The sequence below is a fragment of the Streptomyces sp. NPDC051822 genome (assembly GCF_044452745.1).
Classification (GTDB): Bacteria; Actinomycetota; Actinomycetes; order Streptomycetales; family Streptomycetaceae; genus Streptomyces.
The window spans coordinates 1-55,633 of sequence record NZ_JBITBZ010000015.1 but is presented as its reverse complement, the minus strand read 5'-3'; the positions used below and the strand labels follow the sequence as shown (position 1 = coordinate 55,633).

51 protein-coding genes and 1 pseudogene (1 of these 52 cut by a window edge) are annotated in these 55,633 nt (G+C 72.2%); 31 read left to right on the top strand and 21 right to left on the bottom strand.

Annotated features, from left to right (window positions below):
- The 5 genes from ACIA8N_RS33475 to ACIA8N_RS33455 all read right to left on the bottom strand — a co-directional run.
- Positions 1-1,760, bottom strand: partial view of a beta-galactosidase gene (locus tag ACIA8N_RS33475; RefSeq protein WP_365784607.1) — the 5' portion only. It extends 226 nt beyond the left edge of the window; 1,760 of the gene's 1,986 nt are visible here — the first part of the coding sequence; it begins with the start codon at positions 1,758-1,760; the stop codon falls past the left edge of the window.
- Between the two features lie 25 nt (positions 1,761-1,785).
- On the bottom strand, positions 1,786-2,823 hold the full coding sequence (locus tag ACIA8N_RS33470) for a LacI family DNA-binding transcriptional regulator (RefSeq protein WP_365784605.1): 1,038 nt from the start codon (positions 2,821-2,823) through the stop codon (positions 1,786-1,788).
- Between the two features lie 67 nt (positions 2,824-2,890).
- Entirely contained in the window at positions 2,891-3,862 is a 972-nt protein-coding gene (locus tag ACIA8N_RS33465; RefSeq protein ID WP_365784603.1) for a carbohydrate ABC transporter permease, read from the bottom strand.
- Entirely contained in the window at positions 3,859-4,689 is an 831-nt protein-coding gene (locus ACIA8N_RS33460; RefSeq protein WP_365784601.1) for an ABC transporter permease subunit, read from the bottom strand. The genes ACIA8N_RS33465 and ACIA8N_RS33460 overlap by 4 nt, the downstream gene beginning before the upstream one ends.
- Positions 4,629-5,846 (bottom strand): hypothetical protein, encoded by a 1,218-nt coding sequence (locus tag ACIA8N_RS33455; RefSeq protein ID WP_365784599.1) that lies wholly within the window; start codon positions 5,844-5,846, stop codon positions 4,629-4,631. The genes ACIA8N_RS33460 and ACIA8N_RS33455 overlap by 61 nt, the downstream gene beginning before the upstream one ends.
- A gap of 752 nt (positions 5,847-6,598) precedes the next feature.
- Between ACIA8N_RS33455 and ACIA8N_RS33450 the strand changes: the two genes are divergently transcribed.
- The 4 genes from ACIA8N_RS33450 (at position 6,599) to yicI (ending at position 14,344) form a co-directional block, all read left to right on the top strand.
- On the top strand, positions 6,599-9,451 hold the full coding sequence (locus ACIA8N_RS33450; protein ID WP_365784597.1) for a glycoside hydrolase family 3 C-terminal domain-containing protein: 2,853 nt from the start codon (positions 6,599-6,601) through the stop codon (positions 9,449-9,451).
- A gap of 206 nt (positions 9,452-9,657) precedes the next feature.
- Complete coding sequence (locus tag ACIA8N_RS33445; protein WP_365784595.1) at positions 9,658-10,641, top strand: acetylxylan esterase; 984 nt, start codon at positions 9,658-9,660, stop codon at positions 10,639-10,641.
- A gap of 5 nt (positions 10,642-10,646) precedes the next feature.
- Positions 10,647-12,065 carry a GH1 family beta-glucosidase gene (locus ACIA8N_RS33440; RefSeq protein WP_365784593.1) on the top strand — a complete coding sequence of 473 codons (1,419 nt, stop codon included), beginning with the start codon at positions 10,647-10,649 and terminating at the stop codon, positions 12,063-12,065.
- Positions 12,062-14,344, top strand: coding sequence for an alpha-xylosidase (gene yicI / locus ACIA8N_RS33435; protein ID WP_365784591.1), 2,283 nt, complete (start codon positions 12,062-12,064; stop codon positions 14,342-14,344). The genes ACIA8N_RS33440 and yicI overlap by 4 nt, the downstream gene beginning before the upstream one ends.
- 151 nt (positions 14,345-14,495) lie before the next feature.
- Here yicI and ACIA8N_RS33430 read toward each other — a convergent pair whose 3' ends face one another.
- Complete coding sequence (locus tag ACIA8N_RS33430) at positions 14,496-15,770, bottom strand: glycoside hydrolase family 6 protein (RefSeq protein ID WP_365784589.1); 1,275 nt, start codon at positions 15,768-15,770, stop codon at positions 14,496-14,498.
- Between the two features lie 119 nt (positions 15,771-15,889).
- Positions 15,890-16,855 carry a glycoside hydrolase family 6 protein gene (locus ACIA8N_RS33425; RefSeq protein ID WP_365784587.1) on the bottom strand — a complete coding sequence of 322 codons (966 nt, stop codon included), beginning with the start codon at positions 16,853-16,855 and terminating at the stop codon, positions 15,890-15,892.
- Between the two features lie 375 nt (positions 16,856-17,230).
- Between ACIA8N_RS33425 and ACIA8N_RS33420 the strand changes: the two genes are divergently transcribed.
- The 10 genes from ACIA8N_RS33420 (at position 17,231) to ACIA8N_RS33375 (ending at position 31,014) form a co-directional block, all read left to right on the top strand.
- Positions 17,231-18,244: a LacI family DNA-binding transcriptional regulator gene (locus tag ACIA8N_RS33420; protein WP_365784585.1), complete on the top strand. Its 1,014-nt coding sequence runs from the start codon at positions 17,231-17,233 to the stop codon at positions 18,242-18,244.
- Positions 18,245-18,621: 377 nt separating this feature from the next.
- Complete coding sequence (locus tag ACIA8N_RS33415) at positions 18,622-19,932, top strand: extracellular solute-binding protein (RefSeq protein ID WP_365784583.1); 1,311 nt, start codon at positions 18,622-18,624, stop codon at positions 19,930-19,932.
- A gap of 118 nt (positions 19,933-20,050) precedes the next feature.
- Positions 20,051-21,055, top strand: a complete 1,005-nt coding sequence (locus ACIA8N_RS33410) for a carbohydrate ABC transporter permease (RefSeq protein ID WP_399416863.1) — start codon at positions 20,051-20,053, stop codon at positions 21,053-21,055.
- A gap of 30 nt (positions 21,056-21,085) precedes the next feature.
- Complete coding sequence (locus tag ACIA8N_RS33405) at positions 21,086-21,994, top strand: carbohydrate ABC transporter permease (protein ID WP_365784581.1); 909 nt, start codon at positions 21,086-21,088, stop codon at positions 21,992-21,994.
- A 94-nt stretch (positions 21,995-22,088) separates the two neighbouring features.
- On the top strand, positions 22,089-23,564 hold the full coding sequence (locus ACIA8N_RS33400; protein ID WP_365784579.1) for a GH1 family beta-glucosidase: 1,476 nt from the start codon (positions 22,089-22,091) through the stop codon (positions 23,562-23,564).
- A 144-nt stretch (positions 23,565-23,708) separates the two neighbouring features.
- On the top strand, positions 23,709-24,212 hold the full coding sequence (locus tag ACIA8N_RS33395) for a hypothetical protein (protein WP_365784577.1): 504 nt from the start codon (positions 23,709-23,711) through the stop codon (positions 24,210-24,212).
- Positions 24,182-25,606 (top strand): hypothetical protein, encoded by a 1,425-nt coding sequence (locus ACIA8N_RS33390; RefSeq protein WP_399416862.1) that lies wholly within the window; start codon positions 24,182-24,184, stop codon positions 25,604-25,606. Before ACIA8N_RS33395 ends, ACIA8N_RS33390 begins: the two co-directional genes overlap by 31 nt.
- Complete coding sequence (locus ACIA8N_RS33385; protein ID WP_365784573.1) at positions 25,603-26,922, top strand: VWA domain-containing protein; 1,320 nt, start codon at positions 25,603-25,605, stop codon at positions 26,920-26,922. Before ACIA8N_RS33390 ends, ACIA8N_RS33385 begins: the two co-directional genes overlap by 4 nt.
- 22 nt (positions 26,923-26,944) lie before the next feature.
- The gene (locus ACIA8N_RS33380; protein WP_030555084.1) at positions 26,945-28,066 is read left to right on the top strand and encodes an AAA family ATPase; all 1,122 of its coding nucleotides are present in this window, start codon (positions 26,945-26,947) and stop codon (positions 28,064-28,066) included.
- Positions 28,063-31,014, top strand: coding sequence for a hypothetical protein (locus ACIA8N_RS33375; RefSeq protein WP_365784571.1), 2,952 nt, complete (start codon positions 28,063-28,065; stop codon positions 31,012-31,014). The genes ACIA8N_RS33380 and ACIA8N_RS33375 overlap by 4 nt, the downstream gene beginning before the upstream one ends.
- A gap of 63 nt (positions 31,015-31,077) precedes the next feature.
- Here the strand turns inward: ACIA8N_RS33375 and ACIA8N_RS33370 are convergent, their stop codons facing one another.
- From ACIA8N_RS33370 to thpR, 4 genes are all read right to left on the bottom strand, one after another.
- Positions 31,078-32,349 carry a phytase gene (locus tag ACIA8N_RS33370; protein WP_365784671.1) on the bottom strand — a complete coding sequence of 424 codons (1,272 nt, stop codon included), beginning with the start codon at positions 32,347-32,349 and terminating at the stop codon, positions 31,078-31,080.
- Positions 32,350-32,557: 208 nt separating this feature from the next.
- The gene (locus ACIA8N_RS33365) at positions 32,558-33,868 is read right to left on the bottom strand and encodes a hypothetical protein (RefSeq protein ID WP_365784569.1); all 1,311 of its coding nucleotides are present in this window, start codon (positions 33,866-33,868) and stop codon (positions 32,558-32,560) included.
- Positions 33,869-34,269: 401 nt separating this feature from the next.
- A complete protein-coding gene (bla, locus tag ACIA8N_RS33360; RefSeq protein WP_365784567.1) occupies positions 34,270-35,190 on the bottom strand; it encodes a class A beta-lactamase in 921 nt (306 codons plus the stop codon).
- An 80-nt stretch (positions 35,191-35,270) separates the two neighbouring features.
- A complete protein-coding gene (thpR, locus tag ACIA8N_RS33355) occupies positions 35,271-35,891 on the bottom strand; it encodes an RNA 2',3'-cyclic phosphodiesterase (protein ID WP_365784565.1) in 621 nt (206 codons plus the stop codon).
- 285 nt (positions 35,892-36,176) lie between these two features.
- Between thpR and ACIA8N_RS33350 the strand changes: the two genes are divergently transcribed.
- Together ACIA8N_RS33350 and ACIA8N_RS33345 are read left to right on the top strand one after the other, a co-directional pair.
- On the top strand, positions 36,177-37,319 hold the full coding sequence (locus tag ACIA8N_RS33350; protein WP_365784563.1) for a hypothetical protein: 1,143 nt from the start codon (positions 36,177-36,179) through the stop codon (positions 37,317-37,319).
- A complete protein-coding gene (locus ACIA8N_RS33345) occupies positions 37,235-38,227 on the top strand; it encodes a hypothetical protein (RefSeq protein WP_365784561.1) in 993 nt (330 codons plus the stop codon). Before ACIA8N_RS33350 ends, ACIA8N_RS33345 begins: the two co-directional genes overlap by 85 nt.
- A gap of 58 nt (positions 38,228-38,285) precedes the next feature.
- On the opposite strand, the gene ACIA8N_RS33340 is transcribed toward ACIA8N_RS33345, so the two are convergent.
- On the bottom strand, positions 38,286-39,080 hold the full coding sequence (locus tag ACIA8N_RS33340; RefSeq protein ID WP_365784559.1) for a DUF2071 domain-containing protein: 795 nt from the start codon (positions 39,078-39,080) through the stop codon (positions 38,286-38,288).
- A 197-nt stretch (positions 39,081-39,277) separates the two neighbouring features.
- Positions 39,278-40,477, bottom strand: a complete 1,200-nt coding sequence (locus ACIA8N_RS33335; RefSeq protein ID WP_365784557.1) for a S8 family serine peptidase — start codon at positions 40,475-40,477, stop codon at positions 39,278-39,280.
- 282 nt (positions 40,478-40,759) lie between these two features.
- On the opposite strand from ACIA8N_RS33335, the gene ACIA8N_RS33330 reads away from it, so the two are divergent.
- Entirely contained in the window at positions 40,760-41,272 is a 513-nt protein-coding gene (locus ACIA8N_RS33330; RefSeq protein WP_365784669.1) for a DinB family protein, read from the top strand.
- 98 nt (positions 41,273-41,370) lie between these two features.
- Here the strand turns inward: ACIA8N_RS33330 and ACIA8N_RS33325 are convergent, their stop codons facing one another.
- Positions 41,371-41,931, bottom strand: coding sequence for a flavoprotein (locus tag ACIA8N_RS33325; RefSeq protein WP_365784555.1), 561 nt, complete (start codon positions 41,929-41,931; stop codon positions 41,371-41,373).
- A 161-nt stretch (positions 41,932-42,092) separates the two neighbouring features.
- Between ACIA8N_RS33325 and ACIA8N_RS33320 the strand changes: the two genes are divergently transcribed.
- Both ACIA8N_RS33320 and ACIA8N_RS33315 read left to right on the top strand, forming a co-directional pair.
- Positions 42,093-42,320 (top strand): hypothetical protein, encoded by a 228-nt coding sequence (locus ACIA8N_RS33320; RefSeq protein WP_030213749.1) that lies wholly within the window; start codon positions 42,093-42,095, stop codon positions 42,318-42,320.
- A 14-nt stretch (positions 42,321-42,334) separates the two neighbouring features.
- The gene (locus ACIA8N_RS33315) at positions 42,335-42,703 is read left to right on the top strand and encodes a fic family toxin-antitoxin system, toxin component (RefSeq protein WP_365784553.1); all 369 of its coding nucleotides are present in this window, start codon (positions 42,335-42,337) and stop codon (positions 42,701-42,703) included.
- Between the two features lie 9 nt (positions 42,704-42,712).
- Here the strand turns inward: ACIA8N_RS33315 and ACIA8N_RS33310 are convergent, their stop codons facing one another.
- From ACIA8N_RS33310 to ACIA8N_RS33295, 4 genes are all read right to left on the bottom strand, one after another.
- On the bottom strand, positions 42,713-43,570 hold the full coding sequence (locus ACIA8N_RS33310; protein WP_365784551.1) for a maleylpyruvate isomerase N-terminal domain-containing protein: 858 nt from the start codon (positions 43,568-43,570) through the stop codon (positions 42,713-42,715).
- A gap of 120 nt (positions 43,571-43,690) precedes the next feature.
- On the bottom strand, positions 43,691-44,854 hold the full coding sequence (locus ACIA8N_RS33305) for an oxygenase MpaB family protein (protein WP_365784549.1): 1,164 nt from the start codon (positions 44,852-44,854) through the stop codon (positions 43,691-43,693).
- 52 nt (positions 44,855-44,906) lie between these two features.
- Positions 44,907-45,959, bottom strand: coding sequence for a polyprenyl synthetase family protein (locus tag ACIA8N_RS33300; RefSeq protein ID WP_365784547.1), 1,053 nt, complete (start codon positions 45,957-45,959; stop codon positions 44,907-44,909).
- Positions 45,952-46,230, bottom strand: a complete 279-nt coding sequence (locus tag ACIA8N_RS33295) for a polyprenyl synthetase (protein WP_365784545.1) — start codon at positions 46,228-46,230, stop codon at positions 45,952-45,954. The genes ACIA8N_RS33300 and ACIA8N_RS33295 overlap by 8 nt, the downstream gene beginning before the upstream one ends.
- A 270-nt stretch (positions 46,231-46,500) precedes the next feature.
- Between ACIA8N_RS33295 and ACIA8N_RS33290 the strand changes: the two genes are divergently transcribed.
- The 3 genes from ACIA8N_RS33290 to ACIA8N_RS33280 all read left to right on the top strand — a co-directional run bounded on the left by ACIA8N_RS33290 (position 46,501) and on the right by ACIA8N_RS33280 (position 47,774).
- Positions 46,501-46,704, top strand: a complete 204-nt coding sequence (locus ACIA8N_RS33290; protein ID WP_030213732.1) for a cold-shock protein — start codon at positions 46,501-46,503, stop codon at positions 46,702-46,704.
- A 148-nt stretch (positions 46,705-46,852) separates the two neighbouring features.
- Positions 46,853-47,284, top strand: a complete 432-nt coding sequence (locus ACIA8N_RS33285; RefSeq protein WP_365784543.1) for an STAS domain-containing protein — start codon at positions 46,853-46,855, stop codon at positions 47,282-47,284.
- 1 nt (position 47,285) lies between these two features.
- Entirely contained in the window at positions 47,286-47,774 is a 489-nt protein-coding gene (locus ACIA8N_RS33280) for an ATP-binding protein (RefSeq protein WP_365784541.1), read from the top strand.
- Here the strand turns inward: ACIA8N_RS33280 and ACIA8N_RS33275 are convergent.
- Entirely contained in the window at positions 47,707-48,639 is a 933-nt protein-coding gene (locus ACIA8N_RS33275; protein WP_365784539.1) for a SigB/SigF/SigG family RNA polymerase sigma factor, read from the bottom strand. The two genes, ACIA8N_RS33280 and ACIA8N_RS33275, sit on opposite strands and share 68 nt — an antisense overlap.
- A gap of 232 nt (positions 48,640-48,871) precedes the next feature.
- On the bottom strand, positions 48,872-49,027 hold the full coding sequence (locus tag ACIA8N_RS33270; protein WP_030213722.1) for a hypothetical protein: 156 nt from the start codon (positions 49,025-49,027) through the stop codon (positions 48,872-48,874).
- A gap of 184 nt (positions 49,028-49,211) precedes the next feature.
- Between ACIA8N_RS33270 and ACIA8N_RS33265 the strand changes: the two genes are divergently transcribed.
- The 3 genes from ACIA8N_RS33265 (at position 49,212) to ACIA8N_RS33255 (ending at position 50,590) form a co-directional block, all read left to right on the top strand.
- Positions 49,212-49,802, top strand: coding sequence for a type 1 glutamine amidotransferase domain-containing protein (locus tag ACIA8N_RS33265; RefSeq protein ID WP_365787874.1), 591 nt, complete (start codon positions 49,212-49,214; stop codon positions 49,800-49,802).
- 52 nt (positions 49,803-49,854) lie between these two features.
- Entirely contained in the window at positions 49,855-50,049 is a 195-nt protein-coding gene (locus tag ACIA8N_RS33260) for a CsbD family protein (RefSeq protein WP_365787872.1), read from the top strand.
- Positions 50,050-50,173: 124 nt separating this feature from the next.
- Positions 50,174-50,590, top strand: a complete 417-nt coding sequence (locus tag ACIA8N_RS33255) for a CBS domain-containing protein (protein WP_365787870.1) — start codon at positions 50,174-50,176, stop codon at positions 50,588-50,590.
- Between the two features lie 99 nt (positions 50,591-50,689).
- Here ACIA8N_RS33255 and ACIA8N_RS33250 read toward each other — a convergent pair whose 3' ends face one another.
- Positions 50,690-51,226, bottom strand: coding sequence for an isochorismatase family cysteine hydrolase (locus tag ACIA8N_RS33250; RefSeq protein WP_365787869.1), 537 nt, complete (start codon positions 51,224-51,226; stop codon positions 50,690-50,692).
- Between the two features lie 153 nt (positions 51,227-51,379).
- Between ACIA8N_RS33250 and ACIA8N_RS33245 the strand changes: the two are divergent.
- The 6 genes and pseudogenes from ACIA8N_RS33245 to ACIA8N_RS33220 all read left to right on the top strand — a co-directional run.
- A pseudogene (locus tag ACIA8N_RS33245) lies at positions 51,380-51,850 on the top strand (SRPBCC family protein); the annotation flags it as partial.
- Between the two features lie 216 nt (positions 51,851-52,066).
- A complete protein-coding gene (locus ACIA8N_RS33240; RefSeq protein ID WP_365787867.1) occupies positions 52,067-53,032 on the top strand; it encodes an LLM class F420-dependent oxidoreductase in 966 nt (321 codons plus the stop codon).
- Positions 53,033-53,117: 85 nt separating this feature from the next.
- The gene (locus ACIA8N_RS33235; protein WP_365787865.1) at positions 53,118-53,342 is read left to right on the top strand and encodes a DUF6480 family protein; all 225 of its coding nucleotides are present in this window, start codon (positions 53,118-53,120) and stop codon (positions 53,340-53,342) included.
- A gap of 60 nt (positions 53,343-53,402) precedes the next feature.
- Positions 53,403-53,915 (top strand): DUF5709 domain-containing protein, encoded by a 513-nt coding sequence (locus ACIA8N_RS33230; protein WP_365787863.1) that lies wholly within the window; start codon positions 53,403-53,405, stop codon positions 53,913-53,915.
- 76 nt (positions 53,916-53,991) lie between these two features.
- A complete protein-coding gene (locus ACIA8N_RS33225; protein WP_365787861.1) occupies positions 53,992-54,210 on the top strand; it encodes a hypothetical protein in 219 nt (72 codons plus the stop codon).
- An 88-nt stretch (positions 54,211-54,298) separates the two neighbouring features.
- Positions 54,299-55,480 (top strand): hypothetical protein, encoded by a 1,182-nt coding sequence (locus tag ACIA8N_RS33220; protein WP_365787859.1) that lies wholly within the window; start codon positions 54,299-54,301, stop codon positions 55,478-55,480.
- Positions 55,481-55,633 lie beyond the last annotated feature (153 nt).

Genomic DNA, 55,633 nt, shown 5'->3' with positions numbered 1-55,633 from the left:
AGGGCCGCGTAACCGGCGTCGTCGAGACGGGTGGAGAGGTACCAGCCGGCGCCCGCCCCGAATCCGCGGCGGGTGAGAGCGGGGCCGCCGGCGAGCATGCCCCCGGTGTACGTGGCGAGGGTCTCGGCGCCTTCCGTACGCAGGGACTCGCTCCAGACGGTCGCACCCGATCCGTCGGACAGGACGATCTCCTCGTCCCGCCCCAGCGGGCGGTGCTCCTCGACCCGGATGCCGAGGGCCTCGCGGAGCGGGGCTGCAGGGTAGCCGCCGAGGCGGGCGTGGAGGCGCTCGTCCACGGCACCGCTGTAGTGCTGGACGAGGAGCGTTCCGCCGCCGGCGACGTAGCGGTTCAGGTTCGCGGCGCCCGCGTCGGAGAGCAGGAACAGCGCGGGGGCGAGGACGAGCCGGTAGCGGCTCAGGTCGTGCTCGGGGTGGGCGAAGTCGACCGTGACACCGGCGTCCCACAGGACCCGGTGGGCGCGGCGGAGCGCGGAGTGGTAGTCGAGGTCCTTCGACGGCAGACCGTCGACCTCCAGGGCCCACCAGGCGTCCGCGTCGTGCAGGACGGCGACCTCGGCCCGGACGGTGGATCCGGCGAGTTCGCCGAGCCGGGAGACGGCCTCTCCGACGGCCGTGACCTCGCGGAAGACGCGGCTGTCGGGACCGGCGTGCGGGACCATCGCCGAATGCCACTGCTCGGCCCCGGCCCGGGACTGGCGCCACTGGAAGAACAGAGCGCCCTCCGAACCGCGGGCGATGTGGCCGAGGCTGTGGCGGGCGATGTCGCCCGGCTCCTTGCCGAGCACGCGGTCGCCGCCGTAGACGGTGTTCGTTCCCTGCTCCATCAGGAGCCAGGGGGCGCCGCCGCCGAGGGAGCGGGCCCGGTCGGCGCCGAAGGCGGTGTCGGCTGCGGCGTCCACCCCGGGCGCGGCCGGGTAGTGGTCGATGGAGACCAGGTCGACCTCGCGGCCGAAGGCCCACAGGTCCAGGTTCTGGTAGCCGGGCAGCATGAGGTTCGTCGTCACCGGCAGGTCGCTGTGGGCGCGGATCGCGTCGCGCTGCTCGCGGTACGCGGCGAGGGCCTCGTCCGACCAGAAGCGGCGGAAGTCCAGGGCCTGGCCGGGGTTCTTGTGCCACTGGGTGGCGCGGGGCGGCTGGATCTGCTCCCACGCGGTGTACCGCTGGCTCCAGAACGCCGTCCCCCACGCGTCGTTGAGGGTGTCCAGTGAGCCGTGGCGGGCACGCAGCCAGACCCGGAAGGCGGCCGCGGTGTGCTCGCACCAGCAGAGGGTCGCGTACTCGTTGTGGACGTGCCACAGGGCCAGGGCCGGATGGTCGCCGTAGCGTTCGGCGAGGGCGTCCGCGATGCGGCGGGCGGCCCGGCGGTAGGCGGGCGCGGCGAGACAGTACGTGTCCCGGCTGCCGTGCGTCAGGCGGGTGCCCTGCGGTGTGACAGGCAGGGCGTCGGGGTGGGCCAGGGTGAACCAGGGCGGCGGGGAGGCGGTCGGGGTGGCGAGGTCGACGCCGACGCCGTTGGCGTGCAGGCGGTCGAGGTGGGCGTCGAGCCAGGCGAAGTCGTAGTGGCCCTCCTCGGGTTCGAGCAGGGCCCAGGAGAACACGCCGACGGTGGCCAGGTTGACCCGCGACCGGCGCATCAGTTCGTCGTCCTCCTTCCACACCTCCTCGTCCCACTGCTCCGGGTTGTAGTCCCCGCCGAACGCGAGGCCGTCGAGCCGATCGGTGAGCCGGCGCATCTGCATGTCGAGCGATCTCTCTGGTCGTGGGTCAACGGTGGGAGTTCCGGCGCGGGGCCGGAGCGGTGCTCTCGAGGACGACCAGTTCCGGGGCCATCAGGCGCAGTTCGTCCTCAGGCCTCCCGCCCTCGGCGACCGCGGTGATCCTGGCCAGGACCTGTGCGACGGCCGCCTGCCCGAGTTCCCTCGTCGGGCCCGTCACGGACGTGAGCCGGGGGGAGTGCTGGTCGGCCAGCGGCTCGGGGCAGATGGCGATGACCGAGGCGTCCTCGGGCACGATCCGCCCGCCGGCGCGCAGCAGACTGAGGAGCGGACCGATCGCCGCCTCGTTCTGGACCACGAATCCCGTGGTGTCCGGGCGGTCGGCGAGGATGCGGGACAGGGTGCCCGCCGTGCTCTCGTACGTGCCCTCGCACGGCCGGTGCAGGAAGCGCAGGCCGCGCCGCTCGGCGCGGTCGCGGAAGCCGGTCAGTGTGCGCTCGGCGTAGCCGGCGTGCCGCAGGTACACCCCGTTGCCGTAGCCGACGAAGGCGACGTCGTGATGGCCCAGGTCGGCCAGATGGTCCGCGCACAGCGCGCCCGCCAGGGCGAAGTCGTTGTCGACGCAGGAGAGTCCGGCCGGGTCGTCGGGCAGGCCGATGAGCGCGGCCGGTGTGCCCAGGGCGCGAAGGACCCTGACGCGGTCGTCGTCCAGCGCGACGTCCATCAGGATCACGCCGTCGGCGAGCCCGCTGGCCGCCACCCGCCGCACGCCCTCGGCGCCTTCGTCGTTGGTGAGCAGCAGGACGTCGTAGCCGTGCTCGCGGGCCGTCACGGTGACCGCGATGGCGATCTCCATCATCGTCGGCACGTAGACCTCGGTGTGGAGCGGCACGACCAGGGCGATGATGTGGGAGCGTTTGCCGGCCAGGGCCCGGGCGCCCGCGTGGGGATGGTAGCCGAGCACCGTGATGGCCCGCTCGACGCGCCGCCTGGTCTCGTCGGAGATGGGACGCTTGCCGCTGAGCGCGTAGCTGACCGTGCTCGCCGAGACGCCGGCGTGGCGCGCGACGTCGGAGAGGGTCACCATCGCCGTGCCCTCCTTGTCTCTGTGCCGGTGCCGGCGGTGGGGCCGGCACCAGGGGTGGTCGGGCGGCTCATCCCTTGATCGCCCCGGTGAGCACGCCGGTCCGCAGGTGCTTCTGCACGAACGGGTAGACGAGGACCAGGGGGACGAGCGTGAGGAAGACGACGGCCATCTGCAACGACAGCGGAGTGGTCTGCGTCGCCGCGCTGCCGAAGCCCCCGTTGAAGGAACCGGGCAGCCCGTTGCCCCGGTTGACGTAGGTGAGCAGTACGTACTGAAGTGGCCACTTCTCGCTGTCCGTGGGCATGTAGAGCATGACGTTGAAGAACGAGTTCCAGTACCCCACGCCGTAGAAGAGGGCGATCACCGCGGTCACCGCACGGGAGGTGGGCAGGACGATGGACCACAGGATCCGCCAGTCTCCCGCGCCGTCCATCCGTGCGGCGTCGATGAGTTCGTTCGACGTCTCTGAGTAGAAGGCGCGCAGGACCAGGATGTTGAAGACGGAGACCGCGCTCGGCAGGATCAGCGCCCACCAGGCGCCGTAGCCGCCGAGTCCGGTGACCACGAGGAACGTCGTGATGAGGCCGCCGTTGACGAACATCGTGATGATCAGCAGCACCAGGATGAAGCGGTGTCCGAGCGACCGGGGCCGGGAGAGCCCGTAGGCGCACAGGATCGACACGACCATGGACACCGCCGTGCCGACCACGGTGATGCCCAGGCTCACGACGAGCGCGCTGAGGACCGTGGAGTCCTCCAGCATCTGGACGTACGAGGCGGTCGTCAGGCCGTCCGGCCAGAGCACCAGGCCGCCGGCCCGGTTGATCGCCCCGGGGGTGGAGAAACTGGTCAGTACGATGATCCACAGCGGTACCAGGACGACGGCGAGCGTCGCCCCGATGGTGAGGCCCTTGGCCGCCTGGCCGACGGGGGTCGGCGGCTCCTCCCAGGAAGGCCGGCTGCTGTGGGCCGGCCTGCGGCGGACCTCCGGCCCGTCGCGCTTGTCGCCCCTGGACCTGATCGTGAGTGTGTCGGTCATTTCCGGTACAACCCGTCCTCGCCGAAGACGTGCGCCAACCGGTTGGCACCCCAGATGAGCAGCAGAGAGAGCACGCTCTTGAAGAGGCCGGCCGCCGCGCCGTAGCTGTAGTCGCCGGTGGCGATGCCGTAGTAGAAGGAGAAGGTGTCGAGGACGTCCGCGGCGTCGTGACCCACCGCCTCGCGTTGGATCAGGAACTGCTCGTAGCCGACCGACAGCGCGTTGCCCAGGCGCAGCACCAGCATCAGCACGATCACCCCGCGCAGGCCCGGCAGGGTGATGTGCCACATCCGCCGCATCCGCCCCGCGCCGTCGGCCGCCGCCGCCTCGTACAGCTCGCTGTTGATGGCGCTGAGGGCCGCGAGGAAGACGATGATCCCCCAGCCGGCCTCCTTCCAGACCGCCTGGGAGGTGACGAGGAGGGCGAAGGTGTCCGGGTCGGTCATGATGTCCCAGGTACCGAGGTCGTGCTGCCGCAGGAACTGGTTGAGCGCGCCCGCACCGCCCAGCATCTGCTGGAAGATCGTGATCGCGAGGACCCACGAGAAGAAGTGCGGCAGGTAGACGACGGACTGGATGAAGTTGCGCACCCGTTCGCTGATCACGGAGTTGAGCATCAGTGCCAGTGCGATCGGCACGGGGAAGAAGAGGATCAGCTGGACGAAGCTGAGGTAGAGGGTGTTCTTCATCGCCTCCCAGAACTGCGGGTCGCCGAAGAGCCGCTCGAACTGGTAGAGGCCGGCCCACTCGCTCTGCCAGACCCCGATCAGCGGGTCGTACTCCTGGAAGGCGGTGACCACGCCGAACAGCGGGACGTACGCGAACACCAGCAGCAGGACGATGGCGCCTTCTTCCCGTGGTAACAGTCCTTGACGGTGTCCGCGACGGCCTGGGCGGCCTCGGCGGTGGCCATGGCCTGCGGCATGCTGATGTTCATGCCCCAGAAGGGCGGCTTGACGAGGGCCTTGAGGTTGGCGGCCTGCCAGGCCGCGTAGTCCTTGGTGACGTTGTCGGCACCGGGGTTGCTGAGGACGGCGGAGGGGCCGGCGAGGAACGGGAAGGTCTGGGTCTGGACGTACTTCTTGCCGTCCTCGGTGAAGGACGGGATCCCGTCCACCCGGGTGTGGTGGACGCCTTCGGCACCGAAGTTGGTCATCGTGTACTCGGCCGTGCCGTAGGGGGCGGCCAGGTAGTTCGCGACCGCGAGCAGCTCCTCGATCTGCTCGGGCTTCAGCCGGGCGTTGAGGTAGCTCATGATGCTGGTGGCGGCCGCCATGTGGACCACGGGCTTGCTCGTGCCGTCCGCGGCGATGACGTCGAAGGCGCCGCGCCGGTAGTTCTTGTCGGCGGCGGCGCCGGACTGGTGGTCGGCGAGGTTCCAGACGCCCGTACCGCCGCCCTGGACGAGCACCTTCCCGCTGAAGAACCGGGTGGGGGCGTTGGCGTTGTCTCCCGCGATCGCGTCGGGGTGCACATAGCCGGACTTGGCCAGCCGGTGGTGCCAGTCGAGGGCCTCCAGGAACTCCTGTGTCTCGAACAGGTGGACCGGCTTGCCGCTGTCGACCCGCCACTTGAGCGGGGCGCCCCAGGCCGTGTACAGGTACGTCCACAGGTCGTCGAAGGCCCAGACGCCGCGTTTCGCGTCGGTCAGCTCCTTGCCGAGGCTCATCAGGTCGTCGGCCGACTTCACCTGGCCGGCGGTGATGCCGCGCGCTTCGAGGATGTCCCGGCGGTAGAAGGTCGTTCCGGAGATGACGAAGCTGCTGGAGAACGAGGGGATGCCGTACAGCTTGTCGCCCCACGCGCCGGTCTGCCAGGCGCCGGTGGGTATCGCCGCCAGGTTGGGGTACTTCTTGATCTTGTCGCCGGCGAGGTTGGGCGTGAGGTCGGCGAGCTGGGATCCCGCCAGCGCGCCGACGTTGAAGTTGGGGTTCCACCAGGTCGGCAGCTGGATCCAGTCCGGCAGCTTCTTGGCCGCGGTCATGGTGGGGACGATGGGTGGCGTAGTTGTTGCCGTCCGCCGGCTTCATCGTGAGCTCGACGCCCAGGGCCTTGTTCATCGCCTGGTAGAAGGAGTTGCCCGCCGTCGGGGCGGTACCCCACAGCGGGGTGACCGCGGTGTACTTGCCGCCCTTGCCCGGGACACCGGAGACGGAGGCGACCGGTGACGACGGGTAGGTGAGGAAGCCGGGGTCGGTCGCCGCGTCGGGTCCGCCCGCGACGGAGGGGATCTCCGGCTTGACGGCCGTGTTGGGCACATAGGCCGGCAGCGCCGCCTTCAGGCCCTTCGCGGTGTTCGTACCGGTCTTCCGGTCCGCGCCACCAACGCAGGCGGTCAGCAGCGGCGCCATCGCGGCGGCCCCGGCGATCGTGGCGGCGGCGTTCACGAAGGTTCTGCGGTTCCACTCGGTTCTCATGCTGGAGGACCTCCCTCGTCGAAGTGTCGAAGCGTGTCGATGCGTCGAAGGTGTCGAAGTGTGTCGAAGCTCAGGGGCTCCGCAGGTGTCGAGGGCGTCGAACGTGTCGAAGCATCGAACGTGCCAAGCATTGAAGCGTCGAAGTGTCGAAGCGCTTGGATGTTTCGGCGAGGCTAATGACGCGTTTCCCATTCGGCAAGAGCCCGAACAAATAGAAACTTCATGGGTGCTGGGAGAGTTGACACCCTCCGGTGTCCATGTCAGCGTCGAAGCGCTTCGACGTACGGTCACATCGCCCAGCCTGCAAGGGGTTGCCCACGTGAGTTCCCTGTCCGCGTCCGCGACCGATCGGCCTGCCTTCCGCGATCCGGCGCTCCCGCTGCGTCAGCGCGTCGACGACCTGCTCGAACGGCTCACGCCCGACGAGCGGATCGCGATGCTCCACCAGTACGCGCCGGCCGTCCCGCGTCTCGGCGTCGGCTCGTTCCGCACCGGCAGCGAAGCCCTGCACGGCGTCTCCTGGCTGGGGGAGGCGACCGTCTTCCCGCAGGCCGTCGGACTCGGCGCCACCTGGGACGAGGAACTGGTCCGCCAGGTGGCCGAGGCGACCTCCGTCGAACTGCGCGCCTTCCACCACCACCGCCCGGCGGTGACAGCCCCCGACCGCGCCCCCATCAGCCTCCAGGCCTGGGCACCCGTCCTGAACCTCCTGCGCGACCCGCGCTGGGGGCGCAACGAGGAGGGCTACTCCGAGGACCCGGAGCACACCGCCCGCCTCGGCGAGGCCTTCTGCCGGGGCCTCTCCGGCGACCACCCGACCTACCTGCGCGCGGCCCCGGTGCTCAAGCACTTCCTCGCCTACAACAACGAGGACGACCGCTGCGTCACCTCCTCCGGACTGCGCCCGCGCGTCCTGCACGAGTACGACCTCGCCGCCTTCCGCCCCGTCGTCGCCTCCGGCGCCGCGACCGGTGCGATGGCCGCGTACAACCTGGTCAACGGCCGCCCCTGCCACGTGAGTCCGCTCATCGAGACGGAACTCCGCCGCTGGGCGGAGCCGACGGGCCACGAGCTGTTCGTGGTGAGCGACGCCGAGGCCCCCTCGAACCTCGTCGACCCCGAGCGGTACTTCGACGACCACGCCGTGTCCCACGCGGCGGCGCTCAAAGCCGGCATCGACAGCTTCACCGACAGCGGCGAGGACAGCGAGCGGCCGATCGGCCGACTGCGCGAGGCGCTCGAACGCGGCCTGATCGACCAGGACGACGTGGACCTCGCGGTCCGCCGGCAGTTGGAGATCCGCTTCCGGCTCGGCGAGTTCGACCCGGAGCTCGACCCGTACGCGGGGACGGGACCCGAGGTGATCGACTGCGCCGGGCACCGCGCCCTGGCGAGGCACGCGGCGACCGAGTCGGTGGTCCTGCTCAAGAACGACGGCCTGCTGCCGCTCGACCCGGCCGCCACCCGGCGGACCGCCGTCGTCGGCCCGCTCGCCGACACCCTGTGCGAGGACTGGTACAGCGGCACCCTGCCCTACCGGGTCACCGTCGCCGACGGCCTCGCGGCTCGGCTCGCCGCCCACGGCGGCGAGGTGATCCGCGTGGACGCCTCCGACCGGATCACGCTCCGCTCCCGCACCAGCGGCGAACTCCTGTGCAAGACACCGTTCGACGTCGTCGACCGGGGCCGCGGCGTGGTCACGCTGCGTGCCGCCGGCACCGGCCGCCACCTCAGCCTCAAGGACGACGCCTCACTGGCGGCGGACCAGGAACTGCTCAAGACCTGGGAGATCCACGAGACCTTCCGCCTGGAGCAGGCGGGGGACGGCGACATACGGCTGCGCTCCGTACTCACCGGACGCTACGCCACCGTGGACCCGACGGACGGCCGGGTGACCGTCACCGCCGAGACAGCGGACGCCGCCGAACGCTGGCACCGCGAGCTGCTGCGCGACGGCGTGGCCGAGGCACGCGCGGCCGCCGAAGCCGCCGACGCGGCGATCGTCGTCCTCGGCAACCACCCCATGATCAACGGCCGGGAGACCGAGGACCGCGCGGGCATCGAACTGCCCGAGCGGCAGGAGGAGCTGCTGCGCACCGTCGCGGCGGTCCGCCCGGACACGGCGCTCGTGGTGATGAGCAGCTACCCGTTCGCCGTCGACTGGGCCGACGAGCACCTGCCCGCCGTGGTGTGGACGTCCCACGGCGGGCAGGAGACCGGCCACGCGCTCGCCGCCGTCCTGCTCGGGGACGCCGAGCCCGCGGGCCGCCTGCCGCAGACCTGGTACCGGGGCGACGACCCGCTGCCGGAGCGCCTCGACTACGACATCATCAAGGCCGGCTGGACCTACCAGTACCACCGGGCCGCCCCCCTCTACCCCTTCGGCCACGGGCTGTCCTACACCGACTTCACCTACCGCGACCTGCGCCTCTCCCAGGCGACCCTCGCCCAGGACGGCACCGTCGACGTCACCGTGACCGTCGCCGACACCGGCACGCGGCCCGGCAGCGAGGTCGTCCAGCTCTACGTCCGGGCGCTGGACGCCCGCTACGAGGCCCCCCTGCGGCGCCTAGCCGACTTCCGCAAGGTCCGCCTCGCACCGGGCGAGAGCCGGGAACTGACCTTCCGGCTGCCGGCCGAACGCCTCGCCCACTGGGACGTGGCCACCGGCGTCTTCACCGTCGACCCCGGCGCCTACGAGATCGCCGTGGCCCGCTCTGCCGCACACCCGGTCCTCACCGCACTCCTCACGGTGACCGGGCCCGCCCCCGCGCCCCGTGTGGTCGTCGGACGTCGAACCCTGACAGGCGACTTCGACGACCACGCGGACTCCACCATGGTCGATGCCGGCCGCACCAGCGGCGACGCCGTCACGCCGACCGATCCGGCCCGGCCCGCGACCCTCCTCTTCCGCGCCGCTGACCTCTCCGGAGCGGTACGCGTGGAGGTCGAGACCGCCCGCGCGGGCGAGGGACCGAGGGAGGCACGCCTTGAGATCCACGCCGGTGAGCGGCTCCTTGCGGAACTCGACGTCCCCGTCACCGGCGACCGCTACACCTGGACGACCATCGAGACCGGACTCGCCGCCCCGGTGGCCGGCGTGCACGACCTGCGCCTGACCCTGCACGGCGACTTCCGCGTGGCGGCCTTCCGCTTCGGCACGTCCGGCTAGACCGGCGGTACGTCCCGCACACCGGCCGGTACGCCCAGAGCGGCGGTACGACCGCCCAGACCGGCGGCCCGTTCGAGGGGGACGGGCCGCCACCTCTGCCCACGCCGTACGCCCGGACCTGTGAGCCGGGCGTTCCGGCGTCACCCGAGAACCAGCACCACCCACACCCACCCGTCACCCCGACACCGCCATGACCCGAGGAGCCCATGCCGCTGACAGACTTCGGACTCGACGAACTCGGCGACTACCGCCCGAAGTCGACCGCTCCCCACGACTTCGACGCCTTCTGGTGGCGGACCCTCGCCGAAGCCCGCTCGCAGGGCGGAGCCGTGACGGCCGAGCGGGTGACCGCCCGGCACCTGCTGCGCACCGTCGACGTCGACGACATCCGCTTCCCCGGCTGGAACGGCGACCCGGTCGCAGCCTGGCTGCTGCGCCCGCGCGGCGCGGCCGGCGCCCTGCCGGTCGTCGTCACCTACATCGGCTACAGCGGCGGTCGCGGGCTGCCGACCGACCACCTGCTCTGGTCCGCGGCGGGCTACGCCCAGCTCGTCGTCGACAGCCGTGGGCAGGGCCACGACACCCCGGACCGGCACGCGGGCGGGGGCACGCAGTGGAGCGAGGGCTTCATGACGCGCGGCATCGAATCCCCCGACCAGTACTACTACCGCCGCCTGATCACCGACTGCGTGCGCGCCGTCGACGCGGTCGCGGAACTGCCCGGCCTCGACCCCGACCGGGTCGTCGTGGCCGGCGGCAGCCAGGGCGGCGGCCTGGCCCTCGCCGTCGCCGGTCTCTCCGGGGACCGCGTGGCCGCGGTACTGCCGGACGTCCCGTACCTGTGCCACTTCCGCCGCGCCGTCCAGATCTGCGGGGACGGCCCGTACCAGGAGATCGCCAAGTACCTGCGCTGGCACAGCCGGCACCGGGTGGAGCCGTCGTTCACCACCCTCGACTACTTCGACGGCGTCCACTTCGCCCAGCGGGCCACGGCACCGGCGCTCTTCAGCGTGGGGCTCATGGACCCGGTCTGCCCGCCGTCCACCGTCTACGCCGCCTTCAACCACTACGCGGGCGAGGACCGCACCATGACCGTCTGGCCCTTCGCCGACCACGGCGGCGGCTACGGATCCAACCCGCCCGTCCAACTCGACTGGCTGCACGAGCGCGGCCTCGGAACGGAGCTCTGACCGCGATGTCCACCACACCCCAGCCCTCCGCCCGCGCGGTCCCCGGCCTGCCCGCCGGCTTCCGCTTCGGAGCCGCCACCGCCGCCTACCAGATCGAGGGCGCCCACGACGAGGACGGCCGCGGCCCCTCCATCTGGGACACCTTCAGCCACACCCCGGGCCGTACGCTCGGCGGAGCCACCGGCGACACGGCGTGCGACCACTACCACCGCCACCCCGAGGACATCGCCCTGCTGCGCGAACTCGGCGTGGACGACTACCGCTTCTCCATCGCCTGGTCCCGCCTGCTGCCCGAAGGAACCGGGCCGGTCAACCAGAAGGGCCTGGACTTCTACGACCGCCTGATCGACCAGCTGCTCGCCGCCGGGGTCGCGCCGGCCGTCACCCTCTACCACTGGGACCTGCCGCAGGCCCTGGAGGACCGGGGAGGCTGGCGCACCCGGGAGACCGCCGAGGCGTTCGCCCGGTACACGGCCCTCGCGGCCGAGCGCTACGGCGACCGGGTGGAGCGCTGGATCACCCTCAACGAGCCGTACTGCTCCGCCTTCGTGGGCCACGCCGAAGGACGCCACGCCCCCGGCACCCAGGAGGGCCGCGGCGCCCTCGCGGCCGCACACCACCTCCTCGTCGGCCACGGCCTCGCCGTACGCGAGCTGCGCGCCGCGGGCGCCCGCGAGATCGGGATCACCCTCAACCTCGACCGCATCCACGCCGCCTCCACCCGCCCCGAGGACCTCGCCGCCCTGCGCCGCGCCGAGGTCCTGCACAACGAGGTCTGGACCGAGCCGCTCTTGGCCGGCCGCTACCCCGCGTACGAGGAGGAGACCTGGGCCGGTCTCGCCGACGGGCCCTGGCGACGGCCGGGCGACCTGGAGCTGATCGGCGCCCCCCTGGACTTCCTCGGCGTCAACTTCTACCGCCCGATCACCGTCGCCGCCGCCCCCCACCGCGCCGAGGACCCCGAGGCCCGCACGGCCGTGGACATCGGTGTCGTCGAGCAGGACCCGTACGGGACCCGGCACACCACCATGGGCTGGCCCGTCGTCCCCGAGGCGCTCACCGAGCTGCTCCGCGCGCTCCACGCCCGCCACCCGGGGCTTCCGCCCGTCTGGATCACCGAGAACGGCTCCGCCGAGGCCGACACCCTCGACGCCGACGGCCGGATCCGCGACGACGAGCGGATCGCCTACCTCGCCGACCACCTGGCCGCCGTCGCCGCCGCCGTCGCCGCCGGGGTGGACGTACGCGGCTACTTCGCGTGGTCGCTGCTCGACAACTTCGAGTGGGCGCGGGGCTACGACCAGCGCTTCGGCCTCGTCCACATCGACTACGACACCCTCGCCAGAACGCCCAAGGACAGCTTCCGCTGGTACCAGGGCATGATCACCGCGCACCGCGCGCGGACGGAGGACACCACCCGATGAAGTTCACCGACGGGTACTGGCTGATGCGCCCGGGTCGCACCGCACGCTATGCCACCGAGGTCGCGGACGTCCGCGCCGCCGAAGACCGGGTGACGCTCTACGCGCCGGTGAAGCACGTGCGCCGCCGCGGCGACACGCTCAACAGCCCGCTGCTCACCGTCGAGTGCTGGTCACCGGCCGAGGGCGTGATCGGCGTGCGCACCACCCACCACGCCGGTTCGGTACGGCCCGGGCCCGAGTTCGCGCTGCCCGGCGCGGAGCAGGGCGCCGGAAAGGTGCGGCGGGACGGGAGCGTCGTCGAGCTCAGCGCCGGCGACCTCACCCTGCGGGTGGACACGTCCGCGCCGTGGAACCTGGAGTTCACCGCCGACGGGCGGGTCCTCACCACCGTGGGTCAGCGCGGCACCGCCTTCGTCACCGATGACGAGGACCGGCACTTCATGCTCGGCCAACTCTCGCTCGGGGTCGGCGAGCTGGTCTACGGCCTCGGGGAGCGGTTCACCCCGTTCGTCAGGAACGGCCAGACGGTCGACATCTGGCAGGCCGACGGCGGCACCAGCAGCGAGCAGGCCTACAAGAACGTCCCCTTCCACCTCACCAACCGGGGCTACGGCGTCTTCGTCAACCACCCCGGCAAGGTCAGCTACGAGGTCGGCACCGAGGCCGTCGGCCAGGTCCAGTTCAGCGTCGAGGACCAGTCGCTGGAGTACTTCATCGTCCACGGCCCGACCCCGAAAAGGATCCTGGAGCGCTACACCGCGCTCACCGGCCGCCCCGCCCTGCCGCCGGCCTGGGCCCTCGGACTCTGGCTGACGACCTCCTTCACCACCGACTACGACGAGGCCACCGTCAACCGCTTCGTCGGCGGCATGACCGAGCGCGGCATCCCCCTGAGCGTCTTCCACCTCGACTGCTTCTGGATGCGCGAGTACCAGTGGTGCGACTTCGAGTGGGACCCCGACACGTTCCCCGACCCGGCCGGCATGCTGACCCGCCTCAAGGACCAGGGGCTGAGGATCAGCGCCTGGATCAACCCCTACATCGCCCAGAAGTCCGCCATGTTCGAGGAGGGCATGCGCCTCGGACACCTCGTCCGGCGTCCGGACGGGAGCGTCTGGCAGTGGGACCTGTGGCAGCCCGGCATGGCCCTGGTCGACTTCACCGACCCCGCCGCGCAGGAGTGGTACGTCGCCAAGCTGCGCACCCTGCTCGACCAGGGCGTGGACTGCTTCAAGACCGACTTCGGCGAGCGCATCCCCACCGACGTGGTCTGGCACGACGGCTCCGACCCGGAGCGCATGCACAATTACTACACCCACCTGTACAACCAGGCCGTCTTCGAGCTGCTCCGCGAGGTACGCGGTGAGGGCGAGGCGCTGCTCTTCGCCCGCTCCGCCACCGCGGGCGGCCAGCAGTACCCGGTGCACTGGGGCGGCGACTGCGAGTCGCACTTCAACGCCATGGCCGAGTCGCTGCGCGGCGGACTCTCCCTCGGCATGTCCGGCTTCGGCTTCTGGAGTCACGACATCGGCGGCTTCGAGGGCACCCCGACCCCCACCGTCTTCAAGCGCTGGGTGCAGTTCGGGCTGCTCTCCTCGCACAGCCGCCTGCACGGCAGCAAGTCGTACCGCGTCCCGTGGGACTACGGGGAGGAGGCCGTCGACGTCACCCGCGCGTTCACCCTGCTCAAGCACCGCCTCGCGCCCTACCTCCAGCGTGCCGCCCAGCAGGCGCACGCCACCGGCGTCCCCGTCATGCGGGCCATGGTCCTGGAGTTCCCCGACGACCCCGCCGTCGGCACGCTCGACCGGCAGTACATGCTCGGCGACGACCTGCTCGTCGCCCCCGTCTTCACCGACGACGGCACGGTCGAGTACTACGTGCCCGAAGGGCCGTGGACGAACGTCCTGACCGGCGCCCGGATCGAGGGTCCGCGCTGGGTCCGCGAGCGGCACGACTTCCACACCCTGCCGCTGCTCGCCCGCCCCGACTCGGTCGTCCCGCTGGGCGCCGACGACCAGCGCCCGGTCTCCGAGTGGGCGGACGGAGTCGAGCTGCGGGTGCACGCCTTCGCCGACGGCGCCGAGCGGACCCTCGTGATCCCGCGCTCCGACGGCCCCGGCGAGGCCGCCCGCTTCCACCTGCGCCGCCGGGGCGACCGCCTCCACGTGACCACCGACAGCCGGCACCCCTGGCACCTGCGCACCGGCGGCCCGGACGGAAGCCTCCACTCCCTGCCCGCCGACACCCTGGAGGCGGACCTCCCGTACCCGGCCTGATCCGGGGGCGGGAGGCGGGCGGCCGGGCGAAGAAGCCCGGCCGCCACGGTCTCCTCCGCCGTCCAGCCGAGCAGCAGCCGCCCGCGCTCGCTCCAGGACCGGTTCTCAGCGGCTGCTTCCAGCTCGTGACCGGACGCGGGAGGGGCGGAGTTCAGCGGTTGAACGTCAGGCGGGGGGCCGCGTTGCGGGCCAGACCGTGGGCCTGGTCTGCCCACCAGGTGCCGGCGGGCGGGTCCACGATGCCGTACTCGGGGTCGATGGTGCCCCCGGTGTTGCGGGTGCAGCTGCCGTCGGACTCACCGGGGATCTTGATCCACAGGTAGGCGTCGACGAGCGGGACGCCCGTGTCGCCGGTGGGACGCGCACCGAGGCCGCGGCCGGGCGCGTTGCACCAGATCTCCGGGTCCCCGGTGTACTTGCCGGGCTCCGGGGTCCAGGCGCCGAGCCCGTTGCGGCTGGTGTCGATGACGAAGTGGTGCAGCCGGTCGGTCGCAGGAGTGCCCACGTTCTGGTCGAACCAGGCGTCGGTCCAGCGCCAGGTGGCGGGGTCCGCGGAGTCGACGGCGTTGCCGGGTGTGCCGTCGTTGGGCGCGGCGGGGGAGTAGTACTGGGTCGCGCACCAGTCGGCGTGGCCGCGCGCGTACTCCGGCCCCTCGGTGGCGAACCACATGCACTTGGCTATCCACGTGCCGTACCTGGCGTTGTGGTCGGTGGGGTGGGTGTTGGACACGTTCAGGGCGAAGCCGTCGCTGTGCTCCACCCCGGCGTCGAGCAACCGCTGCGCCATGTCACCGACGGACCGCCACAGGACGTTCCCCGCGTCCAGGTAGACCGCCGTGCGGGGCTTGGCCTTGAGGGTCCTGACGGCGTATTCGAGATCGGCGATGCGGGTGGCCGTCAGTTCGCCGGTCGGGTCCACGGTGGGCCCGCAGTCCTTGGGAAGGAGGGCCAGGCCGTCGGGCTCGACGACGACCACCGCCCTGCTGTCGCCGATCCCGGCGGCGAAGCCGTCGATCCACTGCCGGTAGGCGGCGGAGGAAGCGGCGCCGCCGCTGGAGTACTGGGTGCAGTCCCGGCCGGGGACGTTGTAGGCGACCAGGACGGGGGTGCGGTCGACCGCCCGTGCCTTGCGGACCAGCCTGTTCACCTCGACGCGGACCTCGCCGGGCGTGCCCTCGGTGAACCAGTCGGCCTGCGGCCAGCTCGCGAGCCTGGCCATGTTCGCGGCGTTCGCGAAGTCACGGTTCCGGAAGTCGACGAGGGCCTGCCGGGCGGCCTTGCTGTGGGGGTCCACGTAGAACTTCGTGGCCGGGGTGATCACGTCCTCGGCGGGCGCGGCCTGCGCCTGCGTCGCGGTGAGGGCGGCGCAGGCGGCGACCGCGGCGATGGCGGCGGTCACACGCCGCCGGAGGCTGCGTGGCTTCATGAATGCTCCTGGTCGATGGATGGATGGATGGGGGAAGGGGCGGTCGGGGGGTGGGTCCCTGTGGCCCGGTCGTCGCGGGGCGGGCGGTGCCGGGCCACAGGAGTCGTGGGGTGCGAGGGTCAGTAGCCGTAGATCATCTTGTAGGCGACCTCGGGGAGGAACTGTCCGGCGGAGGAGCCCGCTCCGACACCGCAGTTGCCGTCGGACTCGCCCGGGGTCTTGATCCACAGGAGCATCTCGGCGCCGCCTCCCAGCCGGGTGGGCGTGCCGAGGCGACGGCCCGCCGCGTTGCACCATTCGCCGTTGGCACCGTTGCCGTTGCGGCTGGTGTCGACGACGAACGGCTTGGTGTAGCCGTAGCGCGCGCTGAGTTCGCTGTTCACGGCGTTGCCGTACGCGGTGTTCTGGGCGGTGGTGAAGTAGTTGGAGATGTTGAGGGAGAAGCCGTGGGCCTGCCGGAGGCCGGCCACGTGGAGGCGCTGGGCCATCGCCGCCGCGCTCACCCAGCCGGGGTTTCCGGCGTCGAGGTACACCCAGGTGTTGGGCGCCTGGCGGTTGAACTCGGCGACGGCGCCGGTGATCATGCCCTCGCGTTCGCGGATCTGGGTCTGGTTCATGCAGCCGTAGTCCGCGATGGCGTCCGGTTCGAGGAGGACGACGGCCGGACGGTTGGCGATCCCGCCCGCGAACTGCGCGATCCAGGTCGCGTACGCGGACGGCGAGGCGGCGCCGCCTGCGGAGTGCCCGCCGCAGTAGTCGCGGTTGTAGATGTTGTACGCGACGAGGACGGGCAGCTTGTCCGCTTGGTCGGCCGCCCCCACGAACGCGCCCGTGGCGGTGCCGATGGTGCCGCTCCAGGCACCGAACCAGCGGGCCATCGGGGTGTTGGCGATGGATGCCTTGATCGCGGGCGTCCGCCCGTCACCCGGGTTGGCGTTGACCCACTGCCTCGGGGTGGAGTTCGGGTCCGTGTAGAACCCGCTGGTCATGGTGGTCGGGTCGGCAGCGTGTGCGGACGGCGCGACGGTGAGCGTCAGCGGCAGCGCGAGGAGGGCTGCGGTGAGGGCACGGAATCTGCGGCGCATGACGGTACCTCGATTTCCTGACGGCGGATGCGCCGAACGCTCTCGTCCCGAGCGGGCGGCGCACTGAGGAAGTGCGGTGGTACGACGTCCCCGTGTGCCGGTGGCTCTCCGGCGGGGACACCACATCCTGGACCTACGGAGACTTGTGGAAGCGCTCCCACTGGAAGCGGTCCCAATAGACACTCGATATGCCTGGGGTTGTGGCCGGTATCGTGTGACGCCCCGCTCTGGCTGTCAAGTACCGCCTCGTAACCCACACTTCACACGGCGGCTCGAAAGGTTTACAGTCCTGGAACTGGAAGCGCTCCCAGTTTTCCGGTCGGAGCACGAGACCCTGGGACGCAACCGGCAGGACATGAGAGAAGAGGGCAGTTCATGACGGAAGGTGTGCCACGCCGGCAGTCGACACTCGACGAGGTGGCCGAGCTGGCCGGCGTGTCGCGATCGGTGGCCTCTCGTGTGCTCAACAACGCCCCGCACGTCAGCCGGGCCAAACGCGAGGCGGTCGAACGGGCCGTCCACCGGCTCGGCTACGTACCCAATCCGACCGCTCGCGCGCTGGCGACCCGTCAGACCGGCGCTGCCGCCCTGGTCGTCTCGGGAGAGGACCCGTCGATCTTCGCGGATCCGTTCTTCGCGCAGGTGATCGTGGGGGCTTCGGCCGCCCTGGAGGACGCCGACCTGCACCTCATGCTCTGCCTCGCGGCCTCCGACCGGGGCCGCAGGCGAGTGGAGCAGCTCCTGCGGTCCAAAGGCGCCGACGGTGTGATGCTGATGGCGCTGCGCGAGGACGACCCGCTGTCCCGCATGGCCGAAGAGGCGGAGATGCCCGTCGTGTTCGGCGGCCGCCCGGTCGGTTTGGACCCCCGCTGGTACGTGGACGTCGACAACGTCGGGGGAGCGCGGCAGGCGACCGAGTACCTGATCTCGGCCGGCCGGACCCGGGTGGCCACGATCGCCGGACGCCTGGACACCGAGGTCGGGCGGGCCCGGTACCGCGGCTACCGGGACGCCATGCTGGCGGCGGGCCTCGATCCGTACCCGCCGGAGGTCGGTGACTTCACCGAGTCCACCGGCGCCGCCGCCATGGCGGCGCTGCTGGCGAACCACCCGGACCTGGACGGGGTGTTCGCCGCCAACGACAACATGGGGGCCGGGGCGCTGCGCACCCTGCGCGAGGCGGGCCGGCCGGTCCCCGGTGACGTCGCCGTGGTCGGCTTCGACGACCTGGCCGTCGCCCAGATAGCCGATCCGCCGCTCACCACGGTCCATCAGCCCATAGAGGCTCTCGGGCGGGAGATGGCCCGCATGCTCGTCGCGCTCATCGGCGGGCAGGATCCCACGCCCCTCATCCTCCCCACCCGCCTGGTCACGCGCGCCAGCGCCTGACGAGGCACCCCTGCGGGCCCGCCCGCGAGCAGTGTCCCTGCCGTCCCGGCCTCCACCCTTGACAGGCCGTCAAAGGGGCGGCAGGGTTTCGACACCAAGTTTTGGGAGCGCTCCCAATCAGGGGAGCGACCCTCAGGACAGGCTTTCGCCACGATCTTCGAAGGCCCGGTCCCGACGACCGGTACCTGACGACCGGTTCCTGACGGCCGGTTCCTGACGACCGGCTCCGGAAGGCCTGCTCCTCGGAGCCCCGGTCCTCGAAACGCCCGGCTCTTCACCGCCCGGCCTCCGAAAACCCCCGCGCCGACCGCCCGCCCAAGAGGCGAGGCCATGCCCGGCGTACCTCCCCAACCCCGCTGACGCATCGAGGAGATGCCATGTCCCGCCTGTCCCTGCCGCGTGCCCGCACCGGCTCCGCCGCACTCGTCTCCGCGGTCGCGGCCCTCGCGCTCGCTCTCACCGGCTGCTCGTCCTCCGACGACGGCTCCGCCTCCGCCGACGGGAAGATCACCCTGACCGTGGGCACCTTCGGAACCTTCGGCTACAAGGAAGCCGGTCTGTACGACGCCTACATGAAGCAGAACCCCGGGATCACCATCAAGGAGAACCCGACGACCGTCGAGGGCAACTACTGGACCGCCCTGCAGACCCGGCTGTCCGGCGGCGGCCTCGACGACGTCCAGGCCCTCGAAGTGGCCCGGATATCCCTGGCCACCTCCGAGGACCTCGCCGACGCCTTCGCCGACCTGTCCGACGCCCCCGGCGTCGACAAGAAGGACTACCTGCCCTGGAAGTGGGACCAGGCCACCACCGCCGACGGCCGGACCATCGGCCTGGGCACCGATGTCGGCCCGATGGCCATCTGCTACCGCCAGGACCTGTTCAAGGCCGCCGGTCTGCCCTCCGACCCCGAGTCGGTCGGCAGGCTGTGGGCGGGCGACTGGGCGAAGTTCGTCGAGGTGGGCAAGCGGTACCAGGCCAAGGCGCCCCAGGGCACCGCCTTCATGGACAGCGCCAGCGGACTCTTCAACGCCGTCGTCTCCAGCAGCCCCGTCCAGTACTACAAGGACGGCAAGCTCGCCTACAAGGACTCGGCGAGCGTCAGGACCGCCTGGGACCTCGCCGTCAAGGCCGTCCAGGGCAGGACCAGCCAGGGCCTGAAGATGTTCGACACCCCCTGGCAGACCGCCTTCTCCAAGTCCACCTTCGCCACCACCGTCTGCCCCTCCTGGCAGCAGGCCAACGTCCAGCAGTTCTCCGGACCCGGCAACAAGGGCAAGTGGAACATCGCCCAGCCCCCGGCCGCCGGCAACTGGGGCGGCTCCTTCCTGGCCGTGCCCGCCTCCGGCAAGCACGTCGACGAGGCCAAGAAGCTCGTGGCCTGGCTCACCGCGCCCGAGCAGCAGGCGAAGGTCTTCCAGAAGGTCGGCAACATCCCCGCCAACCAGGCCGCCTACGACCTGCCCGGCGTGGTCGGCTACAAGAACGCCTACATCGGCCCCGACGCCGCCACCGGCCTGATCTTCTCCACCGCCGCCAAGGCCATCAAGCCCGCCGAGACCGGCCCGCGCGCCGGCGACCTGACCGGCGCCTTCAGCACCGGCGTCCTGCTCATGGAGCAGAACGGCAAGACCCCCGAAGAGGCCTGGAACGCCACCGTCCGCCAGATCGACAGCACCATCCAGTAACCCTTCCCCGCCTCTCCCCGGGCCGCCGTCGCAGGGGAGGGGGCGGCCGGTCACAGGGGAGCCGGCCGCCCCTTCCCCGTACCGGCGCGACCGCCGTCACCACCGAAGGATCCCGCCCGTGGCCTCCACGACCGCACCCAGCCGCAACGGCTCCGAAGAGCGGCCGGACACCCAGCCGCCCCCCGCCCGCCCCACCGGCCCTTCGGCCTGGCGCAGCCGCCTGCACCGCTGGGACACCAAAGGCACGCCGTACGCCCTCGTCGCGCCCTTCTTCCTCGTCTTCGCCGCCTTCGGCCTCTTCCCGCTGCTCTACACCGGCTGGCTCTCCTTTCACCGGGTGAGCCTCTACAACGTCGACCGCGCCGAATGGGTCGGCCTGCGGAACTACGAGGACCTGTTCACGGGCCAGGTCAGCCACTACTTCTGGAACGCCCTGCTCAACACCTTCACCCTGGGCGTGCTGTCCACCGTCCCCCAGCTCCTCATGGCGCTCGGCCTCGCCCACCTGCTCAACTACCGGCTCCGCGCCCGCGGATTCCTGCGCACGGCGCTCCTCGCCCCGTACGCCACGTCCGTCGCCGCCGCCACCCTCGTCTTCGCCCTGATCTTCAGCCCCGAGGGCGGCATGGCCAACTGGGTCCTCGGACTGTTCGGCGCGGACCCCCTGCACTGGGAGGCCGGCCGCTGGAGCTCGCAGTTCGCGATCTCCGTGATCGTCACCTGGCGCTGGACCGGCTACAACGCCCTGATCTTCCTCGCCGCCATGCAGGCCGTGCCGCGCGAACTGTACGAGGCCGCGGCCCTGGACGGCGCCAACCGCTGGCAGCAGTTCCTGCACGTCACGATCCCCGCCCTGCGTCCCACGATCCTGTTCACGGTGATCGTCTCGACCATCGGCGCCACCCAGCTCTTCGGCGAGCCCTACCTGTTCGGCGGCCAGAGCGGCCACCAGGGCGGCACCGACCACCAGTACGAGACCCTCGGCATCCTCATGTACGACCAGGGATTCCACTCCAGCATGCTCGGGCGCGCCAGCGCGGTCGCCTGGACCATGTTCGGCCTGCTGCTGCTCATCGGGCTCGTCAACGCGCTGATCACCCGCCGCCTGCGCGCCTCCCAGTGACCCGGAGCACGACGTGACCTGGAGTACGACATGACCACCACCACATCCGTCCCCGACAGCCGTCACCGCACGGCGGGACGACCCTCCGCCCGAGCCGGCCGGGCCGGCGGTCAGCACCGGGCCGGACCGCTCGCCCACATCGCCCTGGGACTCGCCGCCCTGGCGTCCCTGTTCCCGCTGTACTGGACGCTGGTCGCGGCCTCCACCGACAGCCACGCGGTCGTCTCCAGCCCGCCGCCGATGCTGCCCGGCGGCAACCTGTGGAAGAACCTCACCTACGTGTGGCACAACGCCGGCGGGCGCGGCATGGGCGTCGCCCTGCTCAACTCCACCCTCGTCGCGGGGGCGGTCACCGTCAGCACGGTGACCTTCTCCGTCCTCGCCGGGTTCGCCTTCGCCAAACTCCGCTTCCGCGGCATGAAGGTCCTGCTCGGCCTGGTGCTCTCCACCCTCGCCGTGCCCGCGCAGCTCAGCGTCGTACCCCTGTTCATCCTCACCAAGAACCTGGGGCTGAGCAATCACCTCGGGGCGCTGATCCTGCCCGTGCTCGTCACCGCCTTCGGCGTCTTCTTCATGCGCCAGTTCCTCTCGCAGGCGCTGCCCACCGAACTCCTGGAAGCCGCCCGCGTCGACGGCGCGAACTCGCTGCGCGTCATCTGGCACGTCGTGTTCCCCATCGCCCGGCCGGCGATGGCGGTCCTGGGCATGCTGACCTTCGTCCAGTCCTGGAACGACTTCCTCTGGCCGATCATTGTCATGAACGGCTCCACCAACCCCACCGTCCAGGTCGCCCTCGCCGGCCTCGGCACCGGCTGGTCCACCGACTGGTCCGTCATCACCGCCGGAGCGCTCATGGGCACCCTGCCCCTCCTGCTCGTCTTCGCCCTCTTCGGGCGTCACGTCGTCGGGGGCATCACCCAGGGCGCCGTCAAGGGCTGACGCCCGCCACCCGGCTCACCCTCGCCACCCTTGCTCATCCTGCTCGTCCCCCACCCTCCTCGTCCCCCACCCTCCGCCGAAGGAGTACGCCGCCATGCCCACAACCCCCGCCGCCGTCAACGCCCCTGCCTCCGCCTCCGCCGCCGTCGACCGGCTGCACTTCCCGCCCGGCTTCCTGTGGGGCGCGGCCGCCGCCGCCTACCAGATCGAGGGCGCCGCCGCCGAGGACGGCCGCACCCCCTCCATCTGGGACACCTTCTCCCACACCCCCGGTAAGGTCGCCAACGGCGACACCGGTGACATCGCCTGCGACCACTACCACCGCTACCGCACCGACGTCACCCTGATGTCCCACCTCGGTCTCCAGGCCTACCGGTTCTCCCTGTCCTGGCCCCGCGTCCAGCCCGGCGGCCGGGGCCCCGCCAACCCCGCCGGCCTCGACTTCTACCGGCGGCTCGTCGACGAACTCCTGGACGCGGGCATCCAGCCCGTCGCCACGCTGTACCACTGGGACCTTCCCCAGGAGCTGGAGACCGGTCACCCGAACGGCTCCGGCGGCGGCTGGACCGAGCGCGGGACCGCCGAACGCTTCGGCGAGTACGCCGCCCTGGCCGCCGACGCCCTCGGCGACCGGGTCGCGCTGTGGACCACCCTCAACGAGCCCTGGTGCTCGGCCTTCCTCGGCTACGGATCCGGCGTCCACGCCCCCGGCCGCACCGACCCCGCCCTCGCCCTGCGCGCCGCCCACCACCTCAACCTCGCCCACGGCCGCGCCACCGCCGCCCTGCGCGCGACCCTGCCCGCCCACGCCCGGATCGCGGTCTCCCTCAACCTGCACCAGGTCCGCCCGCTCACCGCCGACCCCGCCGACCTCGACGCGGCCCGCCGCATCGACGCCGTCGGCAACCGCGTCTTCACCGGCCCGATGCTCTCCGGCGGCTACCCAGCCGACCTCCTCGCCGACACCGAGCACGTCGTCGACTGGAACGCCCTGATCAAGCCGGGGGACGAGGCGGCCATCGCCGCCCCCATCGACCTCCTCGGCATCAACTACTACACCCCGGCCGTCGTTTCCGCGCCCACTCCGGGAGCGGCCGCCGCCCACCACGCCCACGGCGAGAGCGCCCACTCCCCGTGGCCCGGCTCCGCGGACGTCGACTTCCACGCCCCGCCCGGCGACACCACCGACATGGGCTGGACCATCGACCCCACCGGCCTGTACGACCTCCTCATGGCCGTCTCCCGCTCCCACCCCGGCCTCCCCCTGGCGATCACCGAGAACGGCGCCGCCTTCCCCGACGCCCCCACGGCCGACGGCCAGGTCCGGGACCACGGCCGGATCGACTACCTCCACCGGCACCTCGCCGCCGTCCACCAGGCCGTCGCCGACGGCGCCGACGTCCGCGGCTACTTCCTCTGGTCACTCCTCGACAACTTCGAGTGGGCCTACGGCTACGACAAGCGCTTCGGCGCCGTCCACGTCGACTACGCCACGCAGTTGCGCACCCCGAAGGCCAGCGCCCGCTGGTACGCCAGGGCCATCGGCGCGAACTCGGTCCCGCACCTCTGAGCACCTCCGGGACGCGCTGACCGTACGCGGCGCTCCCCGGTCCGAGGGACTGTTCCGAGCCGTTGTCAGTGGGCGGGGATAAGTTCGTTCCCGTTCCGCCGCAACGGCGGGAACAACCCCTTCGACGTGCATGGGAGAGGTACGTTGCCGGTCTGGGAGAGGTCGAGTACGGCGCGGGTGGTACCGCCCGCGCGACCGCGGAAACTCGCCAAGGTGCCGTTCGTGGAACTGGCCGACGGACGGCTGCAGGGCGTCGTGTCCAGCGGGTCCGACATAGGGCGCGTGTACGTGTCGTCGATCGCCGCGGGAACGTACGCGTTCGCGTGCAGCACCAACAACAACCGCCCCTGCGGCGGCGCGCGCGGCAGTTTCTGCAACCACATCCGCGCCCTCGTCGGCGAGGCGGTCCTGCAATACGGCGCCGAGCGCGTCGCCCGGTACCTCAAGGCCGAGACGCCGGGCGGCGAGCCCGACGCCGAGGCGCTCGTCTCGGTGATGACCGGCACGCGCCCCGAGCAGGGCGACACCTCGGCCGCCGCCCCGGTGTTCAGCCGGTTCCTCCGGCACCTCGCCTATCTCGAACTGGAGCCGACCACCGTTCCGTTGCCCGAGATGCAGTGGTTCCCGGCGACGAGGACGGCCGCCTGATGCGTACGGACCTGCTCACCGACCCCGTGGACGGGCTCGAAGAGGCGCTGGCCGCCGTCGACGCCTTCGACCAGGTGCTCGTCGCCGGACTGCTCAGGCCGCAGCCCGCCCAGGCCGCAGGCCTCGCGGCGCTCGCGCACTCCGTCGCCGGCACCCCGCTGGCCTCGCTGGTCGCCGAGGCGGCCGACAAGGCCTCGGCGGGCGCCGCGGGCGAGGACCACCTCGTCGCGCTCGCCGCCGCCCGCACCGCCCTCATGGGCTCGGTGCACGACGCGCTCACGGACCGCGTCGCGGACGCCACCGGCCGGCCGCGCGCCGAGCGGAGCACCCGGGACGCCCCGGCGGACGCCCCCGGGGTGAACGTGCTCGCCGCCGCCCGTGCCTGGCTGTGCGACCTCGCCCGCGCCGGCTGGCAGGGCATCGACCACGAACTGGTCGCCGGCGCGGGACCCGTCGTCTCCGCGATGCTGCCCGACCCCCTGCTGCGCCGCCAGGCGACCCTGCTCGACGGCTTCGCCGCCGAACTCGCCGCCTCCTGCCCCGGGGCCACCCTGGAGCACGTCCCGGTGCGCCGCTGGGCCGACCTGTGGACGCGCGCCCTGCTCCTGACCCTGCCCGGCGCCGCCCGGACCCCCGCCCCGGACACGGTGACCGGCCGCCTGCTGCCGCTGGGCGTGGACGTACAGGAGCACGCGACCGCCGTGCAGGCCCAGGTCCACGCGGTCCTGGAGCCCTCCGACGGCTCGGCGCCGCGACTGGTCCGGGCGGCGGTGTCCGCACCCAAGCCCGACACCGTCGTCGGCGCCGGCCTGTGGCAGCTCCTCCGGCCGCGGATGTCCCTGCTCGGCGCGGCGGGGGAGGGGCGCGCCGTGGAGCTCGACGCCATGCCCGTCACCGCCGAGGGCGACCTCGTGTGGGACGACGAGCGGGCCCGCACCGGGGATATCGCCGATCCCTTCGCCACCGCCCGGGTGATCCTGTCCACCGCCACCGACCCGGTGACCGCCCCACTGGACCGTCACCCCGCCGGCATCGCCGTCCCCGTCCTCGTCGAGGGATACACGGCGGAGCGCGACGACGACGGGCCCCTGACCTTCACGGTCGCCGGACACAGGCTGACCGTCGACACCGAGCGCGTCCCCGCCGCGAGCCCGCTCACCCCGGAGGCCGTCGCCGCGTCCGGGGCCTGCCTGGGCCTGCTCCGCTGGGACGCGGGGGAGTTCGTCCTCCAGCCGCTCGCCGTGGAGACGACCGTCCGGAAGAAGACCGTCGCCGTCCACGCCGGCGCGTGGGCCGGGGGCACCACCGACAAACTCGGCGCACGTGCGGAGAAGGCGGCCACGGACTCCGTCGCCGTCCTGCGCGAACGAGCAGGGAAGCTGCTGCGGAAATGAGCGACGACAACCGCCGCCAGGTCCTCTACTGGCGACTCCTCGCCCGCCTCTTCGACCCCCAGGAGCAGGCCGCCCTGGAATCGGCGAGCCTCGCCGTCGTCGAGGACATCGGCCTGCCGCCGGCCCTCCTCGACCCGGGCGCCTCCGTCGAATCCGTCGTACAGCGCCATCCGGAACTGGCCGACGAGTTCGACGGGCTCATGACGCCGGAGCCCGAGCCGGACGGCGCGCGTGACCGCGCGGCGGAGGTGCGGCGCGCCGCCCTCGCGTCGAAGCTGCTGCTCAACGTCTTCGCCACCGGATCGGGAGCGGTGTCCGCCGGACAGCTCGCCCGCTGGCAGTCGGACGCCGGCTGGCTGGAGCGGGCGCTCGGCTGCGCGCCCGGCGGACCGCGCGGCGGCCAGGGGGCCGGCGCGCTCGCCGGCGGCCTCGGACCCGAACTCGGCGCGGTCGAGGCCGACCTCGTCAGCCGCATGCGCCTGCGGGAGGTACTGGCCGACCCCGAACTCGCGGCCCGGCTCACCCCCAGCATGTCGCTGATCGAACAACTCCTCCGCGACAAGGGCAACCTTTCCGGCATCGCACTCGCCAACGCCAAGTCCCTCATCCGCCGGTACGTCGACGAGGTCGCCCAGGTGCTCCGCACCCAGGTGGAGAAGGCCACCGTCGGGGACCTCGACCGCTCGGTCCCGCCCAAGCGCGTCTTCCGCAACCTCGACCTCGACCGCACCATCTGGAAGAACCTCACCAACTGGAGCCCCGAGGAGGAGCGGCTCTACGTCGACCGCCTCTACTACCGGCAGACCGTCCGCAGGACCACGCCCCAGCGGCTGATCGTGGTCGTGGACCAGTCGGGCTCCATGGTCGACTCGATGGTCAACTGCACCATCCTCGCCTCGATCTTCGCCGGACTGCCGAAGGTCGACGTCCACCTCATCGCGTACGACACCCGGGCCATCGACCTCACGCCCTGGGTGCACGACCCCTTCGACGTGCTCCTGCGCACCAACCTCGGCGGCGGCAACGACGGGCCGGTGGCCATGGCGATGGCACGGCCGAAGATCGCCGAACCGAAGAACACCGTCATGGTCTGGATCTCCGACTTCTACGAGTTCTCCCGCTCACAGCCCCTGTTCGAGGGCATCGAAGCGGTCCACCGCTCGGGCGTCCGGTTCATCCCGGTCGGATCGGTGACCAGCTCCGGACGGCAGGAGGTCAACCCCTGGTTCCGTGAGCGCTTCAAGGCGCTCGGCACCCCGGTGATCTCCGGCCACATCGACAAGCTCGTGCACGAACTCAAGACCTTCCTCACCTGAGACGCCCAGAAAGGCCCTTCGCATGTCCGACCTGCTCCGCGCTCCCGCCGAGATCAAGTACGCCGAGGAACTCGACTGGCTGGAGTCGATCGACGACAACCCCAAGCCGTTCTCCTGGCGCCTCTCACCGAAGATGGTCCGCCTGTTCGTCCTCGGCTCCGAGCGCGCCGACGGCCTGGACCGGGAGGTGTCGCAGAAGTGGTTCGGCGACCGCAGCTTCGTCGAGCGCTCCATCGTCACCCTCGCCTCCGACCGGGGCCTGCTCCTCATCGGCGACCCCGGCACCGGCAAGAGCTGGCTCGCCGAACTCCTCTCCGCCGCGATCAGCCGCAACTCCACCCAGGTCGTCCAGGGCACCGCGGGCACCACGGAGGACCACATCAAGTACTCCTGGAACGTGTCCATGGTCATCGCCAAGGGCCAGTCCCGCGAGTCGATGATCCCCTCGCCGATCATGACCGCGATGGAGACCGGCACCATCGGCCGCTTCGAGGAACTCACCCGCTCCACCAGCGACGTCCAGGACGCGCTCATCTCGATCCTCTCCGAGAAGTACATCTCGGTCCCGGAACTCGACAGCGCCGGCGGCGAGAACATCGTGTTCGCGAAGCCCGGCTTCTCGGTCATCGCCACGGCGAACAGCCGCGACCGGGGCGTCAACGACCTGTCCTCGGCACTCAAGCGCCGCTTCAACTTCGTCCGCATCCCGGTCGTCACCAACAAGAACAGCGAGGCGGAGATCGTCCGCTTCCGCACCGAGGAACTGCTCCGCCGGCACTCCATCGAGCTGGACGTGCCCCCCACCCTCCTCGACGTCCTCCTGCAGAGCTTCGCCGATCTGCGGGCCTCCGCCGCCGCGGCCGGCAGCGACGAGGAGAAGCTGGAGTCCGCCCTCTCCACCGCCGAACAGATCGGCGTCCTGGAGGACGCGGTCCTGCACAGCGACTTCTTCGGCGAGCGGACCCTGACGGCCCGCGCCCTCGCCGCCTCGCTCGTCGGCACTCTCGCCCGCCGCGAGCCCGAGGACCTGGCCATCCTCAACAAGTACCTGCACGGCGTCGTCGAGCCGCGCGGCAAGGAGGAGGGCGGCTCCTGGCCCGAGTTCCTGGAGGGCGGCCGCGACGCGATCGCCAAGCTGTCATGACCGGGACCCCGGAGAACACGACCGTCCCCGAGCGGCCGGCCGCACCGCCCTTCGCCGCACTGCGCGGACAACTCCACGACGCAGCCGCCGAGTTCGCCGGAGGCCAGGACGCCCTGGAAGGCATCCTGCTCGGCATGGTCGACGACGTCGACCGCGCCGTCGCCGAACCGCTGGAGATCTTCCCCGTCTGCCACCACTCGCCCGCATCCGCCCTCGCCATGGCCCGCCGGCTGCGCGAGAAGCAGCCCAAGGTCGTCTACCTGGAGCTGTGCGAGGACATGGCACCGCTCCTCACCGAGCTGCGCAACTGCCGGCTGCCGGTCGCCGTGCAGGCCTTCGCGAGCGACATCGAGGGCTTCCCGCCCGACTGGGCCCCGCTCTCCGTCGTCGCGCCCATCACCGAGGCCTCCGCCGAGTACCAGGCCGTCGCCTACGCACTCGACACCCCCGGAGTGGAACTGGTCCTCGTCGACCGCTCCTCCGACCACGTCTTCCAGTGGGACGCCCGGCACGAACAGTCCGCGGAGCCGTCCACCGAGGCCACCGAGCCGCCCGCGGAGCCGCCCACCGAGCCCGAGGCCGCCCTCCACGGCGAAGCCGTCGGCATCGAGATCGGCGACCTGCGGCCCCGCTTCGCCGAACTGGAGCAGCACCTGCTGCGCCACGGCAAGGTACGGCACTGGTCCGAATGGTGGCACCAGTACGTCGAGGTCCCCCTCGGCGACAGCGACCACGACACCTACCGCCAGGTCATGTTCCTCATCGGCAGCCTGTTCCGGCGCCTCGCCCCCGGCCAGGGGGAGCGGGTGCGCGTCGACGAGGACCGCGAGCGCTACATGTGGACCCGGATGCGCGAGCACCTCGCCGCGACGGGCACCGACCCGGCGGACTGCCTCTACGTGTGCGGCGCCTTCCACGCGGCCAGCCGCGTCGAGGAGTTCGGCGTCCACGGCACCGACGGCTTCAGCATCACCCCGCGCACCGCCACCACCTGGCAGTACGGTCTCATCCCCTCCAGCCACGCGGCGATCGAGGCACAGTTCGGCCTCGCCGCCGGCTCCGTCTCCATCGCCGCGACCGAATGGGCGAAGAACCTCAAGCGCACCCGGGTCAAGCCGTACCGCCTGGAAGGCCAGGCCGGCACGAAGAAGCCACGCCCGGCGAAGACGGCGGCGCGGGCAACCGTGCCCCCAGCCGCGCCCGAGGCCACCGAGGACCGGCTCTCGGGCTTCCTCCAGCGGCCCCCTGCCCTGCACACCCTCGACGAGGCGGAACTGCTCGGCTGGTCCGTGGACATCGTCCGCGCCGCCCGCCGCAACGGCTACCTCGCCTCCACCGCCGACGCCATCGCCGTCTTCGAGACGTCGATCCTGCTCGCCGCCATGCGGGACCGGGCCAAGCCCACGCCGTACGACTTCCAGGACGCGGCGGTCACCTGCATCGAGAAGGACACCGTCCCCGGCCGCCGGGACGTGCGCCGGCTCGTCGAGATCATGATGGGCGGAGACAGGATCGGGCAGGTCGGCTACGACGCGCTGCCGCCCCTGGCCCGTGACGTGCACGACCGACTGGCACCCCTGGAACTGAACCTGCAGCAGCGCGGAGTGCGCCGGGCCCTGCTCGACATGGCGTCCGAGCCGGAACTGCGGTCCTGCTCGGACGTGCTGTGGATGCTGCGCCGCCTCCTTCCACCGGGCGCCGCCCGCCCGGTGATGGGGGAGCGGCGGCTCGGCGAGCGGTCCATCCAGGAGTCGTGGGACCTCTCCCTCGGTACCCACCAGCGGGCCCTCATCGAGCTCGGCTACGAGGGCGTGAGCCTGGAGCAGGTACTGGAGCAGCGCCTGCGCCGCACCGCGTACGGGTCCCAGGCCACCACGGCGCAGGTCCTCGCCGCCGTCGAGGACGCGACGCTGTACCTCGGCGGCCGGCGCCTCGCCGACGAACTGGGCACGCGCGCGCTGGAGGTCCTCGCGGGCGAGCGCAGCGTGGACGGGGCGCCGGAGGTGCTCCGCAGGATTCGCGGCCTCCTGGCTTACTACCGCACGGCCGAACCGGCGCTGCCGCCGTGGATCGAGTCCTTCGTCAGAGCCGGGTACGCCCACTACTGCACGCTGCTGCCGACGGCGTTCCGCGACGAGGACGCGACCGTCGGGCAGGTGGCGGCCATGCTGGGATTCCTGTTCGGCATGGAGAGCCTGGCCCTCTCCCTGGGCTGCGACCGGACGCAGCTGGAACTGGCGGTGGCGCAGTCGCACCCGGGGGACCAGGCGAAGACGGCGCTCCTGTGGGCCGCGCAGGTCCAGCTCGGCACCCTCTCCCGGGGCGAGCTGCGCGCCCGCTGCGACGAACTCCTCGCCAACCCCCTGGCCGTGCCCTCCTACCCGCGCTACCTCAGCGGTTTCGTGCACGCGCTCGAGCCGGTGCCGGGGCTCGCGGACGTGGTGGTGGAGGCCGTGTCGAACGCCTTCGGACGGCTGCCGGACGCCGTGCTGCTGCCCTGGCTGCCGACCCTCATCACCACCCTGCGGTCCAACGCCGCGGAACTGGCACCCCTGCTCATCCGCGAGGCGGGACGGATCTTCCCGGCGCGGCTCGTGGCCCTGGACGCCTGGGTCCCGCCGTGGCGCGCACAGCCGGAGACGCAGGCCCTCCCGTCGTCCGGCACGGCACGCGGCGCGGCGCTGCTCGCCCGGTATCCGGAGACGTGCGACGCGGTGGCGGACCTGGTGGGAGCCGGGGACGCCTGGGCCCCGGCGGACGGGCGGGCCGCGGGCCCGGCGGGCGCGGCACTTCTCTCCGCCCACCGGGCCACCTGCGACGCCGTGGCGGACCTCCTGGGCTGCGCGGAACCCTGGGCGGCGACCGCCCCGGCAGGGCACGCGCCGTCCCTGACGGCCCGCCACCCGGCGACGGCGCACGCGGTGGCGGAGCTCCTCGCGGCCCCATGACACCGTGCCGTCCGCCGGGCCCGGGGGCTTCGGCGGACGGCACGGGCGCGTGGCGGCGCGGGATCAGTCGTCGAGGGCGTCCATGACGGTGCCGAGGTCGACGAACTTGAAGTTGGTCGCGTCCCGGTCGCCGTCACCGGGCGCGTCGTGCCCGTCCTGCACGACGAGGAGACCGTTCGGGTACCTGTCGCCGAGCGGGGCGTTCAGGACCGCGGCGCCGTCGCACTCCTCGGAGCCGTCGAGGGTGCCGTTCGCGGGCGCGACGCGGAATCCGCCCTCGTACTCGTTGGCGTCCTCGAGCTCCCGGTCGTAGGCCGCGAAGGTGTTGTCGCCCTGGCTGGAGGCGAGGAGGTAGCCGTCACCGTCGGACTCGGTGAGCAGCGTCAGGCCCTCGACGTCGGCGCTGATCTTCGTGCCGCCGTAGCCGGGGTCGGCACCGGGCGTGCACTCCTCGCTCTCCTCGTCGTAGACGCCGGGGACGCCGTATTCGCGGACCTTGTCGATCAGCTTCGGCGTGCCGGTGAGGTCGGCGCGCAGCCGCCAGATGCCGATGTCCTCCTGGCCGGCGTAGAGGGTGCCGTTGGCCGGGTCGACGACCATGCCCTCGACCTGCGGCAGCTCGTCCGGCTCGGCGCACGGGGACCACGAGGTGCCGTCGGGCAGGCGGAACGAGGAGGGGAGGTCCAGGGTCCGGACCGTGCGGTAGGTGACCGTGCCGGTCGCGGTGGGGAGGAGTTCGAGCAGGGTGATGCTCGTCCGCTCGCGGCGGCTGACCAGGGCGAAGGACTTCCCGGACGCCGGGTCCGTCCAGGTCGCGAGTCCGTAGGCGGTGCGCTGGTCGTTGATCTCGGCCTGGTCCCGGGAGAAGACGGGCGGCGCGGCGGCGTCGGTGACATCGGTCAGCGGGCCGCCGGCGCGGTCGCGGTCGATGCGGTAGAAGCGCAGCCGGTCGTGGCCGCGGTCGCTGGTGACGGCCAGGTCGGCGCGGCCGGAGGACAGTCGCAGGCCGTGGACGAGGTCCACGTTGTTGAAGCGGCCCGGAGCGTCGTCCTCGCCGACGGCGGGGGGCGCGGCTATCGACTGCACCTGTCGCGCGTCCAGGTCGTAGACGCGCAGACCGCCCTCCTTGGCGGTGGCGATGACGAGGCTGCGGCCGGGGGCCGCGGGGTTGCGCCAGATCGCCGGGTCGTCGGCGTCGGCGTTGCCGCCCTCGTCGTCGTCGTGCAGGACCGCGGTCTCCGCGCGGGGCGTCACGGTCGGCAACGGGCTTTCGGAGGAGCGGTGATGGGCCTGGGCCGGCACGGCGAGGGCCGATGCGGCGAGCGCCGTGGTCATGACGAGCAACAGTGACCGGGCGATGGTGGGGCGAGTCACGCAACTCTCCTCTGCAGGGGGCTTTCAGTCCTGCGTGAGCGTGCTGCCCTTCCGTGTCGGTACGGCGCCACCGGGTGACCGGCGGCCGGAAATCCGGGTGTACGTGCGGTGAACCGCCTCCCGGACGGCGCCCATTGGCGCCGTCCGGGAGGGGTGTGCCCGTCGGTGCTCAGGCGGGGTTCTTCACGTTCGCCAGGTAGGTGGCGCCGCCGAGGCAGTCACGCACCTCGTAGCGGGGCGCGGCGGCCCCGGTCCAGCGGAGGAACCCGGTCGCTCCGGTCGCGGCGGGCATGTCGATGAAGCGGCACCCGTCGTACAGCAGCTTGCCCGCCGTCGTCGCCGTGGACCCGGTCGTGACCTGGTGCGAGCCCATCAGTCCGCAGTCCACGTAACGCACCATCGGACCGCGGGCACCGTTCGCGTCGAAGTCGTACACGTGGGTGACCGCGTCCGGCGCCCAGGACTTGAAGCTGAGCGCCGTGTCGTCGCACGACTCGAAGGTGATGTTCCCCTTGTACCAGCGGGAGTCGATCACCTTGTGGCCGAGGCCGCGCAGCTCGAAGCGGATGCCCTGGGCGTACAGGCGTGTCACGGAGTCGGCGCGGGTGGCCGCGTCGGCGGTGAGCTGGAAGAACGTACCGTTCGACGCGGCGTCGGTGAGGATGTAGGAGCCGCCGACGAAGTTCATCGAGCCGCCGCGGTTGTTCTTCACGAACACGCCCGACTGGTACTCCACCTTGCAGTCACGGAACCAGTAGTTGAGGAACTGGTCCTGCTGCGTCGCCGCCGGCGTCATCCCCATGACGAGGAAGGCGTCGGAGTAGGAGCCGCCGACCTGGCAGTGGTCCCAGCCCATCTCGCTGTTCAGGTTGGACGTCGTGGCCGGGCCGTCCAGACCGATGCCGCGCTTCCAGCTGCCGCGCCACTCGACGTCCGTGTACCAGGTGTCCTGGACGCCGTAGTCGGCCGAGGAGTAGGCGTAGTTGAAGCTCGACGTGGCGTTGGTGCTCGTGAAGGTGAGCCCGGAGATCCGGATGTTCTTGTAGCGCTGGTAGTTCGTCCACAGGGTGGTGTCGTCGGCCGCCGGCGAGTACACGATCCGGGACAGCCGCTTGCCGTAGCCGGTGATCGACACGCCGTCGACGATGCCGCCGTTGCCCTCACCGTCGACGTTCGGCAGGAGCGAGTCCGGCTGCGTCAGCAGATAGGTGCCGGGCGGAATGACCAGGACCTTCTTCGGGATCGCTCCCGATATGGGACCGGGCTGGAACGAGGCCAGCACCTCGGCGGCGGCCGCGCGGAACGCGGCGTCGCTGGCGGTGGCGCCGGTCGGGTCGGCGCCCTTGGCGATGACGTCGACGCTGTACGGGTCGTCCCCGGAACCCGCCGCGTACGCCGGGCCGCTGCCCATCGCCACGGCTCCCACCGTCGCGCCGGCGCCTGCCGTGGCCAGGCCGCGCATGACGGAACGTCGGTCCATACTCCTGGTCATTCTGCCCCCAATGTGATGATCATGAGAAAGACAGGACATCGGACCATGACGGAGACGTGAACGCAAGATCGTTCACACCGGAGGGGGAGCGTCCGGGCAGGCGCTGTCACGCCGGGAACGCGGACGACCCGTGGGCCTTGGTCCCGTCCGCTCGAGTTCGGACGGGAGCCGGCCGGATTACCGGCGGCCCACGGGTCGGGTGACTGCGTGGTTTTCGGCAGGTGACCTGCCGGGGTGCACAGAGTGCGACGGCAGGCCGTTAGCCCGCAGTCACCTCACGAATCCGAAAAGAAACCATGTTCTCGGATCACCTCCTTTCAGCGTGTACCCACAGCCTAGGAAGGCCGCGGGCGACGCTCAACCCATTTATTCGAGCCGTTTCTCCCGGGTCAGCCGAGCTCGGCCGCCACCAGGGCCGCCGCGTCGGCCACCAGCGCGTCGACCGGCGCCGCGTCCTCCTCGAACCGTGTGGTCATCACCGCGAGCACGATCGGACCGCCGTCCGGCGGCCAGGTGACGCCCGCGTCGTTGTTGCCGCCGTACCGGCCGCCGCCGGTCTTGTCGGCGAGGAGCCAGTCGGCGGGCAGCCCCTTCCGGAACCGCTCACCGCTGGTGGTGTTCGCGAGCATCCACGCCGTGAGCCGCTCCCGGTCCCGCGGCGCGAGCACGTCGCCGAGCACGAGCCGGCCATAGGTCCGGCCGATCGCGCGGGGGCTGCTGGTGTCGGTCTCCCGCCAGGGCTCCGCCGAGTTCAGCTCGGGCTCCCAGCGGTCGAGCCGCGTCACGGTGTCGCCGATCGACCGGGCGAACCGCGTGACCGCGGTCGGACCGCCCAGCTCGCGCAGCAGCAGGTTCGCGGCGGCGTTGTCGCTGTAGCGCAGGGTGGCGTCGCACAGCTCGGCGACGGTCATCCCGTGGGCGAGGTTCTCGGGCAGCTCGGTCCTGGGGGAGTAGCCGGACCGCTCGACGTACGCCTTGGTGTAGCGGATGCGCCGCGCCAGGAACGCGCCGTCGTGATCGAGGTCGCGGAGCACGGCCGAGACGGCGACGGCCTTGAAGAGCGAGCACATAGGGAAGCGTTCGTCGGCGCGGTACGCCACCGAGCGCCCCGTCCGCACGTCGTGCGCGAACACGCCGAGGCGGGCGGAGTGCAGCTGCTCCAGCTCCCACAGCCGCGGGGCGAGGTTCTTGCCGCCGGACCCGGCAGAGGCGTGGGCACTCCCGCCGAGCGGTAACGCGGAGGCGACGGCGGCACCCGCGCCGAGGGCCAGAGCGGTACGACGGGACGGGCTGAATCCTGAGAAGGACAAGGGAACTCCCTTTCCGGAGTGATCACTTCACAGGGAAACACGCCCGGGGACCACCGCCGGTTGCGACACCGCCCCGGGCCTCAGCTTCCGTCGAACGACCACGACTCGATGTCGCGGTACCGGATCGGCCCCGGTCCGCGCCCGAAGTCGCTGCCGACCAGGTGGAGCCGTTCGGCCGGCCAGCGGCGGCCGGTGAAGCCGTCCAGTCCTGCGGCGATGTCCACCACGCTCGACCGGTCGTCGCGCCGGGCACGGGCCAGCGTCAGATGCGGCCGCAGCGGACGGTCCTCGAAGGGGACATCGCACTCCCTGACCACCGTGCGCACATCGGAGGCGAGCCGCCGCAGCTCGTCCAGGTCCCCTTCGATCCCGCTCCACAGCACCCGCTCGTCGAAGTGCCCGGCGCCGCGCAGCGCAAGTCCGACCGGCCGGCGGGAAGCCGCCAGGCCGGCGAGCGGCGGACGCAGGAGCGGCACGGTCGCGACCGGGAGCTCGCCGAGGAAGGCCAGGGTGATGTGCCAGTCCTCGATGCGGTTCCACCGCAGGTGCGGGTAGGCGTCGTACGCGGGGCCCAGTGCGCGCGCGAGCTCGTCCTTCGCCTCGTCGGGCGGAGCGAGGGCGATGAAGACGCGCACGGTGGCGGCCCGGTCACGGTCGTCCCCACCGGGCGGCTCCGTCCGCTGCCCGTGCGCCTGCGTCATGTTCCGTTCCCCGCTCGCCGTGCGTCCGGTATCCCGCGATCCGCACCCGTGTCCCGTCCGAGGCGAGGGTACGTGGTGCCCGAGCCGCCCCGGGCCCCCGGGGGCATACCGCCGACCCCGGCGGCCGGTGGCCGACAAGCGGAGCGCGCCCCGCGCGCTCCCTCGCGGGGGTGGTTCCCGGGGGCCGGTGGGCCCATTCCGGCACGGCCCGAGGGAGAGGGGGGCGGACCGGCACGAAGCTGTGCGCTGCTCCCGTACACCCGCGAAGACGGAGGTTCTTCCCCCATGACCCATGGACAGCTGAGACCGGCGGAACGCCGCCGCGGACCGGGCGGGAGGGCCGGGATGCCGGCCGCGCTCGGAACGGCACTCGGCATGGCGCTCGTCCTCGCGCTCCCCGGGACGGCCCTGGCCGCCCCAGGCGATCTGGATCCGACCATCGGTCCCGACGGCCGGGTGACGACCCCCGTCACCGGCTATGCGGAGGGCCACGACATCGCACGGCAGGCCGACGGCAAGCTGGTCGTGGTGGGGGCGAGCGAGTCCGGCTTCGCGCTCGCCCGGTACGGCACCGACGGCGCCCTCGACCCCGGTTTCGGCGGGGACGGCACGGTGATCAGCGACTTCGGCGGCGGCGGAGGCACGGCCAACGCCGTCGCGATCCAGCCGTCGGACGGGAAGATCGTCGTGGCGGGCACGACCGCGGTGTTCGACGAGGAGGGCGGCGGCTGCTGCTTCTTCTCCGTGGCCCGCTACCACCCCGACGGCCACCCCGACCTGAGCTTCGGCGACGGCGGCCTGGTGCGCGTCGCCGAGTTCGGCGGGTCCGCGGACGGCGCGGACGTGGCGGTGCAGCCCGACGGCAGGATCGTCGCCGTGGGCAAGCCCGGTGGCGGCGGTTTCGCGGTGGTCCGCCTCGGTGCCGACGGGAGCCTCGACCCCGGCCTCGGCGGCGACGGCGCGGTGGTCGCGGGATTCACGGCCACCTCGCCCCAGGACGGCGGCGGCATCGCCCAGGGCATGGCCCTCCAGCCGGACGGGAAGATCGTCTCGATCGGCTACGTCGGGAACACCGCCTTCGACATCGGCGTGGCCCGCTACAACACCGACGGCAGTCTCGACACCACCTTCAGCGGCGACGGCATGGTCACCGCGGACTTCGGCGGCACCGAGTTCGGCAACGCCGTGGCCGTGCAGCCCGACGGCAAGATCGTCGCGGCGGGTTCCGGAGGCGCCGGCTTCGCCGCCCTCCGCTACCACGCCGACGGCACCCCGACGCGGGCTTCGGCACCGGCGGGCGTACGTCCGTCAACGCCCCGGGCGACGGCGGCATCGCGTACGACATGGCGCTCCAGGGGAACGGCAAGATCGTGCTCGCCGGCCGGGCGGCCGACCCGAACAGCTCCGAGGCCCACGGCTTCGGCCTGACCCGTCTCCACACCAACGGCACGGTGGACACCGGCTTCGGCGGCGACGGCTTCGTGGTGACCGGCTTCGACGACTTCGGCGAGGCCCGCGGGGTGCTCGTCCAGCCGGACGGGAAGATCGTCGCGGCGGGCTACGGCGCGGGCTTCGCCTTCGCCCTCGCCCGGTACCAGGGCGGCGACGGCACGACCCCGCCCCCGCCGAGCGCGGATCTGCGGGTGACGAAGACCGGCACGGCCACCGTCGGCATCGGCGACCGCGCCACGTACACGGTGACGGTCTCCAACGCCGCCACGTCCACCGCCACCGCGACCGGCGTCACCCTGACGGACACCCTCGCGGGCGCCGGCGCGACGCTCGTCTCGGCCGTCCCCTCGCAGGGCGGCTGCACCACCACCACGACGGGCGCCACCTGCGCCGTCGGCTCGCTGGCCCCGGGCGCGAGCGCGACCGTCACGGTCACGGCGGAGCCCAGGAGCGCCGGCACGCTCACGAACACCGCCACCGTCAGCGGCACACCTCAGGACCCGATGACGTCCGACAACACGGCCGCGGCTTCCACCTCGGTGAACAACAGCCGCGGCTGCACGATCATCGGCACCAGCGGCGCGGACACCCTGAACGGCGGCAACGGCAACGACGTGATCTGCGGCCTCGGCGGCAACGACACCCTCCGGGCGAGCTACGGCCACGACACCGTCCACGGCGGCTTCGGCAACGACAACATCGACGGCGGCATCGGCGACGACACCCTCAACGGTGGTTCCGGCGGCGACACCCTGACCGGCTCGTACGGCAACGACCGCCTCACCACCACCGACGGCACCGCGGGCAACGACACCGCCAACGGCGGCCCCGGTACGGACACCTGCACCACCGACCCCGGCGACATCCGCGTCAGCTGCCCCTGACACGCGGCCGGCCCGGCCCCGCACCGACCGCCCGGAGCACCGCGCCCCGGGCGGTCGGTCAGGCGTCGCCGTCGCGCGGACGGGGGACGAACCCGAGGTCCGGCCGTGGCGGCGGCCCGCCGAAGCGGACCGGTACGCCCGGCGAGTAGAGCACGCTCACGGGCGCGCCCAGGGGCCGGGGCAGACCCGCGGCCGCGACGAGCGTCTCGTCGCAGCCGAGGAGCCGGGCACGGTGCAGCGGCCAGCGGGGATGGGTGTTCGGGAGGTACATCGGACGCCCGCGGAAGGAGCTGTGCATGCCCCAGCGGGCGGTCAGGAAGTGCTCCAGCGCGGTCGGCTCCTCGACCCGCTCGCCGATCCCGACGCGGATCGCGCTGTCCGCCCCCCGGGGCCCCGGCCACCGCCGGCTGCTGGTGTACGTCACGGTGGAGCCGTCGCTGCGGACGCTCATCCGCGACCAGACGTAGGGGATCCGGAACGCCCAGCGGCCGACGGCCACGGGGATCAGACGGGACGCGTCGAGGGAGCGGAAGACGACACCGCGGCGTCCGTGCCCGTCCACGGAGTACAGCCGGACGTTGGTCTCGGGGAAGCTGCCGAGATAGGGGAGCCCGGGGAGGCGGAACCAGCCGACCCGGTGCATCCGGAAGGCGACGAGTCCCACATAGGTGACCCCGTCCAGCGTGTCGGGCACCGTTCCGGCGGGCAGCAGCGGGGCCACGTCGGCGGGGTCCACGGCCCAGTGCAGGAAGGTCAGGTCGAGCCAGGACTGGGTGAGCAGCGTGCGGTCGGTGCGGTGCGGCGGGTCGGCCGATATGGGCTCCGGCTTCATGGCGGGCGGCGTCTGCTGCATGGGGGCAGTATCTCGTCGTCGCACGCGGGAGGTGGCCCTCCACGGGTGTGTGAAGGGCCACCTCTCGTGACGCGGTGGTCGGCCGACCGGTGGTGCGGTGGTGCGGTGGTGGTCATGCGGTCATGCGGTCATGCGGTCATGCAGTGGTGCAGTGGTGCAGTGGTGCAGCGGCTCAGTGGTGCGATGGTGCGGTGTGGCTACGGGGCCACCTTGAGGAGCTTGTTCGCGGTGCCGGCGGAGGGGTTCTTGATGGCGTCCGCGGTGGCCGCGCCGGTCAGCGCGGTGGAGATGTCGGCGGGCGTCGCCGACGTGTTGGCCGCCAGGTAGAGGGCCGCGGCGCCCGCCACGTGAGGCGCGGCCATCGACGTCCCGGAGATCGTCTTGGTGCCGGTGTCGCTGTCGTTCCAGGCCGAGGTGACGTCCGAGCCGGGGGCGTACAGGTCGACCACGGCGCCGAAGTTCGAGAAGTCGGACTGCTCGTCGTCCTTGGTGCTGGAGGCCACGGTGAGCGCCTCCGGCACGCGGGACGGCGAGCCCTGCCCGGCGTCGGCCGACTCGTTGCCGGCCGCCACCGCGAAGGTCACGCCGGAGGCGATGGCCCGCTTGACCGCCGCGTCGAGCGCCTCGTCGGCGCCGCCGCCGAGGCTCATGTTCGCGACCGAGGGCCCGGAGTGGTTCTGGGTCACCCAGTCGATGCCCGCCACGACCTGCTCGGTGGTGCCGGAGCCGTTGTCGTCCAGGACGCGCACGGCCACGATCTTGGACTTCTTGGCGACGCCGTGGGCGGTGCCGGCGATGGTGCCGGCCACGTGGGTGCCGTGGCCGTTGCCGTCGTCGGCGCTGTCGTCGTTGTCCACGGCGTCGAAGCCGTGCTGTGCCCGGCCGCCGAAGTCCTGGTGCGAGATCCGGACGCCGGTGTCGATGACGTACGCGGTCACGCCCTCGCCGCCGTTGTCCGGGTAGGTGTACTTCTCGTCGCCCGCGGTCGCGGCCTGGTCGATCCGGTCCAGGCCCCAGGACGGCGGCTTCTCCTGGGTCTCCTTGATGCTGAAGCGCTTGTTCTGCACGACCGTGCCGACGGCGGGGTCGGCGGCGAGCCGCTTGGCCTCCTCGACCGTGAGGCCGGACGCGGAGAAGCCGTTCACCTCGGAGCCGTACGAGCGCTGGAGCGTGCCGCCGTACTTCTTCGCGAGGTCCGCCTTGTTCGCGGATGCGTCGAGGATGACGACGAAGCTGCCGGCGACGGCGCCCGGGGCGCCGAGGCCGTGCACGGTGCCCTCGGCCGGGGTGGCGGCCCCGGCGAGGTTGCCCGCGAACAGCGCCGCGGCGGCCGCGGCAGCCGTACCTGTGGCTATGGCCGCGTTGCGAAGGCCGTGGGATCGCTTGTGAGTTGCCATGAAAGAGGTTCTCTCCTCGTGTTGACGTGTGGGGCGTCAAACGTTCGAGAGAAACCCTGTGCGGGTTGGCAGGAGCAAATCAAGAGCGAACCCGGGGTACGGGGTTATTCAACAAGGTTTCTTAATGATCTCTCCGCATCGCCTTCACGCCGCACACGCGATCTCGCGAACTCCCTTGCGGAATAATCGTTTGTGCACCGGGTCCCGGCTCACCATCCTCGGCACGTGGACACAGCGAGCGACGTACCCGAGCGGTGGAGTGGGGCCAGCGTCTACCCCGACATGTGGGCGGACCCCGACAAGGATCCCCGGCACAGCGAAGGCCCCGCTCCCGACGGTGAGTTGGCGACGCTCCAGGACTTCCTGGGCGGTTATCGGCACACCCTCCTGATGAAGTGCGAGGGCCTCGGCCCTGAGCAGTTGGCCCGCCGGTCGGTCCCGCCGTCGACCATGTCCCTCCTCGGCCTGGTCCGCCACCTTGCCGAGGTGGAGCGGGACTGGCGCAACTGGATCCTGCCGGAGAACCCGGAGCCCGAGCTGTACGGGGCGGCCGACGGCGACTTCGAAGGAGCCGTCGCCGAACCGGAGGTGGTAGAGGGCGCCTTCGCCGATCTCGCCCGCGAGCAGGCGGCGACCGACGCCGCCCTCCTCGCGTGCCCGGACCTGGGCGCCCGGGTGATCCAGGACGACACCGCGGTGCGGGAGCTGTGGGTGCACCGGATCGAGGAGTACGCCCGGCACTGCGGACACGCCGACCTGCTGCGCGAGTGCGTGGACGGCCGCGTGGGGCAGTAGCGGCTCCCGGCGCGGGACGCCCCGGGAGCGCGCGGCGTCAGAACGCGCGCCCCCGGCGGGACCCGGAACGGCCGGGCGGATCCGACCCCCCGATCGCTTCACCCCAGGGGCGGCAGCCCCCGGCCGGCCACGTCCGCCACGGCGTCGAGCGCCGCGCGCCACGGATACGTCTCCGGGTTCCCCCGGCCCGGCTCGTGGGGGACGAAGCCGCCCTCGCCGTACACGACCCTGACCCCGGCTCCCCGCAGCGTCTCGATCGACCGCTCGAACTGGGGATGCGCGACGTACGCCGCGTTCACGCACGGCATCACCGCCATCGGCAGCCCCTTCCCGATGCCCTCGGCCACCACGCCCACGAGCCACTTGCCCGTGAGCCCGAGGGCCCACTGGTTCACCGTGTCGAAGGTGGCCGGCGCGACGAGGACCGCATCCGCCTCCGGCCACACGGCCGGATCGCCGGGCAGGGAGTAGTCCCACCGCACGGGGTGGCCGGTGAGCACGGCGAGGCCGTCGAGGGAGTGCGCGAGCCAGCGGGCCGCCGTCGGCGTGAGGCCGAGGCACACGTCCCAGCCGTCCGCCTGCGCCTCCTCGATGACCCGGGCGACGTCGAAGACGGGCGGGGCCGCGCTGCTGAACAGGTACAGGGTCCGAGAATCCATGGCCCCATCCGATCACAGGGATAGGCGCAGGTCACGAGGGTATCCCGCCACCCTGGCCGCGACGAGGATCCCGAACCGCGGAGGCGCCGGCCCCGCCGCCCCCTGCCGCGCCCGGCGCCCGCCCTCTGCCGCGCCCGGCGCCCGGCCGCTACCGTGGGCGCATGGCACGCGAGATCAGGATCGAGATCAGCGAAGAGGCGTACGAGGCGCTGGAACGTGCCGCGGCCGAGCAGCGCCTGCCCGCAGAGGACTACGCGGGCCGTGTCCTGGACGCCGACCTGAAGCGCGCGCGGTTCTTCGAAGGCGCCCGCTCCTTCGTGGGCCTGCACGGCCCCGCCTTCGCGGAGCGCTTCGGCCGCCCCGCGGAGCACGGCACCGGCGCCGGCTGAACCGGGTCTGAGCGTTGCTCCGGATCGACCTGTCCTGGCTGCTCGCCGTCGCCCAGTCCGAGATACCCGGCGATCCGGAGATCTCCGACTGGGGAGCGCTGGAGGCCGCCCGCGCCCGCCACGTCTTCCATGTGATGGACACCCCGGTGTACGACCGGCCGCACCACCGGGCCGCCGCGCTCCTGGAGCAGTTCGTCCGCGTCCCGGCCCTCGAACACTCCAACGAGCTGTACGGCGTGGTCGTCGCGGCGGCCTATCTCCACGCCTCCGGGTACCCCGTCGACGTGTCGGCGGAGGAGGCCATCGACCTCGTCGAGCGGGTGGCCGAGGGCCGCATCGACGTCCGGCGGATCGCCGAGGTCCTCGATGAGTGGACCCACTGACGGCCGCGGTCAGGGCGTGACGATGAGTTCGCCGAGCCGCGTCGCGAGCCACGGTCTGCGCCCGCCGGCCCGCAGCCCGCCGCGCGCCACCGCCTTCCAGACCGGTGTGCGCCGGAACGACACCAGCAGGAACGCGACCGGTGCCGCCGTGATCCGGCAGTCGTACGCGCGCGGCGGGGCGTCGCGCGTCACGGTCGCCGTGCCGTCGTCGACGACGACCGCCAGTCGGGGACCGCCCTTGAGTACGAGGTCGAACGCGATGCGGACCCCGCGCGCCTTCACCGTGTCCAGGGCCGCCGGCATCGTCGTCGGCATCGACTGCCCGATCACCAGACCCGCCTCGTCCGGACGGATCGACCAGGGCCGTCGGGCCCCGCGCGCCATGTCCAGGCCGTGCACGAGGCTCTCACTGAGCATCAGACCGGTCGCCGCCGACAGCGGGACCGTCCGTTCCCTCCCGAGCCAGGGCGCGGCGACGGGAGTGTCCGGAGCGAGGCCCTCGGTGACCCGCAGGAACGTCTCGCCCCGCTCGACGACGACCTCGTGGAGACGGGCCCGTTCCTCCCGGCCGAGGAGACCGACGGACAGCGCGTTCACGGCCGCGATCCGCTCGCCGAGCGGCGCGTCGCCCCGCGGCATGATCCCGTCCCAGTCCATGGGCTCGCCGGTGAAGCCGGCGGCGTACGCGAAGTACGCGCCCGCGAGGTGCGCGCCGACGTCGCCGACCGTCCACACGGGAACCCCGGAAGGCGCGTCCATGTCGGGGACCTCGCGCAGCAGCCGGGCCAGCCGGGGGAGCACGGCGCAGAAAGCGGCACGGGTCCTCTCGTGCTCGGCGACGGGATCGAACGGCGTGAAGGCACCCATGGGAATCCCCCGAATCGCGGACAGGGCCCGCAGGTTACCGCTGGGTACACCCGAGGTGACAGGGGTCGGGCACCGCCGCCGCGCTGAGCGGCAGACCTGTCGCCCGGCCGCCCGCCCGGTTCAAGGTGAGACCGTGGCCGGGGGCGGTGTCCACCGCCTGGTGCGGGACGGGGCGCCGGGAAGGCCGTGTTCCTCCCTGAGGTGCTCGGGGACGGCGTAGTGCATGACGCGCCCTCGAGTGAGGGAGGACAGCTCGAAGCGGGTGGTGAGGTCACCGAGCCGGTCGAGCGCCCAGGCACCAAGGGGTGAGCGGTCCTCGATGGTCTCGAGCACGCCGAGGAGGTGGGGCACCGTCTTGACGACGGTGTCCCAGGGCGTGCTGGGGACCTCCAGCCAGTCGGCGCAGGTGTCCCCGACGAGGTAGCGGACCAGCGCGGGCACCATCGGATCGAGCAGGGTCCCCGGCACGACCTCCTCGTACAGGTCGATGAGCTGCCGGGTCAGCAGGGCGCCCTCCGGGGACGGGCCCATGTGCCGGATCATGTACCGGTCGAGGAACTCCCGTGCCTCGTCGAGGGACTTGGGGACGGCCTCCTGGTCGACGCCGAGCAGGGCGCCGACCACGCGCCAGGCGTAGTAGTAGGAGGCCGCTCCCTCCTCGGACATGTGGATGCCGAGGCGGTGCAGGCTGTCGAGGACGAGCAGCGAGAAGAACATCTGCCCGCCGATCATGTCCTCCTGGCAGATCGGCACCCCCGACACCGCGGTGTCCCAGCGGTCCTCGCGCGCGAGGTGGTGACGGATGGAGGCGTGCAGCAGACGGACCTTCTGCGCGGCGGGAAGGAACCGGCTGCCGGCCTCGAAAGCGTCGGGCCGCATCAGGTAGACGGTGAACTGGCCGGTCGCCGCCATGCGCGTGGCCGGGTACTTCAGACCGTGCGTCGTCGACAGCAGCTTCGCCACGTGCGGGACGAGGTAGCACGCGGGCATGGCGGCGAAGGACAGCGCGGTGGCGACGTGCACGTTGTTGTCGACGAGGAACAGCCGGGCCCGTTCCATCTCGTCCCAGTCCACCCAGGAGGGCGGCGCGCTCGTGGCCGCCAGGTACTCCCGCGCGACGTCGGGCAGGCCGTCCGGCACGGGAGCGCCGGCGGTGGAGAAGAACCGCATCAGGGTGTTGTACGTGCCGGTCTCGCCGCGCTCGAAGAGAGCGGCGACGGTGGCGTCGGCGAGTTCGTCACCGGACTGGCGGAGGGCGTTCGTCGAGGCGTCGGTGGGTGCCATGGCAGGGCTCCTTGTCTCCGCCGGGGCGTCGGCCGCGCCCCGGCGACGGGTGTCAGGACCGCCGGGTCGCCGCCGAGTGCGCCAGGGCGGTCAGGGCGGCGTCGGCGGGCGCGGGCACGTCGAGGTCGCGAAGGGCGGCGAGCGCCTCCTCGACCCGGGCGGTGATCATGTGCTCGACGCGGTCGGGCGTCCGCAGCCGGCGCATCGTGTCGCGTACGGCCTCCAGCCCGTCCTCGTCCAGGTCGGGCCGGCCGAGCAGGGCGCTCAGCCGGTCCCGCTCGTCGGGTCCTGCGAGGCGCCACGTCTCCGCGAGCAGGGCGGTGGGCCGGTGGCCGCGTACGTCGTCGGAGCCGTCCTTGCCGGTGTGCCGGGGGTCTCCGAACAGGCCGAGGAGATCGTCCCGCAACTGGAAGGCCTCGCCCAGCGGCAGCCCGTAGGCGCTGTACCCCTCGCGCAGCCGCTCACCCGCCCCGGCCAGGGCGCCGCCGATCAACAGGGGCTGCTCGACGGTGTACTTGGCGGTCTTGTATCGGATCACCTTCAGCGAGGCCGCCGTGTCCGGCGCGGCACCGGTGTGCAGGATCTCCAGGCACTCACCGGCGATCAGGTCCCGGGCGAGCGCCGCCCACAGCGGTCTCGCCCGGCCGAGGTAGGCGGCGGGCAGGCCGCTGGTCGCGAACAGCTGCCCGGCCAGCGACATGAGCAGGTCCCCGACCAGCATCGCGAGCGACCTGGCCGCCTCCGGCGGCCGCGGATGGTGCCGTACGGCGCCGGCGAGGGCCACGTGGGCGCTGGGCCGTCCGTGCCGGAGCGGGCTGTCGTCGATGAGGTCGTCGTGCACGACCGCGGCCGCGTGGACCAGTTCCATGGACGCCGCCGCCCGCAGCAGCGCCTCGCTCTCGGGCTGCCGGGCCGCGCGCCAGCCCCAGTAACAGAACGCCGCCCGCAGCCGCTTGCCCGCCGCGACCGCCGCCTCCACCTGCTCGGCCACCGGGGCCAGGGCCGGGTCGACCGCCGCGAGGAGGTCGGCCTCGTCGGCGACGAACCGGTGCAGCACCGCGTCGACGCGGGCCCGGAACGCGGCCGCCTCCCACCGCTCAGTCACCCGCAGCCACCCGCCGGGCCAGCACGTGCTGGGCGAGCACCTCCAGATGGGCGGGGGGCACGGCCGTGTAGCGGTCGAGCACCAGACGCCCCCGCGCGGCCAGGTCCCGTTCGGCCTCCGCGACCAGCTCCGCGGCGTCCGAGCGGTGGGCGAGGCCCCGTACGGCGCCCAGGGCGGAACCGAGCGCGCCCACCGCCACGTCCGCGAGCCCGGCGGCCAGCAGCACCGCCTGCCCCGCCGGGCCTCCGTGGCGTCCCGTGTCCCGCGTCATGACCTCTCCCCACCCACAGCCGGCTCCGACGGGGCGGCAGGATCGCGACCGCCCACGCAAGGATCGGGGCGCGCGTGCCGGGCCGGCGGCGCAACTCACGGACGAGTGATCGACTCGCTCGGGCGTACGGATTTCGAGTGGCGCGGTAAGAAGATCGGAATCATGGGTGTAGGTACGGGCGAGGCGGGGGAGGACAGGTGTGGACGCCCGCAGAAGGGCGCCGCAGCGCCCGGCACCGGGGTCGCTGCCGGATTGACCAGAAGGACGAGCATGGCCAGCGGCACCGTGAAGTGGTTCAACTCCGAGAAGGGCTTCGGCTTCATCGCCCAGGACGGCGGTGGACCGGATGTATTCGCTCACTACTCCAACATCTCGGGCAACGGATACCGCGAGCTCACCGAAGGTGAGGCCGTGACGTTCGACATCACGCAGGGCCAGAAGGGCCCGCAGGCGGAGAACATCGTCCGCGGCTGATCCGGCCCCGCGCATCCGCTTTCCACGGCGTCCGCACTCTGTGCGGGCGCCGTCCGCGTGCCACGACATGGGCACGGTCAGGGCGTGGAAAAAGGTGTAGAAAGGGCAAAAGTAATCAGAAGGCTGGTGAGCGAAGGCTGGTGAGCGCATGCGGAACGAAGAGCGGACGGAGCGCGGGGAGGGAGACCTGCCCGACCGGTTCCGGGCCGGCGGCGTCAGCGTGGAAGTACGGCCCGTGCCGGACTCGGACACCGTCGTCCTGGTGCTCGCGGGCGAACTCGACCGCGATTCCGTCGCCCCGCTGCGGGAACAGCTAGAACGGGGGGACGGCAGCGGGCGGGTCGTCGTCGACTGCTCCGGCCTCGGGTTCTGCGACTCGTCCGGGCTCAACGTGCTGCTCAGGGCCCGGCTGCGGATGGTGGAGGCCGGAGGGAGCCTGGACCTGTCCGGACTGCGTCCCCCGGTGGACCGGATGTTCGACATCACCGGCGCCCGGAGCGTCTTCCACGTGTACGAGAACACGGAGGACGCGCTCTCCCGGCGCGGCCACGAAGGCGGCGAGGGACATGTCGGGGGGTGACATGCCGGAGAGGGTGGACGGCACCCGGGAGCAGGTGCGCAGGCTCGCGCTGTACGGGACCCGCGGCGTGGTCTCACGCTGCCGGGACTTCACCGCGCAGGCACTCGCCGAATGGGGCTGGATCCCCGCGGAGAGCGAGGAGGCCGAGCAGCGGGTCGAGGACGTGCTGCTCCTGGTGTCCGAGGTGGTCACCAACGCCTGTCTGCACGCCGGCGGCCCGGAGGAGCTGGTTCTGCGGCACGGTCACGGGTGGCTCCGCGTGGAGGTGGCGGACACCAACCCCGAGCACCCCCTCGTCCAGCAGACCCGGTCGCCCGCGCTGCCCGGCGGCCACGGCCTGATGGTCCTCGACAGGCTGGCCGGGGACTGGGGCAGCGAGGACAGGGGCCCGGGAGTGGTCGGCAAGGTGGTCTGGCTGGAGGTCAGTCGCTCGTCGCGGCCGCCGTGGCGTCCGGCTCCTCCTCGGCCTCCTCGAGGAGGCCCTTCCTGAGTTCGCCGAGGATCCGGGTCAGCAGCCGCGAGACGTGCATCTGGGAGAGTCCGATGCGCCGCCCGATCTCCGCCTGGGTGAGTTCCTCGCCGAAACGGAGCTCAAGGATGTGCCGGTCGCGTTCGGGGAGCCGCTCGAGGAGCGGCCGCAACGATGTCAGGGACTCGATCAGCTCGTAGGAGGGCTCGGACGTGGCCAGGTGCCGCGGGCTGGCGCCGGGCGCCGAGTCCTCGTCACCCGCGGGAACGTCCAGGGAGCGGGCCGCGTAGCCGTGGGCCGCCAGCTGGCCCTCCGTGATGTCGTCCTCCGTGAGATGCAGCCGCGCCGCGAGTTCGGCGCGGCTGGGCCGGCGGCCGAGGTTCTGCTCCAGGGCGTCGGCCGCCTTCGCGAGGTCGATCCGCATCTCCTGGAGGCGGCGCGGGACGCGCACGGCCCAGCTGGTGTCGCGGAAGAAGCGCTTCATCTCGCCGACGATCGTCGGCAGGGCGAAGGCGGAGAAGTCGATGGAGCGGCCGGGGTCGAAGCGGTCGATCGCCTTGATCAGACCGATCGTGCCGACCTGGATGATGTCCTCCACGGGTTCGGCGCGGTTCCTGAACCTGCGGGAGGCGAACTTGACCAGGCTGAGATTGAGTTCCACAAGGGTGTTGCGGACGTACGCGTGCTCCGGCGTGCCCTCCTCCAGTACCCGCAGTCGTTCGAACAGCGCGACCGAGAGGGTCCGCGCGTCGTCCGTGGAGACGGCGGTGGGCCGGGTCGGCTCGGGCAGGCCGTCGAGCGCTGCCCGTCGGGTCTTGGCGCCCGCCGTTTCGACGGTTCCCGGGGCCGTGGCGGAGGTGACCGAAAGGTCACGGACGGTGGACATGAAAAGCTCCTTCGACGGTGGCAATGGGCCTCCGTCGCCGCCGAGGGGGCGGAGCCGCGGGGCCCGTCAGTCGAGCGTCCTGAAGAAAGCCTGCCCGTTGTCCGACGTTTTGACACGGTTTAGTCCAGATTCGTCCGGTGAGGCCTCGCACCGGAGCCCGCGCCCCGGAGGATTCCGGGGCGCGGGCCGGCCCTCATGGCGTGAACGCCCTCTGAGGCGGGGAACCCCCGCCTCACCAGCGGTACCAGCGACCGTTGCCACTCCGCATCAGGAACCCGAGCAGCCACACCACGAGCACCGCGATGGCGATCCACCAGAGCACGTCGAGGGCGAAGCCGGCGCCGAACAGGATCAGGATCACCAGGAGGACGAGAAGAAGGGGAACCATGGCAGAACCTCCGTTGCCTCTGGGGCCGGCCGGTCCTCGGCGCGAAACCCTTGGATCCCCGGCGTTTCCCCCCTAGCCGGGAAATCATGTGCGGCTCGTTCTCCCCGGCGTACGAGGTTTGCGCGGCGCCTGCGCGGTGACCCGCAGGAATGGTGGGGGGCCGACCCGCAGAGAGGAATGTGCCGTGTCGCGTGACGGCAAGCCCGACGGAAAGCTCGACGGAAGGAGCGTCCTCGTCCTGACGACGAACTACGGGACGGAGCAGGTCGAACTGGAGAAGCCCATCGCCGTCCTGCGCGAGGCCGGAGCCCGCGTCACGGTGGCCGCGCAGAAGGACGAGCCCGTCCAGACCCTCGTATCGGACCGCCGCCCCGGCTCAGAGGTCGCACCGGACACGAGGCTCGCGACAGCCACCGCGGACGGCTTCGACGCCGTGGTCGTCCCGGGCGGCACTGTCAACGCCGACCGGCTGCGCACCGACGACGAGGCACTGCGCCTGGTCTCGGCCTTCGCCGACGCCGGCAAACCGGTGGCCGCGGTCTGTCACGGCCCCTGGCTCCTCGTGGACAGCGGACTGGCCAAGGGCCGTGAACTGACCTCGTACCCGTCGCTGCGCGCCGACCTGGAGAACGCCGGAGGCACGTGGGTGGACCGGGAGGTCGTCGTCGACACCTCCGGACGCCACCCCCTGATCACCTCCCGCAGGCCCGACGACCTCGACGCCTTCGCGGGCGCGATCGTCGACGCCCTCGACGGCGGCGGGAACCGTGGATGACGCCTGCCGACGAGGACGCCCATCGATGAGCAGGACGAGAAAGGAGCCCCTCATGGCCAAGAAGAGCGGTGTGGAGAAGACCAAGGGAAAGATCAAGGAGACCGTGGGCAAGGCGACGGGCAACAAGCGGATGGAGGCCGAGGGCAAGACCGAGGAGATGAAGGGCAAGGCCCGTGAGGCCATGGAGAAGGGGCATCGGCGCAGCGGGAAGGCCGTCGACGACATGAAGCCGCGCCCGCCCGCCTAGGGCCCGCCGACCTCACCCGTGGGTGCCGGGCCGGGTGTTCCCCGGCCCGGCGGCCGCGGACCGGGGTGCCCGGCCGGGCACCCGTCAGACACAGCCACCACGACCCTGAGTGCAGGCGATAGTCATGACCACCGCACGCGACATCATGACCCCGGACGCGACCTGTGTCCGCTCCTCCGAGACCCTCGTCGACGCCGCCCGGAAGATGGTCGATCTCGATGTCGGCGCGCTGCCCATCTGCGGCCCCGACGAGAAGCTGAAGGGCATGCTCACCGATCGCGACATCGTCGTGAAGGCCGTCGCCCAGGGCAAGGACCCGGCACAGTGCACGGCCGGCGAGTGCGCGCAGGACGAGATCATCACCGTCAAGGCGGACGACAGCGTCGAGCAGGTGCTGAGCGTCATGAGCGAACACAAGATCCGCCGCGTCCCCGTCATCGACGGACACATCCTCGTCGGCATCATCGCCCAGGCCGATGTCGCCCGTTCCCTCTCCGACCGGCAGACCGGCGACCTCGTGGAGACGGTCTCGGAATCCTGACCCGGCCCGGAGGCAGACCCGACGCGCCGCGGCCCGGTGGCGAGCGCACCGCCACCGGGCCGCGGCACGCGCTCGGGACCCACCCGAGGCCGCCGGGAGTCACCACGCGATGTCGGCGGCGTCGACGATCCGACCGCCCATGTTCCGCTCCACCATCCGCAGGGCCGCGTCCGCCAGGTCCCCGTGGATGTGGGCCACCGCGTCACGCGGCACCGTGACCCCGAGGTGCCGGATGTGCGCGTCGAGGGCGGAGTAGAGGACGCACTGCTCGGTCACCTGCCCCGTGAGGACGAGCCCGTCGACCTCCAGACCGCGCAGCAGATAGGCGAGCGGCGTCTCGTAGAAGATGGAGTGGCGGGCCTTGACCACGAACAGCGAGTCCTCGTCGGGCCGGACCGGCTCGACGAGTTCGGGGTGGTCGCCGGAGAGCGCCATGTCGAGGATCTGGCCGTGGTGGGAGCGCCAGCGGCCGAAGTTGTCGTTCGCGTAGATGACCGGAACACCCGCCGCCCTTGCGCGCCGCAGCAGATCCACGATGCCGGGTATGGCCCGGGCCACCGACGGGACGAGACGCTCCGCGTCCTCGTGCCGGTAGGCGTTCAGCATGTCGATGACGACGAGCGCGTCCTTCGCCAAGGCCGACTCCCGGTTCGTTCCCAGTATGTGACGGTATATGCCGGTATATCCACGCTACCGGCCCGTCCGCGAGGCGCCAGGCGACCGGGCATGGGGCGCGGATCGCCGGGTACGCGCGACGGTGTCCGAGACAGACGTGAAGGAGAGGACGTCATGAGCAGGGTCGAGCAGACGATCGATGTGGATGTTCCGCTGCGGACGGTGTACGACCAGTGGACGCAGTTCGAGGAGTTCCCGAGGTTCATGGAGGGCGTGGAGGACGTACGGCAGACGGACGACCGGCACTGCCACTGGCGGACGAAGGTGGCCGGGGTGCGGCGGGAGTTCGACACGGAGATCGTCGACCAGCTGCCGGACGAGCGCGTGTCGTGGCGGACGGTGGCCGGGGACGTGCAGCAGAAGGGTGTCGTCAGCTTCCAGCCCCTCGACAGTGAGCACACCCGGGTCCGGCTGGCCATGGACGTCGAGTCCGACGGTTTCCTGGAGAAGGCCGCGGACGCGATGGGTGTGCTGGACCGGCGGGTCAAGGGCGACCTCCGCCGGTTCAAGGGCTTCATCGAGGAGCAGGGCCGGGAGACGGGCGGCTGGCGCGGCCGTATCCGTCCCGCCGACGCGGGGACGAGCGCCGGCGGGGAGACCGGGCGGAGCACCCCTGGCGCCGCCATGGGTGAGGGACCCGGGCCGGTCCCGGCGGAGCCCGGACCCAAGAACATGCCCACCCCCGGGAACGAGCGGAATGCCTGGCCGATGCCGCCCGGCCCCGAGGACCCGAACCCCCGCGGCGGCATGTGACGGGCCCGGGACCGTTTCAGGCACGCCCGCCGTGGCAAGTCGCGGGGCATGATGCGCATCGGATACACGATGATGACCGAGCAGGCAGGCCCCCGTGAGCTGGTCGGGCACGTGGTCGAGGCGGAACGGGTCGGATTCGACTTCTCCGTGATCTCCGACCACTCCTTCCCCTGGCTGGCGTCACAGGGCCACGCACCGTACGCGTGGAGCGTCCTCGGAGCCGCCGCGCAGGCGACCACCCGCATTCCCCTGATGACCTTCGTGACCTGCCCGACCTTCCGCTACCACCCCGCGGTGATCGCGCAGAAGGCGGCGACGCTGCAACTGCTGTCCGAAGGCCGGTTCCGGCTGGGCCTCGGCTCGGGAGAGAACCTCAACGAGCACGTGGTCGGCCGGGGCTGGCCCTCCGCACGCGTCCGCCTGGACATGCTCGACGAGGCCGCCGAGATCATCCACGCCCTGTTCTCCGGGGAGTACGTGACCCGGCACAGCCGCCACTTCCAGGTCGACGACGCCAAGCTGTGGGACGTCCCCGACACGCCGCCGCCCGTCGGCATCGCGGTGTCGGGGCCCCGCTCCTGCGCGCTGGCCGGCCGCCACGGCGATCTGCTGATCGCCACGGAGCCCGACCGCGAACTCCTTGACGCCTTCGACGCGCAGGGCGGTGCGGGCAAGCCCCGCATCGGCCAGCTGCCGGTCTGCTTCGACACCGACAGGGACGCCGCCGTGGGCCGGGCCCACGAGCAGTTCCGCTGGTCCGTGGGCGGCTGGCGCCTCAACGCCGAACTCCCCCTCCCGGCGGGCTTCGAGCAGGCGACCGAGTACGTCCGCCCGGAGGACGTGGCGAAGAGCGTCCCCTGCGGGGACGACGTCGGCGCCGTCGTGGACGCCGTCCGCCCCTTCGCCGAGGCCGGCTTCACCGACCTCGCCCTCGTCCAGGTCGGAGGCGCCCACCAGATGCCCTTCCTGCGCTGGGCGGAGACGACGCTGCTGCCCGCCCTCCGCGACCTCTAGGGAGACCCGGGACGCGCCGCCGGATCGTCGGGACCGGGCCGTTCGACCGTACGGACCCTCTGTACCCCGAGGGAGATGAGACCTCATGACCGCACCGAGCAACCCCGACCCGGACCCCAGGAACCTCCCGGACGGCGGCATGCGACCGGGCGAGACACCGCCGGCGGAGTCGGGGACCGGAACGGGAACAGGCCCGCACCGGCCACCCCGGCGCGGCTGGGCCACCGGCCCCCTCCTGCTGCTGTGGATCCTGGTCGTCGTGTGCGCCCTGTTCTTCCTCGTGTACGCGATCATCCTGGCCACCGACTGACCGGGCACCGGCCCGCAGTACACCCGCCCACCCGCTCACCGAGACGAAGGGAAACCCGCCATGGTCAGCGACGAGCCCGACCCCGGCGCCCGCGGCGACGACGTCTACCAGCCCACCCACTCCGACGTGGACAACCGGCCCTCCGGCGAACTCGATCCGGACAACGCGATCGTGACGGACCCGCTCGAGGACATGTCCGTCCCCGGCTACTCCCCGCCCGAGCGCCCGCGCGGCGTCACCCGGCACGGCACCACCCAGCGCGAGCAGCGGGAGGGCGAGTCGCTCGACGAAAGGCTCGCCCAGGAGGTCCCGGATGCGCCGCCCCCCGAGGGCGACGGCATCGGGGACCTGCCGGAGGGAGCGGGCGAGCCCGTCGACGAGGAGGCCGGTGCGACCCGGGCCGGCCGGCTCGCCCCGGTCGCCACGCGGGTGGGCCGGGTCGACCGCGCCGTCGCCCGGGACGTCGGCCCCGACGACGGGGCCGCGCCCGCCGAGGAGGCCGCGATGCACGTGGACATCGCGGCGGACAGGACCGAGGAGGAACGGACGGCCGCGTCCGAGGGCGAACCGTAGGCGGTGGAGCCCGCCGCATGCCCGCCGCGAGCCGGGGCAGTCGCCCTCCGAGGACCCCGACGAGTGGAGGAAGGCCATGAGCGCGCGCAGGGACGGACCCCGCGAGCACGCGTCGGACGACGCGGTGCGGCGGCAGCACGAGCTGGACCGTGAGGCCGCCCGCGCCCGCGAGGCACAGCTGCTGGGCGACGGCGACGACGCGATGCGGCAGACCACTCCCTCCCAGGCGGAGGGCGAACGCCGGACGGAGGACGAGACCGGCACCAGGGAGACGAAGGGGCGCCGCGGAAGGTGAGTGACCGGTACAGACCCGGGACGACCCGTGACCGACCGAAAGGCGAAAGCTCAGGCGACGATGCCCGCCCGACATCATTGGGGACACCATGGACCTCGACTTCCTCAAACCGCTTCTGGAACGTTCCGGCCCCTGGGCCTCCGTCTTCATCGAGACGAACCGGGCCACCGAGGACGCGGTGAAGATCCAGAACCTCCGTGACCGATCCGTCGTCAGCGCCCTCGTCGACGACGGCGCCGATCCGGCCACCGTCGGCGCGGTAGCGGACCGGCTCGCGTCCGAGCCCGCCTCGGGCGCCCCGCCCGGGCGCGCCCTCTACGCCACGGCCGGGGAGATCGTGCTCGATCTGCCCCTCCCCGTGGCCCCGCCGACCGTCGAAGTGACCTGGTCGAGCCTCCCGCACATCGCCCCGCTGATGTTCCTGCGGACCGACGAACCGGACTGCATGGTCGCCCTCATCGACCGTACGGGCGCCGAACTGGAGCGGTGGCACTCCTTCGGCAGGGAGCACATGGGCACGGCCGAGGGGGAGCAGTGGCAGGGCCGCGGCCACCGAAGCATGCCCGAGGACCGCTACGAATGGCACTACACCAACAAGGTCGAGGGCGCCTGGGACGAGACGGCCGAGATCATCGCCGCCGAGATCGCCCGGCGCTGCCCCCAGGACGGCGGCACGCTGCTCGTCCTCGCCGGGGACGCACGCGAGCGCGCGGCCGTACGGGAACGGCTCCCGCAGCAGCTGCGGAACATCGCCGTCGACGTGGAGAACGGCAGCCGGGCCCCCGGCGCGTCCACCGAGAACCTCGCCCGCCAGGTCGAGGAGGCCCGCTCCCGGTACGCCCGCGAACGGGTGCAGCGCACGCTCGACGCGTTCCGCGCGGCGCGCGGGCGCCCCGGCGAGCACCGCGAGTCGACCGTCGAGACGTCTCCCGGCCCCGCCGCCGAAGGCGTACCCGCCGTGGTGGAGGCCGCGCGGGAACACCAGGTCGCCACGCTGCTCCTCGGCCACGACGCCTCCGACGCCGGGCGGCCCGTCTGGGTCGGCACCGGCGCGTACGACATCGCCGTCGGCCGCACCGAGGCGAAGGGCTGGGGGTTCGGCAGGGCTGAGGAGGCCCGCGCGGACGACGCCCTGCTGCGCGCCTGCGTCGCCGCCGACTCCGAAGTGCTCGTGGTGCCCGAGGACATGACGGGCCCGGCGGGCGGTCTCGGCGCCGTACTGCGCTGGACCCCCGGCCCGGCGTCGTCCCAGACGCCGACGCCCGTCTGACCGACCCCGATCCGACGAAACCCCCGGTCGCGGGGGGGGGGGGGGGGGGGGGGCGGGCGGGGGGGGGGGGGGGGGGGGGGGGGGGGCGGGGGGCGGGGGGGACGGCCACGCATCCGCTGGTGAGGAGCGCGGCGAGGATGAGGAGCGTCGTAC

What these genes read in the sequence shown, in the direction of transcription:
- ACIA8N_RS33380 (WP_030555084.1), top strand. Translation starts at nt 26,945, where the DNA reads ATGTCCGACCTGCTCCGCGCTCCCGCCGAGATCAAGTACGCCGAGGAA.
- ACIA8N_RS33295 (WP_365784545.1), bottom strand. Translation starts at nt 46,230, where the DNA reads ATGACGCGGGACACGGGACGCCACGGAGGCCCGGCGGGGCAGGCGGTG.
- ACIA8N_RS33240 (WP_365787867.1), top strand. Translation starts at nt 52,067, where the DNA reads ATGATGCGCATCGGATACACGATGATGACCGAGCAGGCAGGCCCCCGT.
- ACIA8N_RS33260 (WP_365787872.1), top strand. Translation starts at nt 49,855, where the DNA reads ATGGCCAAGAAGAGCGGTGTGGAGAAGACCAAGGGAAAGATCAAGGAG.
- ACIA8N_RS33400 (WP_365784579.1), top strand. Translation starts at nt 22,089, where the DNA reads ATGCCCACAACCCCCGCCGCCGTCAACGCCCCTGCCTCCGCCTCCGCC.
- ACIA8N_RS33365 (WP_365784569.1), bottom strand. Translation starts at nt 33,868, where the DNA reads ATGGACCGACGTTCCGTCATGCGCGGCCTGGCCACGGCAGGCGCCGGC.
- yicI (WP_365784591.1), top strand. Translation starts at nt 12,062, where the DNA reads ATGAAGTTCACCGACGGGTACTGGCTGATGCGCCCGGGTCGCACCGCA.
- ACIA8N_RS33440 (WP_365784593.1), top strand. Translation starts at nt 10,647, where the DNA reads ATGTCCACCACACCCCAGCCCTCCGCCCGCGCGGTCCCCGGCCTGCCC.
- ACIA8N_RS33335 (WP_365784557.1), bottom strand. Translation starts at nt 40,477, where the DNA reads ATGGCAACTCACAAGCGATCCCACGGCCTTCGCAACGCGGCCATAGCC.
- ACIA8N_RS33330 (WP_365784669.1), top strand. Translation starts at nt 40,760, where the DNA reads ATGTGGGCGGACCCCGACAAGGATCCCCGGCACAGCGAAGGCCCCGCT.
- ACIA8N_RS33405 (WP_365784581.1), top strand. Translation starts at nt 21,086, where the DNA reads ATGACCACCACCACATCCGTCCCCGACAGCCGTCACCGCACGGCGGGA.
- ACIA8N_RS33415 (WP_365784583.1), top strand. Translation starts at nt 18,622, where the DNA reads ATGTCCCGCCTGTCCCTGCCGCGTGCCCGCACCGGCTCCGCCGCACTC.
- ACIA8N_RS33230 (WP_365787863.1), top strand. Translation starts at nt 53,403, where the DNA reads ATGGTCAGCGACGAGCCCGACCCCGGCGCCCGCGGCGACGACGTCTAC.
- ACIA8N_RS33385 (WP_365784573.1), top strand. Translation starts at nt 25,603, where the DNA reads ATGAGCGACGACAACCGCCGCCAGGTCCTCTACTGGCGACTCCTCGCC.
- ACIA8N_RS33420 (WP_365784585.1), top strand. Translation starts at nt 17,231, where the DNA reads ATGACGGAAGGTGTGCCACGCCGGCAGTCGACACTCGACGAGGTGGCC.
- ACIA8N_RS33320 (WP_030213749.1), top strand. Translation starts at nt 42,093, where the DNA reads ATGGCACGCGAGATCAGGATCGAGATCAGCGAAGAGGCGTACGAGGCG.
- ACIA8N_RS33290 (WP_030213732.1), top strand. Translation starts at nt 46,501, where the DNA reads ATGGCCAGCGGCACCGTGAAGTGGTTCAACTCCGAGAAGGGCTTCGGC.
- ACIA8N_RS33305 (WP_365784549.1), bottom strand. Translation starts at nt 44,854, where the DNA reads ATGGCACCCACCGACGCCTCGACGAACGCCCTCCGCCAGTCCGGTGAC.
- ACIA8N_RS33235 (WP_365787865.1), top strand. Translation starts at nt 53,118, where the DNA reads ATGACCGCACCGAGCAACCCCGACCCGGACCCCAGGAACCTCCCGGAC.
- ACIA8N_RS33220 (WP_365787859.1), top strand. Translation starts at nt 54,299, where the DNA reads ATGGACCTCGACTTCCTCAAACCGCTTCTGGAACGTTCCGGCCCCTGG.
- ACIA8N_RS33470 (WP_365784605.1), bottom strand. Translation starts at nt 2,823, where the DNA reads ATGGTGACCCTCTCCGACGTCGCGCGCCACGCCGGCGTCTCGGCGAGC.
- ACIA8N_RS33280 (WP_365784541.1), top strand. Translation starts at nt 47,286, where the DNA reads ATGCCGGAGAGGGTGGACGGCACCCGGGAGCAGGTGCGCAGGCTCGCG.
- ACIA8N_RS33310 (WP_365784551.1), bottom strand. Translation starts at nt 43,570, where the DNA reads ATGGGTGCCTTCACGCCGTTCGATCCCGTCGCCGAGCACGAGAGGACC.
- ACIA8N_RS33425 (WP_365784587.1), bottom strand. Translation starts at nt 16,855, where the DNA reads ATGCGCCGCAGATTCCGTGCCCTCACCGCAGCCCTCCTCGCGCTGCCG.
- thpR (WP_365784565.1), bottom strand. Translation starts at nt 35,891, where the DNA reads ATGACGCAGGCGCACGGGCAGCGGACGGAGCCGCCCGGTGGGGACGAC.
- ACIA8N_RS33255 (WP_365787870.1), top strand. Translation starts at nt 50,174, where the DNA reads ATGACCACCGCACGCGACATCATGACCCCGGACGCGACCTGTGTCCGC.
- ACIA8N_RS33375 (WP_365784571.1), top strand. Translation starts at nt 28,063, where the DNA reads ATGACCGGGACCCCGGAGAACACGACCGTCCCCGAGCGGCCGGCCGCA.
- ACIA8N_RS33370 (WP_365784671.1), bottom strand. Translation starts at nt 32,349, where the DNA reads ATGACCACGGCGCTCGCCGCATCGGCCCTCGCCGTGCCGGCCCAGGCC.
- ACIA8N_RS33270 (WP_030213722.1), bottom strand. Translation starts at nt 49,027, where the DNA reads ATGGTTCCCCTTCTTCTCGTCCTCCTGGTGATCCTGATCCTGTTCGGC.
- ACIA8N_RS33455 (WP_365784599.1), bottom strand. Translation starts at nt 5,846, where the DNA reads ATGACCGCGGCCAAGAAGCTGCCGGACTGGATCCAGCTGCCGACCTGG.
- ACIA8N_RS33350 (WP_365784563.1), top strand. Translation starts at nt 36,177, where the DNA reads ATGACCCATGGACAGCTGAGACCGGCGGAACGCCGCCGCGGACCGGGC.
- ACIA8N_RS33465 (WP_365784603.1), bottom strand. Translation starts at nt 3,862, where the DNA reads ATGACCGACACACTCACGATCAGGTCCAGGGGCGACAAGCGCGACGGG.
- ACIA8N_RS33345 (WP_365784561.1), top strand. Translation starts at nt 37,235, where the DNA reads ATGGCGCTCCAGGGGAACGGCAAGATCGTGCTCGCCGGCCGGGCGGCC.
- ACIA8N_RS33325 (WP_365784555.1), bottom strand. Translation starts at nt 41,931, where the DNA reads ATGGATTCTCGGACCCTGTACCTGTTCAGCAGCGCGGCCCCGCCCGTC.
- ACIA8N_RS33340 (WP_365784559.1), bottom strand. Translation starts at nt 39,080, where the DNA reads ATGCAGCAGACGCCGCCCGCCATGAAGCCGGAGCCCATATCGGCCGAC.
- ACIA8N_RS33225 (WP_365787861.1), top strand. Translation starts at nt 53,992, where the DNA reads ATGAGCGCGCGCAGGGACGGACCCCGCGAGCACGCGTCGGACGACGCG.
- ACIA8N_RS33430 (WP_365784589.1), bottom strand. Translation starts at nt 15,770, where the DNA reads ATGAAGCCACGCAGCCTCCGGCGGCGTGTGACCGCCGCCATCGCCGCG.
- ACIA8N_RS33445 (WP_365784595.1), top strand. Translation starts at nt 9,658, where the DNA reads ATGCCGCTGACAGACTTCGGACTCGACGAACTCGGCGACTACCGCCCG.
- ACIA8N_RS33275 (WP_365784539.1), bottom strand. Translation starts at nt 48,639, where the DNA reads ATGTCCACCGTCCGTGACCTTTCGGTCACCTCCGCCACGGCCCCGGGA.
- ACIA8N_RS33285 (WP_365784543.1), top strand. Translation starts at nt 46,853, where the DNA reads ATGCGGAACGAAGAGCGGACGGAGCGCGGGGAGGGAGACCTGCCCGAC.